The 45,174-nt window shown below is 71.2% G+C and carries 43 protein-coding genes, 1 tRNA gene and 1 pseudogene (1 of these 45 running past the window's edge); 25 read left to right on the top strand and 20 right to left on the bottom strand.

Annotated features, from left to right (window positions below):
* A partial coding sequence (locus ABZ848_RS08290; RefSeq protein WP_360827127.1) for a DUF3662 domain-containing protein occupies positions 1 to 502 on the bottom strand: 502 nt, incomplete at its 3' end.
* 476 nt (positions 503 to 978) lie between these two features.
* Here ABZ848_RS08290 and ABZ848_RS08285 point away from each other — a divergent pair.
* From ABZ848_RS08285 to ABZ848_RS08270, 4 genes are all read left to right on the top strand, one after another.
* A tRNA-Leu gene (locus ABZ848_RS08285) sits at positions 979 to 1,065 on the top strand.
* 216 nt (positions 1,066 to 1,281) lie between these two features.
* Positions 1,282 to 2,703, top strand: coding sequence for a DUF2252 domain-containing protein (locus ABZ848_RS08280; RefSeq protein WP_360827124.1), 1,422 nt, complete (start codon positions 1,282 to 1,284; stop codon positions 2,701 to 2,703).
* Positions 2,704 to 2,963: 260 nt separating this feature from the next.
* Positions 2,964 to 3,896 carry a J domain-containing protein gene (locus tag ABZ848_RS08275; protein WP_360827121.1) on the top strand — a complete coding sequence of 311 codons (933 nt, stop codon included), beginning with the start codon at positions 2,964 to 2,966 and terminating at the stop codon, positions 3,894 to 3,896.
* An 89-nt stretch (positions 3,897 to 3,985) separates the two neighbouring features.
* Positions 3,986 to 4,315 (top strand): rhodanese-like domain-containing protein, encoded by a 330-nt coding sequence (locus tag ABZ848_RS08270; RefSeq protein WP_360827256.1) that lies wholly within the window; start codon positions 3,986 to 3,988, stop codon positions 4,313 to 4,315.
* A 26-nt stretch (positions 4,316 to 4,341) separates the two neighbouring features.
* On the opposite strand, the gene ABZ848_RS08265 is transcribed toward ABZ848_RS08270, so the two are convergent.
* From ABZ848_RS08265 to paaA, 6 genes are all read right to left on the bottom strand, one after another.
* Positions 4,342 to 5,475: an acyl-CoA dehydrogenase family protein gene (locus tag ABZ848_RS08265; RefSeq protein WP_360827118.1), complete on the bottom strand. Its 1,134-nt coding sequence runs from the start codon at positions 5,473 to 5,475 to the stop codon at positions 4,342 to 4,344.
* A gap of 86 nt (positions 5,476 to 5,561) precedes the next feature.
* On the bottom strand, positions 5,562 to 6,617 hold the full coding sequence (locus ABZ848_RS08260; protein ID WP_360827115.1) for a 2Fe-2S iron-sulfur cluster-binding protein: 1,056 nt from the start codon (positions 6,615 to 6,617) through the stop codon (positions 5,562 to 5,564).
* Positions 6,617 to 7,150 carry a 1,2-phenylacetyl-CoA epoxidase subunit PaaD gene (gene paaD / locus ABZ848_RS08255; protein WP_360827253.1) on the bottom strand — a complete coding sequence of 178 codons (534 nt, stop codon included), beginning with the start codon at positions 7,148 to 7,150 and terminating at the stop codon, positions 6,617 to 6,619. Before paaD ends, ABZ848_RS08260 begins: the two co-directional genes overlap by 1 nt.
* A complete protein-coding gene (gene paaC, locus ABZ848_RS08250; protein WP_360827112.1) occupies positions 7,147 to 7,866 on the bottom strand; it encodes a 1,2-phenylacetyl-CoA epoxidase subunit PaaC in 720 nt (239 codons plus the stop codon). The genes paaD and paaC overlap by 4 nt, the downstream gene beginning before the upstream one ends.
* Positions 7,863 to 8,150, bottom strand: a complete 288-nt coding sequence (gene paaB, locus ABZ848_RS08245; RefSeq protein ID WP_360827109.1) for a 1,2-phenylacetyl-CoA epoxidase subunit PaaB — start codon at positions 8,148 to 8,150, stop codon at positions 7,863 to 7,865. Before paaB ends, paaC begins: the two co-directional genes overlap by 4 nt.
* Positions 8,147 to 9,145 (bottom strand): 1,2-phenylacetyl-CoA epoxidase subunit PaaA, encoded by a 999-nt coding sequence (gene paaA / locus ABZ848_RS08240; RefSeq protein WP_360827106.1) that lies wholly within the window; start codon positions 9,143 to 9,145, stop codon positions 8,147 to 8,149. Before paaA ends, paaB begins: the two co-directional genes overlap by 4 nt.
* Before the next feature lie 226 nt (positions 9,146 to 9,371).
* Here paaA and ABZ848_RS08235 point away from each other — a divergent pair, with 226 nt between their 5' ends.
* Genes ABZ848_RS08235 through ABZ848_RS08225 form a run of 3 tightly spaced genes read left to right on the top strand, consistent with a single transcriptional unit; the run spans position 9,372 to position 12,196 of the window.
* Entirely contained in the window at positions 9,372 to 10,187 is an 816-nt protein-coding gene (locus ABZ848_RS08235) for a DUF5819 family protein (RefSeq protein WP_360827103.1), read from the top strand.
* Positions 10,184 to 11,401, top strand: coding sequence for an HTTM domain-containing protein (locus ABZ848_RS08230; RefSeq protein WP_360827100.1), 1,218 nt, complete (start codon positions 10,184 to 10,186; stop codon positions 11,399 to 11,401). Before ABZ848_RS08235 ends, ABZ848_RS08230 begins: the two co-directional genes overlap by 4 nt.
* A 33-nt stretch (positions 11,402 to 11,434) precedes the next feature.
* Positions 11,435 to 12,196 carry a TrmH family RNA methyltransferase gene (locus tag ABZ848_RS08225; RefSeq protein ID WP_360827098.1) on the top strand — a complete coding sequence of 254 codons (762 nt, stop codon included), beginning with the start codon at positions 11,435 to 11,437 and terminating at the stop codon, positions 12,194 to 12,196.
* 6 nt (positions 12,197 to 12,202) lie between these two features.
* Here ABZ848_RS08225 and paaN read toward each other — a convergent pair whose 3' ends face one another.
* Positions 12,203 to 13,894, bottom strand: coding sequence for a phenylacetic acid degradation protein PaaN (paaN, locus tag ABZ848_RS08220; protein WP_360827095.1), 1,692 nt, complete (start codon positions 13,892 to 13,894; stop codon positions 12,203 to 12,205).
* 213 nt (positions 13,895 to 14,107) lie between these two features.
* On the opposite strand from paaN, the gene ABZ848_RS08215 reads away from it, so the two are divergent.
* Both ABZ848_RS08215 and ABZ848_RS08210 read left to right on the top strand, forming a co-directional pair.
* The gene (locus tag ABZ848_RS08215) at positions 14,108 to 15,625 is read left to right on the top strand and encodes a 3-hydroxyacyl-CoA dehydrogenase (RefSeq protein ID WP_360827092.1); all 1,518 of its coding nucleotides are present in this window, start codon (positions 14,108 to 14,110) and stop codon (positions 15,623 to 15,625) included.
* On the top strand, positions 15,622 to 16,212 hold the full coding sequence (locus ABZ848_RS08210) for a TetR/AcrR family transcriptional regulator (RefSeq protein ID WP_360827089.1): 591 nt from the start codon (positions 15,622 to 15,624) through the stop codon (positions 16,210 to 16,212). Before ABZ848_RS08215 ends, ABZ848_RS08210 begins: the two co-directional genes overlap by 4 nt.
* A gap of 3 nt (positions 16,213 to 16,215) precedes the next feature.
* Here the strand turns inward: ABZ848_RS08210 and ABZ848_RS08205 are convergent, their stop codons facing one another.
* Positions 16,216 to 16,701 carry an Lrp/AsnC family transcriptional regulator gene (locus tag ABZ848_RS08205; RefSeq protein WP_360827250.1) on the bottom strand — a complete coding sequence of 162 codons (486 nt, stop codon included), beginning with the start codon at positions 16,699 to 16,701 and terminating at the stop codon, positions 16,216 to 16,218.
* Between the two features lie 189 nt (positions 16,702 to 16,890).
* Between ABZ848_RS08205 and pdhA (ABZ848_RS08200) the strand changes: the two genes are divergently transcribed.
* From pdhA (ABZ848_RS08200) to ABZ848_RS08175, 6 genes are all read left to right on the top strand, one after another.
* A complete protein-coding gene (gene pdhA, locus ABZ848_RS08200; RefSeq protein WP_360827086.1) occupies positions 16,891 to 18,021 on the top strand; it encodes a pyruvate dehydrogenase (acetyl-transferring) E1 component subunit alpha in 1,131 nt (376 codons plus the stop codon).
* Positions 18,018 to 19,022, top strand: a complete 1,005-nt coding sequence (locus ABZ848_RS08195; RefSeq protein WP_360827083.1) for an alpha-ketoacid dehydrogenase subunit beta — start codon at positions 18,018 to 18,020, stop codon at positions 19,020 to 19,022. Before pdhA (ABZ848_RS08200) ends, ABZ848_RS08195 begins: the two co-directional genes overlap by 4 nt.
* Complete coding sequence (locus ABZ848_RS08190) at positions 19,022 to 20,473, top strand: dihydrolipoamide acetyltransferase family protein (protein WP_360827080.1); 1,452 nt, start codon at positions 19,022 to 19,024, stop codon at positions 20,471 to 20,473. The genes ABZ848_RS08195 and ABZ848_RS08190 overlap by 1 nt, the downstream gene beginning before the upstream one ends.
* A gap of 137 nt (positions 20,474 to 20,610) precedes the next feature.
* A complete protein-coding gene (locus tag ABZ848_RS08185; RefSeq protein WP_360827077.1) occupies positions 20,611 to 21,546 on the top strand; it encodes an NTP transferase domain-containing protein in 936 nt (311 codons plus the stop codon).
* Positions 21,543 to 22,919: a molybdopterin molybdotransferase MoeA gene (locus tag ABZ848_RS08180; RefSeq protein WP_360827074.1), complete on the top strand. Its 1,377-nt coding sequence runs from the start codon at positions 21,543 to 21,545 to the stop codon at positions 22,917 to 22,919. The genes ABZ848_RS08185 and ABZ848_RS08180 overlap by 4 nt, the downstream gene beginning before the upstream one ends.
* Complete coding sequence (locus ABZ848_RS08175) at positions 22,916 to 24,013, top strand: potassium channel family protein (protein WP_360827071.1); 1,098 nt, start codon at positions 22,916 to 22,918, stop codon at positions 24,011 to 24,013. Before ABZ848_RS08180 ends, ABZ848_RS08175 begins: the two co-directional genes overlap by 4 nt.
* Positions 24,014 to 24,016: 3 nt before the next feature.
* Here the strand turns inward: ABZ848_RS08175 and ABZ848_RS08170 are convergent, their stop codons facing one another.
* On the bottom strand, positions 24,017 to 24,865 hold the full coding sequence (locus tag ABZ848_RS08170; RefSeq protein WP_360827068.1) for an ABC transporter permease: 849 nt from the start codon (positions 24,863 to 24,865) through the stop codon (positions 24,017 to 24,019).
* Complete coding sequence (locus ABZ848_RS08165; RefSeq protein ID WP_360827066.1) at positions 24,862 to 25,860, bottom strand: ATP-binding cassette domain-containing protein; 999 nt, start codon at positions 25,858 to 25,860, stop codon at positions 24,862 to 24,864. Before ABZ848_RS08165 ends, ABZ848_RS08170 begins: the two co-directional genes overlap by 4 nt.
* Before the next feature lie 176 nt (positions 25,861 to 26,036).
* Here ABZ848_RS08165 and ABZ848_RS08160 point away from each other — a divergent pair, with 176 nt between their 5' ends.
* On the top strand, positions 26,037 to 27,017 hold the full coding sequence (locus tag ABZ848_RS08160) for an NAD(P)H-quinone oxidoreductase (RefSeq protein ID WP_360827063.1): 981 nt from the start codon (positions 26,037 to 26,039) through the stop codon (positions 27,015 to 27,017).
* Positions 27,018 to 27,044: 27 nt separating this feature from the next.
* On the opposite strand, the gene ABZ848_RS08155 is transcribed toward ABZ848_RS08160, so the two are convergent.
* Entirely contained in the window at positions 27,045 to 27,728 is a 684-nt protein-coding gene (locus tag ABZ848_RS08155) for a hypothetical protein (RefSeq protein ID WP_360827061.1), read from the bottom strand.
* A gap of 145 nt (positions 27,729 to 27,873) precedes the next feature.
* Between ABZ848_RS08155 and ABZ848_RS08150 the strand changes: the two genes are divergently transcribed.
* Both ABZ848_RS08150 and ABZ848_RS08145 read left to right on the top strand, forming a co-directional pair.
* On the top strand, positions 27,874 to 28,431 hold the full coding sequence (locus ABZ848_RS08150) for a PadR family transcriptional regulator (protein WP_360827058.1): 558 nt from the start codon (positions 27,874 to 27,876) through the stop codon (positions 28,429 to 28,431).
* A 108-nt stretch (positions 28,432 to 28,539) separates the two neighbouring features.
* Positions 28,540 to 29,085 carry a bacterial proteasome activator family protein gene (locus ABZ848_RS08145; RefSeq protein ID WP_360827055.1) on the top strand — a complete coding sequence of 182 codons (546 nt, stop codon included), beginning with the start codon at positions 28,540 to 28,542 and terminating at the stop codon, positions 29,083 to 29,085.
* A 91-nt stretch (positions 29,086 to 29,176) separates the two neighbouring features.
* On the opposite strand, the gene ABZ848_RS08140 is transcribed toward ABZ848_RS08145, so the two are convergent.
* On the bottom strand, positions 29,177 to 30,823 hold the full coding sequence (locus ABZ848_RS08140; RefSeq protein WP_360827052.1) for a protein kinase: 1,647 nt from the start codon (positions 30,821 to 30,823) through the stop codon (positions 29,177 to 29,179).
* A gap of 352 nt (positions 30,824 to 31,175) precedes the next feature.
* On the opposite strand from ABZ848_RS08140, the gene ABZ848_RS08135 reads away from it, so the two are divergent.
* Positions 31,176 to 32,762, top strand: a complete 1,587-nt coding sequence (locus tag ABZ848_RS08135; protein WP_360827049.1) for a protein kinase — start codon at positions 31,176 to 31,178, stop codon at positions 32,760 to 32,762.
* Positions 32,763 to 32,847: 85 nt separating this feature from the next.
* On the opposite strand, the gene ABZ848_RS08130 is transcribed toward ABZ848_RS08135, so the two are convergent.
* The 3 genes from ABZ848_RS08130 to ABZ848_RS08120 form a co-directional block, all read right to left on the bottom strand.
* Complete coding sequence (locus ABZ848_RS08130; protein ID WP_360827247.1) at positions 32,848 to 33,855, bottom strand: phosphotransferase; 1,008 nt, start codon at positions 33,853 to 33,855, stop codon at positions 32,848 to 32,850.
* A 102-nt stretch (positions 33,856 to 33,957) separates the two neighbouring features.
* Positions 33,958 to 34,380, bottom strand: a complete 423-nt coding sequence (locus ABZ848_RS08125; RefSeq protein WP_360827046.1) for a pyridoxamine 5'-phosphate oxidase family protein — start codon at positions 34,378 to 34,380, stop codon at positions 33,958 to 33,960.
* Positions 34,381 to 34,429: 49 nt separating this feature from the next.
* A complete protein-coding gene (locus ABZ848_RS08120; RefSeq protein WP_360827043.1) occupies positions 34,430 to 35,095 on the bottom strand; it encodes a response regulator transcription factor in 666 nt (221 codons plus the stop codon).
* Between the two features lie 345 nt (positions 35,096 to 35,440).
* Here ABZ848_RS08120 and pdhA (ABZ848_RS08115) point away from each other — a divergent pair, with 345 nt between their 5' ends.
* Genes pdhA (ABZ848_RS08115) through ABZ848_RS08105 form a run of 3 tightly spaced genes read left to right on the top strand, consistent with a single transcriptional unit; the run spans position 35,441 to position 39,022 of the window.
* On the top strand, positions 35,441 to 36,619 hold the full coding sequence (gene pdhA, locus ABZ848_RS08115) for a pyruvate dehydrogenase (acetyl-transferring) E1 component subunit alpha (RefSeq protein WP_360827041.1): 1,179 nt from the start codon (positions 35,441 to 35,443) through the stop codon (positions 36,617 to 36,619).
* A 1-nt stretch (position 36,620) separates the two neighbouring features.
* The gene (locus ABZ848_RS08110) at positions 36,621 to 37,598 is read left to right on the top strand and encodes an alpha-ketoacid dehydrogenase subunit beta (RefSeq protein ID WP_360827038.1); all 978 of its coding nucleotides are present in this window, start codon (positions 36,621 to 36,623) and stop codon (positions 37,596 to 37,598) included.
* Between the two features lie 11 nt (positions 37,599 to 37,609).
* The gene (locus tag ABZ848_RS08105; RefSeq protein WP_360827035.1) at positions 37,610 to 39,022 is read left to right on the top strand and encodes a dihydrolipoamide acetyltransferase family protein; all 1,413 of its coding nucleotides are present in this window, start codon (positions 37,610 to 37,612) and stop codon (positions 39,020 to 39,022) included.
* A 69-nt stretch (positions 39,023 to 39,091) separates the two neighbouring features.
* Here ABZ848_RS08105 and ABZ848_RS08100 read toward each other — a convergent pair.
* The 4 genes and pseudogenes from ABZ848_RS08100 to ABZ848_RS08085 form a co-directional block, all read right to left on the bottom strand.
* Positions 39,092 to 40,062 (bottom strand): annotated as a pseudogene (locus ABZ848_RS08100) (Bro-N domain-containing protein).
* A 99-nt stretch (positions 40,063 to 40,161) separates the two neighbouring features.
* On the bottom strand, positions 40,162 to 40,860 hold the full coding sequence (locus tag ABZ848_RS08095) for a class I SAM-dependent methyltransferase (protein WP_360827032.1): 699 nt from the start codon (positions 40,858 to 40,860) through the stop codon (positions 40,162 to 40,164).
* 10 nt (positions 40,861 to 40,870) lie between these two features.
* Positions 40,871 to 41,389 carry a GNAT family N-acetyltransferase gene (locus tag ABZ848_RS08090; protein WP_360827029.1) on the bottom strand — a complete coding sequence of 173 codons (519 nt, stop codon included), beginning with the start codon at positions 41,387 to 41,389 and terminating at the stop codon, positions 40,871 to 40,873.
* Between the two features lie 68 nt (positions 41,390 to 41,457).
* The gene (locus ABZ848_RS08085; protein WP_360827026.1) at positions 41,458 to 42,366 is read right to left on the bottom strand and encodes a D-alanyl-D-alanine carboxypeptidase; all 909 of its coding nucleotides are present in this window, start codon (positions 42,364 to 42,366) and stop codon (positions 41,458 to 41,460) included.
* A 208-nt stretch (positions 42,367 to 42,574) separates the two neighbouring features.
* On the opposite strand from ABZ848_RS08085, the gene ABZ848_RS08080 reads away from it, so the two are divergent.
* The 3 genes from ABZ848_RS08080 to ABZ848_RS08070 all read left to right on the top strand — a co-directional run.
* Entirely contained in the window at positions 42,575 to 43,249 is a 675-nt protein-coding gene (locus ABZ848_RS08080; protein WP_360827023.1) for a GntR family transcriptional regulator, read from the top strand.
* A complete protein-coding gene (locus ABZ848_RS08075) occupies positions 43,246 to 44,559 on the top strand; it encodes an MFS transporter (protein WP_360827021.1) in 1,314 nt (437 codons plus the stop codon). The genes ABZ848_RS08080 and ABZ848_RS08075 overlap by 4 nt, the downstream gene beginning before the upstream one ends.
* A 161-nt stretch (positions 44,560 to 44,720) precedes the next feature.
* Positions 44,721 to 45,174 carry the 5' portion of a hypothetical protein gene (locus tag ABZ848_RS08070; RefSeq protein ID WP_360827018.1) on the top strand. It continues 314 nt past the right edge of the window, so 454 of the gene's 768 nt are visible here — the first part of the coding sequence; its start codon is at positions 44,721 to 44,723; the stop codon falls past the right edge of the window.

The raw sequence follows: 45,174 nt of genomic DNA, 5'->3' as shown, positions 1-45,174 counted from the left end.
GTGCGGCGGGCATCGGCGGGGCGCCCGCGGGGGCGGCGGCCGGCGGGTAGCCGTAACCGCCGGGGCGGCCCGCCGCCGGAGCGGCCGGCGCTGCCGGAGCGGCGCCGCCGGGAGCCTGCTGGTTGCTGGAGGAGGCGAGCGTACGGCTGCGCACCCGGTACAGACCGGTGTCGAGGTCGTCCGCCTTCTCCAGGTGGACCTTGATGGGGCCCATGAAGGTGTAGCGCTGCTGCTTGGCGTAGTCGCGCACCATGCCGGCGAGCTCGTCCCCGAGCTGGCCGGAGTAGGGGCTGAGCCGCTCGAAGTCCGGCGTGCTCAGCTCCACGATGAAGTCGTTGGGTACGACCGTCCGGTCGCGGTTCCAGATCGTGGCGTTGTTGTCGCACTCGCGCTGCAGGGCGCCGGCGATCTCCACGGGCTGGACCTCGGACTTGAACACCTTGGCGAAGGTGCCGTTGACCAGACCTTCGAGACGCTGCTCGAACTTCTTCAGGACTCCCATGGGGCACCTCCTCCGTCGTTGCCTCTGTGTCGTGCCTGGTACTGCTTACTGATCGTATCCACGCGCCGTCGAATCGGCTGGTTCCCCCTGTCGGCCCCGTCGACGGGTGTCGACGCCTGTCGAAGTTCGCTTCGGAAGTTCCCTCCCAAGCTCCCCTTCGAACTCGTCCCTCGAACTCCTTCTGCCCAGGATCGTAGAGGCGGCCGCAGACAAGTGTCCCGCACCTGACTGTGGACCCTGCCCGGCTCCTGGGGAGACGGGCCGTACCGGTACGAGGTTGATACGTGAACAGGTACGTGTTGATACGGAGCGGACGGCTTCGTGGATCGGTCGGCGGCCGGGCCGATCGCGAGACCCCGCAGGTGGGCGGCTGCCCCGGCATAAGGGATGTGAACCCACCCCGGCCAGCGTGCTAATGTTCTGCATGTCGGAAGGCGCCAACCCCAAGGGGGAAGAGGCCGGAAGACGCACCCAATGCGCGGGTGGCGGAATAGGCAGACGCGCTGGATTCAGGTTCCAGTGCCCGCAAGGGCGTGGGGGTTCAACTCCCCCCTCGCGCACCAGCCGGAAGCCCCCAGGTCTCGGACCTGGGGGCTTCCGCGTTGCCAGGGCCCAGTGTGAGACGTATTACCTGGTGAGGACAATCACACGGCCCCGACGGGTGGCCTGTGAGCGGCGTTTTCCACAGGCGTGGAGTTGTCCACAGGGTCTGACGCGTTCCGGCCACCGGCTGTACGGTCTCCCCGAGTTGATGTTCATGCGCGGGGGAGGCGGTCGGTGTGACCGAGACCGGATCGGGAGCGGCTGAGTCCGGAGTGCGGCGGCTGCCGCGGGTGCCGGGATTCGCCCGGTGGCCCGTCGAGGGCTCGCCCAGGGAAGAGGGCAAGGCCCTGCGCAAGGTGGTCCCGCGCAGTGCGCACGCGGCGCTCGACCTGGACGCCTCCCGGCCCGAGGCGGTCACCGCGGTCGAGGAGTCCAACCTCGGCCGGATAGCCGAGCTGACCCCTATAAGGGCGGGCCGCATGGCGGCCACCCCCTTCGCCTTCCTGCGCGGCACGGCGGGCCTGATGGCGTACGACCTCGCGCGTACGCCGATGACCAGGATCCGTGCGCAGATCTGCGGAGACGCCCATGCCGCCAACTTCGGCCTGTACGGCGACGCCCGCGGCGACCTGGTCATCGATCTGAACGACTTCGACGAGACGGTGCACGGCCCCTGGGAGTGGGACCTCAAGCGCCTCGCCGCCTCCCTCGTCCTGGCGGGCCGGGAGGCCGGCGCCGACGAGGACCACTGCCGCAAGGCCGCCTACGACGCGACCGGCGCCTACCGCCGCACCATGCGGCTGCTGGCGAAGCTGCCGGTGCTGGACGCGTGGAACGCGATCGCGGACGAGGAGCTCGTCTCCCACACCGACGCCCATGACCTGCTCGGCACCCTGGAGCGGGTCTCGGAGAAGGCGCGGGCCAACACCAGCGGACGGTTCGCGGCGAAGTCGACCGAGCTCACCGGGGACGGCGGGCGCCGCTTCGTGGACGCGGCGCCGGTGCTGCGGCGGGTGGCGGACGAGGAGGCCGCGGCGGTGGCGGCGGCCCTGGAGAGTTACGTGGGGACGCTCTCCGAGGACCGTCTCCCGCTCCTTGCCCGGCACGCGGTGCACGACGTGGCGTTCCGGATCGTGGGTACCGGCAGTGTGGGGACGCGCTCGTACGTCGTCCTGCTGCTGGACCACCGCGGCGAACCGCTGGTCCTGCAGGTGAAGGAGGCCCGGTCCTCGGTGCTGGTGCCGCACCTGGTCACGGCCGGCTTCGAGGCGCCGGCCGTCGAGCACGAGGGGCGGCGGGTGGTCCTCGGGCAGAAGCGGATGCAGGTCGTCAGCGACATCCTGCTGGGCTGGACCACGGTGGACGGACGGCCCTTCCAGGTCCGCCAGTTCCGCAACCGCAAGGGCAGCGTCGACCCGGCCGCCCTGGCAACCGACCAGATCGACGACTACGGCCGCATGACCGGCGCCCTCCTGGCCCGAGCCCACTCCCACAGCGCCGACCCTCGCCTGATCGCCGGCTACTGCGGCAAGAACGAGGAACTGGACGAGGCCGTCGCGGACTTCGCGATCGCCTACGCCGACCGCACGGAGGCCGACCATGCGGAGTTCGTGGCGGCGGTGCGGGCGGGGAGGGTTGCGGCGGAGATGGGGGTTTGAGGGCAGCGGGCGATGAGAGGGCTTGGGTGTGGCGGGGTCTGCGGGCGGTGAGCTGGCGGTGGCCGTGGAGCGGTGGCCGGTGGCCGGTGGTCGGGGCTTCGGAGGCGGTGGCCGCGGGGTCGGTGGTCGGGGCTTTGGTGAGGTGACCCCGGCCGGTCGCCCGGGCTGCGGAGGCGGTGGCCGTGGCTCGGTGGACAGGGCTGCGGAGGCCGTGGGCCTGCGGCTGAGGGGCCGGGCCCGGTGTGGCCTACGCTGGTCGGGTGACGAGCCCGGAAGCTGAGCAGGGTGCCGGTGCGGCCGGTGAGACGCAGGTGACGCCCGAGGAGGGCGCGGCGCGGCCGGAGGGGGGTGCGGTGGCGCCGGACGACGGTGCGGCGCGCTCGGACGCGGGTGCGCCGGAGGCGGACGGTACCGCGCCGCGGCCCGAGGAGCGGCTGGAGCGCGCTGTGCGGGCCGCCGAGCAGGCGTTGATCGAGTACGAGATCGCCGTGGAGACCTTCCGCGTCGAGGTCGAGAACTTCTCCCGGCTCCACCACCAGAAGCTCGGCCCCATGTACGCCCGCCTCGACGAGCTCGACGCGCAGATAGCCGAGGCCAGGGCCGCCCGCACCGGCGACCCCGAGGACCTGCGCAAGGCCGACGAGGCCCGGGCCCGGGTCATGCCGATGCCCGGCGTCGAGGAGCTGTTCCACGGCTGGATGGACGGGGACGGACTGTTCCCCGAGGCCGCCGCGATGCTCACCGAACAGCCCGTCCGGCCCCCGCAGCGCGTACGCCCCAGCGACGAGGCCCGCAAGCTCTACCGCGAACTCGCCCGCAAGGCCCACCCCGACCTGGCCCCCGACGACACCGAGCGGGCCCGCCGCGAGGAGTTCATCACCCGGGTCAACGCGGCCTACGCGCGCGGCGACGAGCCCCTCCTGCGCGAGCTCGCCGAGGAATGGGCCAAGGGCCCGGTGCCGGCCGAGCGCGGCCCGAGCCGCAGCGAGGAGCTGTACGCCCGCCTCGAATGGCTCGCCCAGCGCAAGGAACTGCTCTCGCTGGTGGCCAAGGAGCTGGAGGAGGGCGCGATCGGGTCGATGCTGCGACTGGCACCCGACGACCCGGACCGGCTGCTGGACGAGATCGCCGAGCAGCTGCTGGGGGATGTGAAGCGGCGGGAGCGGGAGTTGGCGGAGCTGCTGGGGCAGTAGGGGCGGTCGGTCTAGTGGATGTAACAGGCAGTAATATGTGACATTCCACGGCGTCCGATAGCGTTCGGGGCATGAGTTTCGGAGCTGGTGTGCCCACGGTCGAGGTCTCGGACCTCAAGGACGGCGACTTCCTGGTGGACGTCCGCGAGGACGACGAGTGGCAGGCGGGCCACGCCGAAGGGGCGCTGCACATCCCCATCAGCGAGTTCGTCGCCCGCTACGGCGAACTGACCGAGGCCGCCCCGCAGGACGGCCGCGTCAACGTGATCTGCCGCTCGGGCGGCCGTTCCGCCCAGGTCACGATGTACCTGGTCCAGCAGGGCATCGACGCCGTGAACGTCGACGGCGGCATGCAGGTGTGGGCGGCGGCGGGCCGGCCGGTCGTGACGGACGCGGGCGAGCCGGGGTTCGTTCTGTAGGACGGCTGTAGACCCGGTGCGGGCGGTCACCCCAGCGGGTGGGCCGCCAGCAGGTCCCCCAGTGCCTCCTCGTGCGCCGCCGCCGGGCCGAGCGACAGCTCCAGGTGTTTGGCCCAGGCGTGGTACCGGTGCAGCGGATACTCGACGTCCGCCCCGAACCCGCCGTGCAGATGCTGTGCCGTCTGCACGACCCGCCGTACGCCCTCAGACGCCCAGACCTTGGCGACGGCCACGTCGCCGGAGGCCGGCAGTGCGCCGGGTGCTCCCGAGGCGATCCGCCAGGCGGCCTGCCACAGTGTGGCTTCCATCGCCCGCAGGTCGATGAAACGGTCGGCGGCCTGCACGGCCACTGCCTGGAACGTGGCGATCGGATGCCCGAACTGCTCCCGCTTGCCCGCGTATTCGCTGGTCATCGCGAGCACCTGCTCACCGAGCCCGAGCGCGAGCGCACACGTCCCGGTGGCCAGCAGCTCCCGCAGCCACTCCCACGCGCCCTCGGCCTCGACGACATCCCGGCCCGCGATGCGCGCGGATTCCAGGCGCAGTTCGCCGAGCCGTTCACCGGTCGTGGCGATCTGCTCGCCGAGCACGACCCCGTCGTGGACGCGGGGGATCACGGCGATGACCGTCCGGTCCGCGGCCGTCCTGGCGGGTACGAGGACGAAGTCGGCGTTGTGCGCCCAGGGCACCGCCGTCTGTACGCCGTCCAGGATCCAGTCGGCCCCGTCCTGCCGTGCGGACACGGCGAGTTCGGCCGGGTCATGGCCCGTGCGGCCGTTCGCGGCGACGGTCAGCACGACCTCGCCCCGGCCGGCCCGGGCGAGCAGCGCCGACCTCAACTCCGCGCCGCCGTAGGCCTGTACGGCCGCGGCGGCCGCGCAGGTCTCGAGCAGCGGCACCCGAGCCAGCCCCTTCGCGGACTCCCGCAGCACCAGACACAGGGCTACGGCGTCCAGGCCCGCCCCGCCGTACTCCGCGTCCAGCAGCAGGCTCAGCAGGTCCGCCTCGGCGAGCTTCGCCCACAGCGCGCGGTCGAAGTCCTCGGCGACCGCGCCCGGGACTAGCGAGGGCGAGGGCACGGCGTCCGGCGCGACCCCGGCGAACACGCCCCGCGCCGCTTCGGCCGCCGCCTGCTGCTCCTCGGTGAAGGTGAAGTCCACGGTCCTGTCCCTCCGGAGGGTCCGCTGATCTGACGGACCGTCAAGATAGAACAGGTTCTAGAAGAAGGGAACGGGTCGCCCGACGCTCACCTGTCGAAGTCCAGCTCCACCTTCTCCGTCACCGGATGCGACTGGCACGCCAGCACATAGCCCGCTTCCGTCTCCTCCCGCTCCAAGGCGAAGTTTCGGTCCATGCGGACCTCGCCGGTGACCAGGAAGGCCCGGCAGGTGCCGCACACGCCGCCCTTGCAGGCGTACGGGGCGTCGGGGCGGTTGCGCAGGACCGTGTCCAGGAGGGACTCGCCGTCCTGCACGGGCCAGGTGCCGCCGCGGCCGTCGAGCCGGGCGGTGACCGTGCTGTGCGCGGGCGCGGTCACGGTGGGCGCCGACGGTGCCGCGTCCACGTGGAAGATCTCCTCGTGGATACGGGCCCGGGGGACACCGAGCGCACGCAGCGTCCGCTCCGCCCCCTGCACCAGCCCGAACGGCCCGCACAGGAACCATCCCGCCACCCGTTCCACCGGCAGCAGCGCCGGAAGCAGTCCGGTCAGCCGTTCCTGGTCCAGCCGCCCGGACGGCAGCCCCGCCTGCTGCTCCTCCCGGGACAACACCGTGACCAGCTGCAGCCGGCCCGGATACCGGTCCTTGAGGTCGGCGACCTCCTCCAGGAACATCGTCGAGGCGGCCGTACGGTCGCTGCGTATCAGACAGAACCGGGCCTCCGGCTCCCGCGCGAGCAGCGTCGAGACGATCGACAGCACCGGGGTGATGCCGCTGCCGCCCACGATCGCTGCGTACATGCCGGGCGCCGGGTCGAGGGTGAAGCGGCCGGCCGGGGTCATCACCTCCAGCTCGTCACCGACGTTGATCTCCTTGAGCGCGTACGTCGAGAAGGCCCCGCCCTCGACCAGCCGCACCCCGACCCGCAGGGTGCGCGGGCCGTCCTCGTCGGGCGCCGGGGAGCAGATCGAGTACGTGCGCCGGATCTCGGCTCCGTCGACCAGGCGCCGCAGGGCCAGGTGCTGGCCCGGGGCGTGCCGGTACTCCGCGCGCAGTTCGGGCGGCACGGTGAGGGTGATGGCCACGGAGTCGTCGGTGAGCCGGTCGACCGCGGCCACCGGGAGCGCGTGGAAGCGGGCCATCACAACTCCTTGAAGTGGTCGAACGGTTCACGGCAGGCGAGACAGCGGCGCAGTGCCTTGCACGCGGTGGAGGAGAAGCGGCTGAGCAACTCGGTGTTCGCGCTCCCGCAGTGCGGGCACAGGACGGGTTCGGGGTCGTCGGCCGTCTCCAGGGTGCGGGTGCGGCCCAAGGAGAGGGCGACCGGGCCGGACTGCTCCCGCACGCGCGGCGGTGCGATGCCGAACTCCCGTAGTTTGCGGCGGCCTTCGGGGGTGATGTCGTCCGTGGACCAGGCCGGCCGGAGCACCGTGCGGACCGTGACCTCGCGCATGCCGTGTGCGTGCAGCGCGTGCTCTATGTCCAGGGACATCGCCTCGATGGCCGGGCAGCCGGTGTAGGTCGGGGTCAGCTCGACCTCGACGGTGTCCGCACCGCGCACGTGCACCGCGCGGACGACGCCCAGCTCCTGGAGGGTGAGCACCGGCAGCTCGGGGTCGGGCACCGAACCGGCGATGTCGAGGAGTTCGGCCTCCAGCGGGGTGGTCGTCGTCACCATGACGCCCCCGGGTGGCTGCGGTGCAGATGCTGCATCTCGGCGAGCATCCGCCCGAAGGACTCGGTGTGCAGGCCCTCCCGGCCCGCGCCGGCCGTCCAGCCACCGGCCCGCGGTCCCTCGGGGACGGTCAGTGTCGCCCGAAGAAGAACGTCCCCCACCGACTCCAGCCAGACGGCTTCCATCGCCGCCCCGTCGACATCCAGCCCGTCCACCGGCCGGAACATCTCGCCGGTGAACCGCCACAGGGCGTCCACCGCCCGCCGCATCCGTCCGTGGCTCTCGTCCGTGCCGTCGCCGAGGCGCAGGGTCCACTGCTCGGCGTGGTCGCGGTGGTAGGCGACCTCCTTGACGGCCTTGGCTGCGAGCGGGGCGAACGGGCCGTCGCCGGCGGCGAGTTCGGCGTACAGGAGGTGCTGGTAGGTGGAGAAGTACAGCTGGCGGGCGATGGTGTGGGCGAAGTCGCCGTTCGGCTGCTCCACCAGCTGGAGGTTGCGGAAGGTTCGCTCCTCGCGCAGATAGGCCAGCTCGTCCTCGTCGCCGGCCATGGACAGCAGCACCCGGGCCTGGCCGAGCAGGTCCAGCGCGATGTTGGCGAGGGCGACCTCCTCCTCCAGCACGGGCGCGTGGCCCGCCCACTCCCCGAGGCGGTGGGAGAGCACCAGTGCGTCGTCGCCGAGGGCGAGGGCGGCGGGCGTCACCACGGTCGCGGTCACAGGTGCTTCACCCCCTCCGGGATGTCGTAGAACGTCGGGTGCCGGTACGGCTTGTCGGCGGCCGGCTCGAAGAAGGGGTCCTTCTCGTCCGGGGAGGACGCGGTGATCGCCGTCGAGGGGACGACCCAGATCGAGACGCCCTCGCCGCGCCGGGTGTACAGATCGCGGGCGTTGCGCAGGGCGAACTCCGCGTCCGGCGCGTGCAGGCTGCCGGCGTGAGTGTGGGAGAGGCCGCGGCGCGAGCGCACGAAGACCTCCCACAAGGGCCAGTCGGTGTCCGTCATGCCTGCCGCGCTCCCGTCCGCTCGCTGTGCTTGGCCGCGTGGGCCGCGGCCGCCTCCCGCACCCAGGCGCCCTCCTCGTGGGCGCGCCTGCGCTGGGTGATCCGCTGTTCGTTGCACGGGCCGTTGCCCTTGAGGACTTCCTTGAACTCGGTCCAGTCGATCGGGCCGAAGTCGTAGTGCTTCCGCTCCTCGTTCCACTTCAGGTCCGGGTCGGGCAGGGTCAGGCCCAGCGACTCGGCCTGCGGGACGCAGATGTCGACGAAGCGCTGGCGCAGCTCGTCGTTCGAATGCCGCTTGATCTTCCACGTCATCGACTGCGCGGAGTGCGCCGACTCGTCGTCGGGCGGGCCGAACATCATCAGCGACGGCCACCACCAGCGGTTCACCGCGTCCTGCGCCATCTCGTGCTGCTCGGGCGTGCCGTTGCTGAGCGCCAGCAGCAGCTCGTACCCCTGGCGCTGGTGGAAGGACTCCTCCTTGCAGATGCGGACCATGGCGCGCGCGTACGGGCCGTAGGAGCAGCGGCACAGGGGGACCTGGTTGGTGATCGCGGCGCCGTCCACCAGCCAGCCGATCGCGCCGACGTCCGCCCAGGTCAGGGTCGGGTAGTTGAAGATCGAGGAGTACTTCTGGCGGCCGGAGTGGAGCTTGTCGAGCAGCTCCTCGCGGCTGGTGCCGAGGGTCTCGGCCGCGCTGTAGAGGTACAGCCCGTGGCCGGCCTCGTCCTGGACCTTGGCCATCAGGATCGCCTTGCGGCGCAGCGAGGGCGCGCGGGTGATCCAGTTGGCCTCCGGCTGCATGCCGATGATCTCGGAGTGGGCGTGCTGCGCCATCTGGCGGACCAGCGTCGCGCGGTAGGCGTCGGGCATCCAGTCCCGCGGCTCGATGCGCTCGTCGGCGGCCACGGCGGTGTCGAAGGCCTGCTCGTACGCGGCGGCGGTGGCGGCGCGCTGTTCCTCGGTGCCGTGCGTCTGGTGCGCGGCTGCTGTCGCCATGCGGTCCCCCTCGACCTGGGCTCTGTCCGGAGCCGACTCCCGACCGATCGTTCGGTTCGTGCGATTTCCATGGTGGGGCGGGCGCCGTAAGGTGTCAACCGCTGTGGATAACCTGCGGGCATTGCCTGTGGACAACGGGGATGGCGGGGCGGGGGCTGTGCGGTGCGGGCGGGCCTGAGTACCGTTCGCGTTCGAGTGTCGGATCGGTATCGGGGAACGGGGCGGAATGGACGCGTACGGCACAGGCACGGATGCCCGAGGTGGGCCTGACGGACCGGGCGGCGCGCCCGAGCCGGCCGATGCGCCTGAGTCGCCCGCGCCGGAACCGGAGGCTTCGGGACCGGAAGCATCGGGACCGGAGGCTTCGGGACCGGAAGCGCCGGGACGGGACGCCCGTACAGGCGTCGCCGCTCTTTCGCCGCGCTACCAGATCGGTGCCGCACTGGCCCTCGCCGTCGTCGCGGTCACCGTCTGTGTGCACATCGGGATGGTGTTCCTGAGCATCGCGCCCGCGAACACGATCACCAAGAAGCACGGCAAGGCGGTCGACGACTGGGTCTACCCGGAGTTCGAGCAGAACTGGAAGCTGTTCGCGCCGAACCCGCTGCAGCAGAACATCGCCGTCCAGGTCCGCGCCGAGGTGAAGGAGGCGGACGGCGGCGTGCGCACCACCGGCTGGTACGAGCTGTCCGCCGAGGACGGCCGGGCCATCGACGGCAATCCGGTGCCCAGCCACACCCAGCAGAACGAACTGCGCCGGGCCTGGGACTTCTTCCTCGCCACGCACGACGCCAACAACCGCTCGACCGGCATGCGCGGCACCCTCTCGGAGTCGTATCTGCGGCGCATCGTGGTCATGCGGCTGGGCCGCGACGACGCGGCCGGCAAGGGCGGCGCGGTCACGCAGGTCCAGGTCCGCTCCCGTACCACCAATGTCGCTCCGCCCAAGTGGAGCGCGGAGAAGATCTCGGACAAGCCGATGTACCGCGTACTGCCCTGGTGGCCGGTCTCGGCCGCCGACCTCACCGGGGGTGCGAAGTGAACCGATTCGCCCTGTCGGTCTCGGCCGGCATCGCCCGCGTCACCGAGGCGGCGCTCGGCCCGTACCAGAGCGCCGTGATCCGTATCGGCTTCAGCCTGACCTGGCTGCTGTTCCTGCTGCGCGAGTTCCCGCACCGCCAGGAGCTGTACGGTCCCGACGGGCCGTGGAGCTGGGACCTGGCGCAGCAGCTGATCTCCTCCAACAGCGCGTTCACCGCCCTGATGTGGTCGGACACCCAGCTGTGGTTCGAGCTCGTGTACGTGCTCGCCGTGCTGGCGAGCGTCCTGCTGCTGCTCGGCTGGCGCACGCGCACCATGTCGGTGCTGTTCATGGTGGGTGTGCTGTCGCTGCAGAACCGCAGCGTCTTCATGGGGGACGGCGGCGACAACGTCCTGCACCTGATGTCGATCTACCTGGTGTTCACGCGCTGCGGCCAGGTGTGGTCGCTGGACGCGCGGCGGACAAGGCTGGCCGTCGAGGCACGCGCGCGTGGCGAGCGGGTCGTGGACCGGGTCGGGCCCGCGCTGTGGGCGGTGCTCGGGTTCGCGCTGGTCGCGGTGACGGCCGGGGGCCGGTTCGACGGCGTCGACCCGACCGTGCCGGTCGTGCTCTGGCTGGTGTGGGTGGGTCAGGCCGCTTGGTGGATCGTCGGGCGCCGGGCGAGGACCGAGCAGCCGCGCATCCTCCTCGACGTCGTCGCCAACATCGCGCACAACGGGGCGCTGCTGGTGGTCATGGCCGAGGCCTGCATGATCTACGCGACGGCCGGCTGGTACAAGATCCAGGGCACCCGCTGGCAGGACGGCACCGCCGTCTACTACCCGCTCCACCTGGACTACTTCTCGCCCTGGCCCGCCCTCGCCGACCTGCTCTCCGCCAGCGGCACGATGGTGATGCTCGTGACCTACGGGACCGTCATCGTGCAGGTCGCCTTCCCGTTCACGCTGTTCAACCGGCGGGTCAAGAACGTGCTCCTCGCGGTCATGATGACCGAGCACGCGGTGATCGCCGTGGTCCTCGGGCTGCCGTTCTTCTCGCTGGCGATGATCGCGGCGGACGCGGTCTTCCTGCCGACGCCGTTCCTGCGCCGCCTCGGCGACTGGGCGCTACGCGCGCGTGGCCGCGTCCTCACCCGCACGACCCGCACCGAGCTGCCTGAACAGCGGGCGCCGGAGAACCCCGCCGAGCCGACGCCCGCGAACTCCACGGCCTGAGGGGCGCGGGCACGCGCACGTAGGCTGCACGCCATGAACGACCCCGTGGGCGCCTGGCGCCGGCTCGCCGACTCCTCCGTCCTGCTCGACGGCTTCCACGCCCTCAAGCACGCCGTGCGCTTCGGCGCCGAGGTCCCGGTCGCCGTCGCCGTCGACCGGGAGGCAGCGCTCGCCCTCGCCGACGAGCTGGCGCCGGACGTACGGGACCGGCTCGCCGCGCTCCTCACGGAGGTGCCGGAGCCGGCGTACCGCAGCCTGGTGGCGCGCCCGCACCCCACGGCGGTGGCCGCCCTGGCCGTACGGCCGTCCCGTGCGGCCAATCTGCGGAAGCTGGCGCACCTCCCGCGCACCGCCCCCGTGGTGGTGCTCGACAATCCGCGCAACCTCGGCAACGCGGGCGCGGTGATCCGCCTGGCCGCCGGCTTCGGCGCGACCGGGGTGGTCACCACCGGCACGGTCGACCCCTGGCATCCCACGGTCGTGCGCGGCGGAGCGGGCCTGCACTTCGCGACCGCCGTCGAGCGGCTGGACGTCGCGGAGCTGCCCCCGGGGCCGGTGTTCGCCCTCGACCCGGAGGGCGACGACATCCGGGGCACGAAGCTCCCGGACGACGCCGTCCTCGCGTTCGGCTCGGAGCGCAGCGGCCTGTCGGGCGAACTACGCGCGCGTGCCGACCACTTGCTGCGGCTGCCGATGCGCCCCCAGGTCTCCAGCTACAACCTCGCCACCAGCGTGGCGATGACGCTGTACCACTGGAGCGCGACCCGCGACGGGGGCGCGGCGGTCGGCTTCTAGAGGCCTCTAGGCCTCCCGGCGGACCTCCACCACCCGGAAGCGGTTCGCGACGAACGCTCCGTCGGTGAGCGCGGCGTTCGCCGCCGGGTTGCCGCCCGACCCGTGGAAGTCGGAGAACGCGGCCGTCTGGTTGACGTACACCCCGCCCGTGAGGTTCAGCGACAGCTGGGCGGCCTCCTCCAGGCAGACCTCCTGGACGGCCTGCTCGACCTCCTCGTCGCTCGTGTACGCGCCGACCGTCATGGCGCCCTTCTCGCGGATCGTGCGCCGCAGCAGCTCCACCGCGTCGGCGGAGGAGTCAACCGCGACGGCGAAGGAGACCGGGCCGAAGCACTCGCTCATGTAGGCGGCTTCGTCGTCCGGCTTGGCGCCGTCCAGCTTCACGATGACCGGCGTACGCACGACCGCGCCCGGGAACTCCGGGCTGGCGATCTCCCGTGAGGCGAGGGCGACTTCGCCGAGGCCGGCCGCCGCCTCCAGGCGTGCCTTGACGTCAGGGTTGACGATCGCGCCGAGCAGCGCGTTCGCGCGCGCGTCGTCGCCGAGCAGGCCGTCGACGGAGCGGGCGAGGTCGGCGACCACCTCGTCGAAGGTCTTGGGGCCCTCGTCGGTGCGGATGCCGTCCCGGGGGATCAGCAGGTTCTGCGGGGTCGTGCACATCTGGCCGCTGTACAGGGAGAGCGAGAAGGCCAGGTTGGAGAGCATGCCCTTGTAGTTCGACGTCGAGTCCACGAGGACCGTGTTGACGCCGGCCTTCTCCGTGTAGACCTGCGCCTGGCGGGCGTTGGCCTCCAGCCAGTCGCCGAACGCCGTCGACCCGGTGTAGTCGATGATCCGGATCTCCGGGCGCGTGGCCAGCGTCTTCGCGATGCCCTCGCCGGGGCGCTCGGCGGCCAGCGCCACCAGGTTCGGGTCGAAGCCCGCCTCGGTGAGCACCTGGCGCGCGACCTGCACGGTGAGTGCGAGCGGCAGCACGGCGCGCGGGTGGGGCTTGACCAGAACCGCGTTACCCGTGGCCAGGGAGGCGAACAGGCCCGGATAGCCGTTCCACGTCGGGAAGGTGTTGCAGCCGATGACCAGCGCGGTCCCGCGCGGGACCGGCGTGAACTGCTTGGTCAGGGCGAGCGGGTCGCGCTTGCCCTGCGGCTTGGTCCACTCCGCGGTGTCGGGGGTGCGGACCTGCTCCACGTACGCGTACGCCACCGCCTCCAGGCCGCGGTCCTGCGCGTGCGGGCCGCCCGCCTGGAACGCCATCATGAACGCCTGGCCGGAGGTGTGCATGACCGCGTGCGCGAACTCGTGCGTCCGGTCGCTGATCCGCTTGAGGATCTCCAGACAGACCACCGAGCGCGCCTCCGCGCCCGCGTCCCGCCACGCCTTCTGGCCCGCCTTCATGGCGGGCAGCAGCACGTCCACGTCCACGTGCGGGTACTCGACGCCCAGCTCGATGCCGTACGGCGACGTCTCGCCGCCCACCCAGTCGTCCGTGCCGGGCTGGCCGAGGTCGAGGCGGGTGCCCAGGAGGGCGTCGAAGGCGGCCTTGCCCGCCGCCATGTCCAGGCTGCCGTTCTCGCCGTACGCCTTGGGGTGTTCGGGGTGCGGGGACCAGTACGCGCGCGTGCGGATCGCTTCCAGCGCCTGGTCGAGGGTGGGCCGGTGCTTGGCGATCAGCTCGTGCGCGGTCAGTTCGGCGGCCATGCGGGACCAACTCCTCGTCTTTCGAACTCTCCGTCGAGTTCTTGACCTGGGCAGAAACATGGGCAGGAAATCAAGGGGTGCGGCGCGAAGCGCCTCGAGCAGGGTGGTGGCGGGTGACGGGTGGGCCAGTCAGAGTTAGAGTAACCGAACGATCGGTCGGGACAAGGGGGTCCGCCGCATCTGTGGAAAACCCCGTGCGGGAGGATCGCGCACATGACAGCACTCGACCTCAGCAGCCCCGTGGCCGTCGTCGGCACCGGCACCATGGGCCAGGGCATCGCCCAGGTCGCGCTGGTCGCCGGCCATCGCGTACGGCTGTACGACGCCGTCCCGGGGCGCGCCCTGGAAGCGGCCGAAGCGATCGGCGCCCGGCTCGACCGGCTCGTCGAGAAGGACCGGCTCACGGCCGCCGAGCGGGACACGGCCTGCGAGCGTCTGCTGCCCGCCGCGGACCTCGCCGACCTCGCGGACTGCTCCCTGGTCGTGGAGGCCGTCCTGGAGCGCCTGGATGCCAAGCAGGAGCTGCTGCGCGCCCTCGAGGACATCGTCGACGAGGACTGTCTGCTGGCCACCAACACCTCGTCCCTGTCGGTCACCGCGATCGGCGGCGCCCTGCGCAACCCGGGACGCTTCGTCGGCCTGCACTTCTTCAACCCGGCCCCGCTGCTGCCGCTGGTCGAGGTCGTCTCCGGGTTCGCCACCGATGTCACGTCGGCCACGCGCGCGTACGAGCTGGCGCGCGCCTGGGGCAAGACACCGGTCGCCTGCGCCGACACCCCCGGTTTCATCGTCAACCGCATCGCCCGGCCCTTCTACGCCGAGGCCTTCGCGGTCTACGAGGCCCAGGGCGCCGACCCGGCCACCATCGACGCGATCCTGCGCGAGTCCGGCGGCTTCCGGATGGGCGCCTTCGAACTCACCGACCTCATCGGCCAGGACGTCAACGAGTCGGTCACGCACTCGGTGTGGCGGAGCTTCTTCCAGGACGTGCGCTTCACGCCCTCGCTCGCCCAGCGGCGCCTGGTCGAGTCGGGACGGCTCGGCCGCAAGAGCGGGCACGGCTGGTACGACTACGCGCACGACGCCGAGCGCTCCGAGCCGCACACCGCGGAGGAGCAGCAGCGGCCCGCGTACGTCGTCGTCGAGGGCGACCTGGGCCCGGCGGGCGAACTGCTCACGCTGATCCGCGAGGCGGGCATCCAGGTGCGCGAGGAGGACGAGGACCACGGCACCCGGCTGGTGCTGCCGGGCGGAGGCCAGCTGGCGCTCGCCGACGGGCAGACCTCGGTGGAGTTCCGGGACGTCGTCTACTTCGACCTCGCCCTCGACTACCGCCGCGCGACCCGCATCGCCCTGTCCGCCTCCCAGGACACCTCGCCGCAGACCCTCGCCGAGGCCACGGGGCTCTTCCAGGCGCTCGGCAAGGACGTCAGCGTCATCGGTGACGTACCCGGCATGATCGTCGCGCGCACGGTCGCCCGGATCGTCGACCTGGCTCACGACGCCGTCGCCAAGGGAGTGGCCACCGAGGAGGACATCGACACGGCGATGCGCCTGGGCGTCAACTACCCGCTCGGCCCCTTCGAGTGGAGCCGCCGGCTCGGCCGCAACTGGGCGTACGCCCTCCTGGACGACCTGCATCTGCGCGACCCCTCCGGCCGCTACGCGCCGTCCCTGGCGCTGTACCGGCACGCGTATGCCACCGACAAGCGGGAGGGCAGCACATCGTGACCACCGCCAAGCGCGACACGTACACCCCGGAGACGCTGCTGTCCGTCGCCGTCCAGGTCTTCAACGAGCGCGGCTACGACGGCACCTCCATGGAGCACCTCTCCAAGGCGGCCGGCATCTCCAAGTCGTCGATCTACCACCACGTGGCCGGCAAGGAGGAACTGCTGCGCAGGGCCGTCAGCCGGGCGCTGGACGGCCTCTTCGGGATCCTCGACGAGGAGCACGCGCGCGTGGGGCGCGCCTCCGGCCGCCTGGAGTACGTCGTACGGCGCATGGTCGAGGCGCTGATCGCCGAACTGCCGTACGTGACGCTGCTGCTGCGGGTGCGCGGCAACACGGACACCGAGCGGTGGGCCCTGGAGCGGCGCCGCGACTTCGACCACCGGGTCGCCGAGCTGCTGAAGGCGGCGGCCGCCGACGGGGACGTGCGCGGCGACGTGGAGGTCCGGCTCGCGACCCGCCTGGTCTTCGGCATGATCAACTCCATCGTGGAGTGGTACCGCCCGGACGGGCGGGGCATGAACGAACGCGAAGTCGCCGACGCGGTCGCGCAGTTGGTGTTCTCCGGGCTGCGCGGCCAGGCCTGAGCCTCAGCTCTGCGGCTCCAGGTCCTCCTCCTCGAAGACCAGGAGTGTGCGGGTGCTGAGCACCTCCGGCATGGCCTGCAGGCGGGTCAGGACCAGTTCGCGCAGGGCCTTGTTGTCGGGGGTGTGCACCAGGAGCAGCACGTCGAAGTCGCCGCCCACCAGGGCGATGTGGGACGCGCCGGGCAGCTGTCTGAGCTGCTCGCGCACCGTCCGCCAGGAGTTCTGGACGATCTTCAGCGTGATGTACGCCGAGGTGCCCTGGCCTGCGCGTTCGTGGTTGACGCGGGCGCCGAAGCCGCGGATGACGCCGTCCTCGATGAGGCGGTTGATACGCGCGTAGGCGTTGGCGCGCGAGACATGGACCCGTTCGGCGACCGACCTTATCGAGGCGCGGCCGTCCGCCTGGAGCATCTGCAGGATGTCCAGATCGATCGCGTCGAGGGGACGGGCGGGCGGCAGCGGGCCGATGCTCTCCGGCCCTTCGGCCATTTGTTCAGGTGCCATGTCCCCCCGCCTCCCTACCATGGACGTACTGCGTTCATTTGAGGCTGTGGAGAACCGTTTGTCCACAGCCTGAAGGTGCCTGTAGCCAAAATGTGCCGACGACCGAACAATCGGTAGGTGAGGCGCATCACACCCGTGGCGCGCCCGAAGCCGCTCCCACGAGGAGGTGCCGTCATGACGGTCATGGAGCAGCGGGGCGCGTACCGGCCATCGCCGCCGCCCGCCTGGCAGCCCCGCACCGACCCCGCGCCGCTGCTGCCCGACGCGGAGCCCTACCGCGTCCTCGGCACCGAGGCCGCCGGCAAGGCCGACCCGGCCCTGCTGCGCCGCCTGTACGCCGAGCTGGTGCGCGGCCGTCGGTACAACGCGCAGGCGACCGCGCTCACGAAGCAGGGCCGCCTCGCCGTGTACCCGTCCAGCACCGGCCAGGAGGCCTGCGAGGTGGCCGCCGCGCTCGCCCTGGAGGAGCGCGACTGGCTCTTCCCGAGCTACCGCGACACCCTCGCCGCCGTCGCCCGCGGCCTCGACCCCGTCCAGGCGCTCACCCTCCTGCGCGGCGACTGGCACACCGGCTACGACCCGCACGAGCACCGCGTCGCCCCCCTGTGCACGCCGCTCGCCACCCAGCTCCCGCACGCCGTTGGCCTCGCGCACGCCGCCCGCCTCCAAGGCGACGACGTGGTCGCGCTCGCCATGGTCGGCGACGGCGGCTCCAGCGAGGGCGACTTCCACGAGGCGCTGAACTTCGCCGCCGTATGGCAGGCCCCGGTCGTCTTCCTGGTCCAGAACAACGGCTTCGCCATCTCCGTCCCGCTCGCCAAGCAGACCGCCGCGCCCTCCCTGGCCCACAAGGCCGTCGGGTACGGCATGCCGGGGCGGCTGGTCGACGGCAACGACGCGGCCGCCGTGCACGAGGTCCTCAGCGCCGCGATACGGCACGCGCGCGAGGGCGGCGGCCCCACCCTGATCGAGGCGATCACCTACCGCGTCGACGCGCACACCAACGCCGACGACGCGACCCGCTACCGCGGCGACGCCGAGGTCGAGGCCTGGCGCGCGCACGACCCGATCGCGCTCCTGGAGCACGAACTGACCGAGCGCCACCTCATCGACGAGGACGGCATCCGGCACGCGCGCGAGGCCGCCGAGGCCATGGCCGCCGACCTGCGCGAGCGCATGAACCAGGACCCGGTGCTCGACCCCATGGACCTGTTCGCCCATGTCTACGCCGAGCCCACCCCGCAACTGCGCGAGCAGCAGGCCCTGTTGCAGGCCGAGCTGCACGCAGAGGGAGAAGAACGATGACCACCGTCGCGGTGAAGCCCGCCACCATGGCGCAGGCCCTCACGCGCGCGATGCGCGACGCCATGGCCGCCGACCCGACCGTGCACGTCATGGGCGAGGACGTCGGCACCCTCGGCGGCGTCTTCCGCGTCACCGACGGGCTGGCCAAGGAGTTCGGCGAGGACCGCTGCACGGACACCCCGCTCGCCGAGGCCGGCATCCTCGGCACGGCGGTCGGCATGGCGATGTACGGGCTGCGTCCGGTCGTGGAGATGCAGTTCGACGCGTTCGCATACCCGGCCTTCGAGCAGCTGATCAGCCATGTGTCCCGCATGCGCAACCGCACGCGCGGGGCGATGCCCCTCCCGATCACCGTCCGCGTCCCCTACGGCGGCGGCATCGGCGGTGTCGAGCACCACAGCGACTCCTCCGAGGCGTACTACATGGCGACTCCGGGGCTCCATGTCGTCACGCCCGCCACGGTCGCCGACGCCTACGGCCTGCTGCGCGCCGCCATCGCCTCCGACGACCCGGTGGTCTTCCTGGAGCCCAAGCGCCTGTACTGGTCCAAGGACTCCTGGAACCCGGACGAGCCCTCGCCCGTTGAACCGATAGGCCGCGCGGTGGTGCGGCGCTCGGGCCGGAGCGCCACGCTCATCACGTACGGACCGTCGGTGCCCGTCTGCCTCGAAGCCGCCGAGGCCGCGCGGGCCGAGGGCTGGGACCTCGAAGTCGTCGACCTGCGCTCCCTGGTGCCGTTCGACGACGAGACGGTCGCGGCTTCGGTACGGCGGACCGGGCGCGCGGTCGTCGTGCACGAGTCGGGCGGGTACGGCGGACCGGGCGGGGAGATCGCGGCCCGCGTCACCGAGCGCTGCTTCCACCATCTGGAGGCGCCGGTGCTGCGTGTGGCCGGGTTCGACATCCCGTATCCGCCGCCGATGCTGGAGCGTCACCACCTGCCCGGCGTGGACCGGATCCTGGACGCCGTGGGGCGTCTGCAGTGGGAGGCCGAAAGCTGATGGCACAGGTGCTGGAGTTCAAGCTCCCCGACCTCGGGGAGGGGCTCACCGAGGCGGAGATCGTGCGCTGGCTGGTCCAGGTCGGCGACGTCGTCGCGATCGACCAGCCGGTCGTCGAGGTCGAGACGGCCAAGGCGATGGTCGAGGTGCCCTGCCCCTACGGCGGCGTGGTCACGGCCCGCTTCGGCGAGGAGGGCATGGAACTGCCCGTGGGGGCACCGCTGCTGACGGTCGCGGTGGGCCCCCAGGCCTCGGGCGGGGACGCCGAGGGTTCGGGAAACGTCCTGGTGGGCTACGGCACGGGGGCGCCTCCGGCGCGCAGGCGCAGGGTGCGGCCGACGGGGCCGGGGGCGGGCGCGGCCGGTCCGGGTGCCGGTGCGGCGACCCCCGGACGGCGGCCGGGGCCCGCGGACGACGGGGCCGACGGGCGGATCGCGCCCGCTGTCGGGCGAGGGCCCCTGCGGCAGAACGGCACGGTCCCGGTGGCCCAAGGGACGGCGGCCGGCGAGAGCACCACGGCGGTCGACGTGGCGACCGAAGTGCGTGGGCCCGACCGCGGTGACGGTCCGGTGCCGGTGATCTCACCCCTCGTACGCCGACTCGCCCGTGAGAACGGCCTGGATCTGCGGGAGTTGAACGGCTCAGGGCCCGACGGGCTGATTCTGCGGGCGGACGTGGAGTACGCCCTTCGGGCCTCCGCGGCTCAGCAGGGTGCGACACCCCTGGCGACACCCCTGGCGGCGCCGGCTCCCGCGGTCGCCGAAGGGACCCGCATCCCCCTCAAGGGCATCCGCGGAGCCGTCGCCGACAAGCTCTCCCGGAGCCGGCACGAGATACCGGACGCGACCTGCTGGGTGGACGCGGACGCGACCGAGCTCATGCGGGCCCGGGCCGCGATGAACGCGAGCGGCGGACCCAAGATCTCGCTCCTCGCGCTGCTGGCCCGCATCTGCACGGCCGCCCTCGCACGTTTCCCAGAGCTCAACTCCACGGTCGACATGGCGGCCAGGGAGGTCGTGCGGCTCGACCACGTGCACCTGGGGTTCGCCGCGCAGACCGAGCGGGGCCTGGTCGTCCCGGTCGTACGGGACGCGCACGCGCGGGACGCCGAGGCGCTGACCGCGGAGTTCGCCCGGCTGACCGAGGCTGCCCGCGCGGGCAGCCTCACGCCCAGGGAACTGACCGGCGGGACCTTCACGTTGAACAACTACGGGGTGTTCGGCGTCGACGGCTCCACGCCGATCATCAACCACCCCGAGGCGGCCATGCTCGGCGTCGGCCGCATCGTCCCCAAGCCGTGGGTGCACGAGGGCGAGCTGGCCGTGCGCCAGGTCGTCCAGCTCTCGCTCACCTTCGACCACCGCGTCTGCGACGGCGGCACGGCGGGCGGCTTCCTGAGGTACGTGGCGGACTGCGTGGAACAGCCGGCGGTACTGCTGCGGACGCTGTGAGGGCGCGGCTCTGCGCAATGCGGTTTTGCGAAGAGGCGCGCGGCCACGCGGAATCGCCGGCGTGACAGCCGTGCACCCTGTGATTGCGCGGCCGCCCGCACGTTCCCTGTGATCGTGGCGGCACGCATACTCATGGGGTGACCTCGTACGAGCCCTCGGACGAAGCCGGCTCCGGCCCGGTGTACGACGCCGTCGTGCTCGCCGGGGGCGGGGCCCGGCGGCTCGGTGGTGCCGACAAACCCGGTGTGCGGGTCGGCGGGCGGGCCCTGCTCGACCGGGTGCTCGCCGCCTGCGCCGACGCCCGTACGACCGTGGTCGTCGCCGACGCCCGGCCGACCGCCCGGCCCGTGCTGTGGGCGCGCGAGGAACCGCCCGGCGGGGGGCCCGTCGCCGCGCTCGGCGCCGGGCTGCGGCACACCACGGCCGAGCAGGTCGTCGTACTCTCCGCGGACCTTCCGTTCCTCGAGGCGGCGACCGTACGACGGCTGCTGACCGCCCTGCGCACGAGCAGCGCCGACGGCGCCCTGCTCACCGACGCCGACGACCGCGACCAGCCGCTGGTCGCCGCGTACCGCACGGCCGCACTGCACCGCGAACTCGCCGCGCTGGCCGCCACGGAGACGACCGACCGTCCCACTACAGCCGACGCCCCCGTCACCCCGACCGGACTCGTCGGTCTCCCCCTCCGTCGGCTCACCGCCGGGCTTCACCTCACCCGCGTCCCGGATCCCGTCGCCGCCTTCGACTGCGACACCTGGGACGACATCGCCTCCGCCAGGGCACGTATCAGGGAGCATGGGCACGTGTTGGATGAATGGATTTCCGCTGCCAAGGACGAGCTGGGCATCGACCTCGACGTCGACACCGGTGTGCTGCTCGACCTCGCCCGGGACGCCGCGCACGGTGTGGCCAGGCCCGCGGCGCCGCTGACCACCTTCCTCGTCGGGTACGCCGCCGCGCAGGCCGGTGGAGGCCCCGAGGCCGTCGCCGAGGCCGCCCGCAAGGCCGCCGCCCTCGCCCTGCGCTGGGAACAGGAAGCCGCCGACGCCAAGCCCGATACGGACGCCGGATGACCGCCCACCCCACCCGCACCGGCGAGGACGCCGAGGACCTCGACGTCGAGGAGGTGCTCGCGCTGGTGAACGAACCGGAGCGTCATGGCTCCGCCGACCAGACACCCGCCCCGCGATCCGCCTCCCCGGACAGAGCCACGCCCCACAAGCCCGACGCGCACCACCGCGCCACCCCCTGGCCCGAGGCCCGCGCCACGGCCGCCCGCGCCGCGCGTACCGCCGTCCGGTCCGCCCAGCGCGCCCTCGTCTCCGTGCCCCTCGACGCGGCCCTCGGCCTCACCCTCGGCGCACCCCTGAACGCCCTCACCGACCTGCCCTCCTTCGACACCTCCGCGATGGACGGCTGGGCGGTCGCCGGGCCCGGCCCCTGGGACGTGCGGGACGAGGGGGTGCTTGCGGGGCACGGGGAGCCGGAGCCGCTGACCGACGGCGAGGCCGTGCGGATCGCGACCGGCGCCCGCATCCCCCTGGACACGACCGCTGTCCTGCGCACCGAGCACGGCCGCACCGACGCCCAGGGCCGTCTGCACGCCACCCGTGAGATGCAGCACGGCCAGGACATCCGCCCCCGGGGCCAGGAGTGCCGCTCCGGTGACCAACTCCTCGCCGTCGGCACCCTCGTGACCCCGGCCGTGCTCGGACTCGCGGCGGCCGCCGGCTACGACACCCTCACCGCCGTTCCCCGCCCCCGCGCCGAAGTGCTCGTCCTGGGCGACGAGTTGCTCACCAGGGGCCGGCCGCACGACGGCCTGATCAGAGACGCGCTCGGCCCGATGCTGCCGCCCTGGCTGCGCGCGCTCGGCGCCGAGGTCACCGCCGTACGACGGCTCGGCGACGACGCCAAGGCGCTGCACAAGGCCATCACCACCTCCGACGCAGACCTGATCGTCACCACCGGCGGCACCGCCTCCGGCCCCGTCGACCACGTCCACCCCACCCTGCACCGCATCGGCGCCGAACTCCTCGTCGACGGCGTCAAGGTGCGCCCCGGCCACCCCATGCTGCTGGCCCGCACCAAGGAGAACCAGCACCTCGTCGGCCTCCCCGGCAACCCCCTCGCCGCCGTCTCCGGCCTGCTCACCCTGGCCGAGCCGCTGCTGCGCACCCTCGCCGCGCACCCCGCGCCCGAGCCGTACGCGCTGCCCGTACAGGACACGGCCCATGGGCACCCGTACGACACCCGGCTCATCCCCGTCGTGCTGCGCGGTGATGTCGCCGTGCCGCTGCACTACAACGGTCCGGCCATGCTGCGCGGCATCGCGGCGGCCGACGCGCTGGCCGTCGTACCACCGGGCGGTGCCCGGGCCGGTCAGGAGCTCGAACTCCTTGATCTGCCCTGGGCGTCCGCCGGAATCGGGGTGTGTTTCACGTGAAACAAGCGGGCCATGACGCGATCGCCCGGCAGGCGGACGAACACCTCGTGACCCATCGGGTGAAACTCCCGAAGAAGGTGGTGGAGCGGCCGATCCGCCAGGTCGGCAAGCGGCTGCTGATGGCGCTGCTGGTGCTGGTCGCCACCGCCCTGATCGTCTACGCCGATCACGACGGCTACAACGACAACTCCGACGGCTCCGTGGACCTGCTCGACGCCTTCTACTACGCGACCGTCACCCTCTCCACCACCGGTTACGGCGACATCACCCCGGTCAGCGACGCCGCCCGGCTCACCAACATCTTCGTCATCACGCCCCTGCGCGTGCTGTTCCTGATCATCCTGGTCGGCACCACGCTCGAGGTCCTCACCGAGCGCACCCGGGAGGAATGGCGCCTCAACCGCTGGAGGTCCACTTTGCGGGATCACACCGTCGTCGTCGGCTTCGGGACGAAGGGGCGGTCGGCGATCCAGACCGTGTGCGCGACCGGGCTGAACAAGGAGCAGGTCGTCGTGGTCGACCCCAGCTCCAAGGTGATCGACGCGGCGACGGCCGAGGGCTACGCCGGGGTCATAGGAGACGCCACGCGCAGCGAGGTGCTCAAGCGGGCCGAGGTGCACCGGGCACGGCAGATCATCATCGCGACCCAGCGCGACGACACGGCGGTCCTGGTGACGCTGACGGCCCGGCAGCTCAACCGCGGCGCCAAGATCGTGGCCGCGGTGCGCGAGGAGGAGAACGCGCCGTTGCTCCAGCAGTCCGGCGCCGACGCCGTCATCACCAGCGCCAGCGCGGCCGGGCGGCTGCTCGGCCTGTCCGTGCTCAGCCCCGCGGCCGGCATGGTGATGGAGGACCTGATCCAGCAGGGCAGCGGGCTCGACATCGTCGAACGGCCGGTGACCAGGGCCGAGGTGGGCAAGGGGCCGCGCGAGACGGAGGACCTGGTGGTGAGCGTCGTACGCGGTCATCGGGTGCTCGGATACGACGATCCGGCCGTCGGAGAGCTCCAGTTGACGGACCGGCTGATCACGATCGTGCGGGCGTCGCCGGGCGTTCGGGTCGCACCCGACGCCCGGCCCCTCCCGCGCGACTGAGCCCTACTTGCGGTTGTACAGCCGCATCGTGACCGGTCCGAAGACCAGCACGAACAGGCCCGCCCAGCCCAGTGACCAGCCGACCTCGGCGGCCGGCCAGTCGCCGGCCATCAACCCCCGTACCGCGGACGACAGATGGGTGATCGGGCTGTTGTTGACGAAGGCCTGCAGCCAGCCCGGCATGGTCCTCGGGTCGACGAAGACGTTGGACAGGAAGGTCAGCGGGAAGATCACCATCATGCTGACGCCCATCACCGACTTCTCGGTGCGCAGCAGCAGCCCGAACATCGTCCAGATCCACGAGAACGCGAACGAGAAGGCGACCAGCAGCGCGATTCCGGCGAGCACACCACCGACGCCGCCGTCCGGGCGGTAGCCGATGATCATGCCGACGGCGAGCATCACCACCGAGGCGATGGTGTAGCGCAGGGCGTCGCCCAGCAGATAGCCGACCATCGTCGACGGCCGCCAGATCGGCAGCGTGCGGAAGCGGTCGAACACGCCTTTCTCGATGTCGGTGTTGACCGAGACGCCCGTGTACATGGTGATCATCACGACCGACATCACGAGAATGCCCGGCAGCAGGAACTGGATGTACTGCTTCGGGGAGCCGGCCAGAGCGCCCCCGAACAGGTATGTGTACATCAGCACCATCATGATCGGGAACGCGGTGACGTCGAAGAGCTGCTCCGGCACGTGCTTGATCTTGAGCATCGCCCGCCAGCCGAAGGTCAGCGAGGCGGACAGCGGGCTCGGGCGGGGCGGGCGCCGGCCGCCGACCAGCAGCGCGGCGAGCGACTCGACGCTGACGGGGGCCAGGTCGTGGGTTTCCGTGCTGGTCGCGGTACTCATGCCGGCACCTCGTCCTTCTTCGGCGTGTGCGTGTCGTGTCCGGTGAGGGCGAGGAACACCTCGTCCAGGCTGGGCTGACCCAGCGAGAAGTTGTCCACGGTGATCCCCGTGCGGGCCAGTTCGCCGAGCGCCCGGGCGGCCTGCTCGGCGGCGTCGCCACTGGTCGCCGTATCGACCCGGGCCGTCAGCGCCACCGCGTCGGGCTCCAGCTGCACCTGCGCGTCCAGGGTCCGACGCAGCACGTCCGCCGCCTCGGGCCGCTGCTCCGCGTTCCGCAGCCGCAGGTGTACGGAGCCGGCGCCGACGGACGCCTTCAGCTCGCCCTTCGTGCCCTCGGCGATCACCCGGCCGTGGTCGATGACGGCGATCCGGGACGCCAGCTGGTCGGCCTCGTCCAGGTACTGTGTGGTCAGCAGCACGGTCGTGCCCTGGGCGACCACGGCGCGCACGATGTCCCAGACCTGGTTGCGGCTGCGCGGGTCGAGGCCGGTGGTCGGCTCGTCGAGGAAGAGCAGGTCGGGAGTGCTCAGGATGGAGGCCGCGATGTCGATACGGCGCCGCATGCCGCCGGAGTAGTGCTTGACCTGTTTCCCCGCCGCGTCCGTGAGCCCGAAGGCCTCCAGGAGTTGCTCGGAACGCACCCGGGCGGCCTTCTTGCCGTGTCCGAGGAGGCGGCCGAGCAGGACCAGGTTCTCGGTGCCGGTGAGGTCCTCGTCGACCGACGCGTACTGGCCGGTGAGGCTGACGCGGGCGCGGACCTCGTCGGCCTCGCGTACGACGTCATGGCCGAAGACATGGGCCTCGCCGCCGTCCGGCCTGAGCAGCGTGGCGAGCATCTTCACGGTGGTGGTCTTGCCGGCGCCGTTCGGGCCGAGGACTCCGTACACTGTGCCCGCCGGAACGGCGAGGTCGACGCCGTCGACGGCCCGGGTCTCACCGAACGTCTTCACCAGTCCCGCGGTCTCGATGGCCAGGCCGTTCGTGTGCCGGCTCATGGTGGGTCTCCTTCCGCGCACTTGGGTCACGCATGGGAAGACCTTTACCGTCGCCCGAACTCATCGGTGATCGCACACTCTTTTCCGCGCGCCCCGCCGACCTCCGCACTCCTCACCGACGTCCGCGCGCCCCGCCGCCGGTGGGGGCGCCCGCCATCAGGAGTAGCGTCCCCCTCATGCATGCGATCACGATTCCCGAACCTGGTGGGCCCGAGGCGCTGGTGTGGGACGAGGTCCCCGATCCCGTGCCCGGCGAGGGCGAGGTCCTGGTCGAGGTGGCGGCCAGTGCCGTCAACCGCGCCGACATCCTGCAGCGGCAGGGCTTCTACGACCCGCCGCCCGGCGCGTCCCGCTACCCCGGCCTGGAATGCTCGGGCCGGATCGCCGCGCTCGGCCCCGGAGTCTCCGGCTGGGCCGTCGGCGACGAGGTGTGCGCGCTGCTCTCGGGCGGCGGTTACGCCGAGAAGGTCGCCGTGCCGGCGGGGCAGCTGCTGCCCGTGCCCGAGGGCGTCGGCCTCAGGGCGGCCGCGGCACTGCCCGAGGTGGTCTGCACGGTCTGGTCGAACGTCTTCATGATCGCCCACCTGCGCCCCGGCGAGACCCTGCTCGTGCACGGCGGCTCCAGCGGCATCGGCACGATGGCGATCCAGCTTGCCAAGGCCGTCGGGGCGAAGGTGGCCGTGACCGCGGGCACCAAGGAGAAGCTGGAGTACTGCGGCGAACTCGGCGCCGAGATCCTCGTCAACTACCGGGAGCAGGACTTCGTCGAGGAGGTGAAGGCGGCCACCGACGGGGCGGGGGCCGACGTCATCCTCGACAACATGGGCGCCAAGTACCTGGACCGGAACATCCGGACCCTCGCCGTCAACGGCCGCCTCGCCGTCATCGGCATGCAGGGCGGCATCAAGGGCGAGCTGAACCTCGCCGCGCTGCTGAACAAGCGGGCCGCCATCACGGCCGCGTCGCTGCGGGCGCGTCCGCTGGAGGAGAAGGCGGCCATCGTGGCGGCCGTACGCGAACACGTGTGGCCGCTGCTGTCCGGCGGCCATGTCCGCCCGGTCGTCGACCGCGAACTCCCGATGAGCGACGCGGCGGCCGCACACCGGGTGGTGGAGGAGAGCGGCCACATCGGCAAGGTCCTGCTGATCGCACCCTGACCGGCGGGGCCGACGAAGCCCAGTCGCCTAGCCTCGGCGCAACCGAAGCCCGATGAACGCGAGTCCGAGACCGAGCCCGATCAGGACCAGCCCGCTGCCCAGGGGCAGGATCCGCAGCACGGGCTCGGCCGGCGACTCGGCCCGCGCGACGGTCTGCCGTACGGGCCGGGCCGGCGGCGCGGAGCCGACCTGCGCGTCCTGCGGCGACTCGTCGGCGTCCGGGCTCTCGACACCCTCGGCGGCCTCCTCCGGGACGCCACCGCCGTCGTCCCCCGCCTCCTCGCCCGTCTGCTCGGCAGTGGTGTCGTCCGAGGGCGTCGACGGCTCCGCCCGCCCAGGCCGCTCCCGCCCCTCCCCGGCCACACTCCCGGCCCGCGACGGCTCCCCGGCAGACGCGGACCCGGAAGGCCCGGGGGCGGGGGCCCGCCCGACGTGGTACGTCGATACGGGCCCGTTCGTCGATACGCCCCCGTACGACGGGACGGTGCCGTGCGTCGATACGGGAGCGTCCGTCGATACGCCGCCGTCCGTCGATACGCCGCCGTCCGTCGAAACGGCCCGGTGCGTCGAAACGCCCCCGTACGTCGATACGGCCGCGTACAACGAAACGCTCCCGTCCCTCGATACGCCCCCGTACGACGAACCACCCCCGTACGCCACCGCCTCCCCACCCCCCAGCACCCCGACCACCCCGAACGCACCGGCGCTCATCGCAACACCAGCCCCCATCCCCACCACCACACCCGTCCCCCTCAAAGCCCGCAGCCATGAAGTCACGTCACCAGCGTCACCCCCTTCCGCACGTCCGGCATTCCGGGTTCCGCCAAATAAGGCGGTACGGCTGCACAATCCCGGTATGTCGATACGTCACGGCCTGCTGGCGCTCCTGGAACACGGCCCCCGCTACGGCTCACGGCTGCGCACCGAGTTCGAGGCGCGGACGGGTGGGACCTGGCCGTTGAACATCGGGCAGGTCTACACGACCCTCGGCCGGCTGGAGCGGGACGGGATGGTCGCGCAGGACGGTCAGGACGAGGCGGGGCGGGCGCTGTACGCGCTGACACAGGCCGGCCGCGACGAACTGCGCGCGTGGTTCGCGGCGCCCGTCGAGCGCGCGAGCCCGCCCCGCGACGAGCTGGCGATCAAGCTGGCGCTGGCCGTCGGCGCACCCGGCGTCGACGTACGCGCGGTCGTGGAGGCGCAGCGCCGGCACGTGGCGGACGCGCTGCACGAGTACGTACGGCAGCGGGCGCAGGCGTTGTCCAGGACGCCCGAGCATCCCGACGAGGTGGCGCGGCTGCTGGTCCTGGAGCAGTTGATCTGCCACGCGGAGGCGGAGATCCGCTGGCTGGACCACTGCGAGGCCCGTCTGCTGCGGCTGATCACCGTCACCAGGCCGCGCCCCGAGGACTGACGCGATCTCCCGCGCAGCAAGGTGCAATCTCCCGCACCGTAAACGGTGGATCACCTTCCACAGGGGGCACCACGGTGATGAGATGCACGGGTGCGAGAGAATGGCGGCATGGAGATGCCGAGGAACGAACGCTCACCGGAGACCCCCCAGATCCTGGTCGTCGGCCAGGACGGTATGGCGATTGGCGGCGGTACGGACGAGGACTCCCGCGAGATCCCGGTGACGGAGCAGGTCGAGCAGCCGGCCAAGGTGATGCGGATCGGCAGCATGATCAAGCAGCTCCTGGAGGAGGTGCGCGCGGCTCCTCTGGACGAGGCGAGCCGGGCCCGGCTCAAGGAGATCCACCGCAGCTCGGTGAAGGAGCTGGAGGACGGTCTGGCACCGGAGCTGGTCGAGGAGCTGGAGCGGCTGTCCCTGCCGTTCCAGGACGAGGGCACCCCGAGCGACGCGGAACTGCGTATCGCGCAGGCCCAGTTGGTGGGCTGGCTGGAGGGCCTCTTCCACGGGATCCAGACCACGCTGTTCGCCCAGCAGATGGCCGCGCGGGCCCAGTTGGAGCAGATGCGGCGCGCGCTCCCGCCCGGCGTGGGCGGCCACGAGATGGGCGAGGACGGCGGCCAGGCGGCCGGCCGCACCGGCGGGCCGTACCTGTAAACGACGTAACAGACATGAAAGGGCCCGGCGGCCGAGACCGCCGGGCCCTTCGTCTTGCTCGTCAGCTCGTTGCTCGTCGGCTCGTTGCTTGTCAGCTCGCCGGGTTGCCCGTCGAGACCTCCAGGGTGATCTGCACGTTGTCCGGGTCCGCGTCCGAACCGGCCTCCGGCGACTGCTTGATCACCGCACCCTCGCCGTACGTGTTCTCGTCGATGTCCTCGACCTCGACCGTCCACCCGGCGTCCGCCGCGCAGTCCTTGACCGAGTCGATGTACTTGAACCGGAAGTCGGGCACCCGGATCTTGTTCTCGTCGGTGTACGACTCCTGCGGCTCCGTGCACTCCGTCGAGTCGATCGTCTTCGACGTGTCCGGCCCGCGATAGCCCTCCGCGTGCGTCGCCGAGCTGCTCGCGTCGGTGCCGCCGCTGCCACCGCTGTTGTCGTCGCTGCTCTTGTTGCCGCTGTTGAACAGGATGGCCGCCAGCAGCCCGGTCACGGCGATGATCGCCACGACCACCATGATGACGACCACCGGCTTGTTGCCCTTGTCGCCGGCCCGCGCGGGCGGCGGCGTTGAGGGCTGCGGGGAGAGGTTGTACGGCGCCGGGGTCTGCGGCTGCTGCGGGAACGGGGGCGGCGTCTGGTAGCCGCCGCCCTGCTGCGGATAGCCGTACGACGGAGAAGGCGTCGGCGCGGGCGCCGGTGTGCCGTACGGGTTCGGCGTCGGGGCCGGCTGGTACGGCTGCTGGACCGGGACCGGCGGCGGGGTCGCGTGGTTGACCGGCGGGAACACCGCCGCGCCGACGCCCGCACCGCTCGCGGTGGGCGCGCCGGGGACGATGCTCGGCGGGGCGGCCTGAAGGGACGCGGCCACCCGCAGGCACTCGTCGCGCATGGCCTCGGCGCTCGGGAAGCGCTCGTTCGGGTTCTTCTTCAGCGCGCGGGCAACCAGCGCGTCCACCGCCGGCGGCAGCGCCCGGTTGATCGAGGAGGGCGCCACCGGCTCCTCCTGCACGTGCGCGTACGCGATCGCCAGCGGCGAGTCCGCGTCGAACGGCAGCCGCCCGGTGACCAGTTGGAACAGCATGATGCCGACCGAGTACAGGTCGGAACGGGCGTCCACGCCGCGCCCCAGGGCCTGCTCGGGCGAGAGGTACTGCGGGGTGCCGACGACCATGCCGGTCTGCGTCATGGAGGTGACGCCGGACTGCATGGCACGCGCGATGCCGAAGTCCATCACCTTGACGACGCCGCGCTTGGTCACCATGACGTTGCCCGGCTTGATGTCGCGGTGGACCAGCCCCATCTCGTGGCTGATCTCCAGCGCGGCGAGCACGTCCGCGGTGACCTTCAGCGCCTTGTCCGCGGGCATCGCGCCGAACTGCCGTACGTCCTCGTCGAGCACCGAGCCCAGCGGGCGGCCCTCGACGTACTCCATGACGATGTACGGCGTCGTCATCGAGTCGACGCTGTCCTCGCCGGTGTCGAAGACCGAGACGATGTTGGTGTGCGTGAGCTTGGCCACGGCCTGGGCCTCGCGGCGGAAGCGCTCGCGGAAGGCCTGCTCGCGGCCGAGCTCGGTGTGCAGGGTCTTGATCGCGACCTGCCGGTCGAGCACGGAGTCGTAGGCCAGGTGCACCGAGGCCATGCCGCCCTGGCCGAGCAAGTCGCGCAGCTGGTAGCGGCCACCGGCCAGCGCCCTTCCCGCGTACCGGCCCTGCGCGCCGTCCTGGCTCATCTTCCGTGTCCCCCATGGGCCTTCAGGCACCGTAGACCGTCATCGCCGGGCTGACAGGCGGTGATCGAATGTGTTATTCCCGGCCAAGTCTGCCCGAGGGCACTGACACGTCAAGCGCGATGCCCGTTCCGTGACCGTACGCGAAAGAAGCGTCGTGGGAGCGTTACAGAGGTTGTACTCGCGGTACACAGAATTTGCACGACGGCCGGGGGTGACGGTTTGATGGCCGGTCCGTCTCGTGCCGGTTCCGGCTTCCTTCTCGGACCGGCCGCTTGCGTTGAGGCTGTAGCGTGGCCGACGGAGACCGTAACAACACCGCGCGCACCGCGGGCAGAAACGACGGCGAGGACTGATGGAGCAGCAGCAGCGCGCTCAGGGCCCGTCCGACCCCGAGGCGACTGGCGGCGGAATGTCAGATGCGCCGGAGATGTGGGGTAACGGCGGGCTGGTCGGCGACGGCCGATATCGGCTGACCCGCAGACTCGGCCGGGGCGGCATGGCAGAGGTGTTCGCCGCCGAGGACGTGCGCCTCGGGCGCACCGTCGCGGTCAAGCTGCTGCGCGCGGACCTCGCCGAGGACCCGGTCTCCAAGGCCCGCTTCACGCGCGAGGCGCAGTCCGTGGCCGGCCTCAACCACCACGCGATCGTCGCCGTGTACGACTCCGGCGAGGACTTCGTCGGCGGCCAGTCGGTGCCGTACATCGTGATGGAGATCGTCGAGGGGCGCACCATCCGCGACCTCCTCATCAACGCCGAGGCGCCGGGCCCCGAGCAGGCCCTGATCATCGTCTCGGGTGTCCTGGAGGCGCTCGCCTACTCGCACCAGCACGGAATCGTGCACCGCGACATCAAGCCGGCGAACGTGATCATCACGCACAACGGCGCCGTCAAGGTGATGGACTTCGGCATCGCGCGTGCCCTGCACGGCGCGTCCACGACGATGACCCAGACCGGCATGGTCATGGGCACGCCGCAGTACCTCTCGCCGGAGCAGGCGCTCGGCAAGGCCGTCGACCACCGCTCCGACCTGTACGCGACCGGCTGCCTCCTGTACGAACTCCTCGCGCTGCGGCCCCCGTTCGTCGGCGAGACCCCGCTCTCGGTGGTGTACCAGCACGTCCAGGACATCCCGGTCCCGCCGTCCCAGATCTCCGAAGGCGCCGCTCCGCCGGAACTCGACGGCCTGGTCATGCGTTCACTGGCCAAGGAGCCCGACGACCGTTTCCAGACCGCCGAGGAGATGCGCGGGCTGGTCCAGTACGGCCTGCAGATGCTGTACGACCAGGGCGGGCACACCGGCACCTGGAACACCGGGCCGGTCGACATGCACGACGGCCGGCACACTCCGGCGGCCGGTTTCGCCGGCACGCAGGTGCTGCCGCACCCGGGCGACGGGTCCGGTACGTCGCAGATCCCGCAGCCGATCCTGCCCGGCGGTTACGGCGGCGGGGACGACGGCGGCTTCGAGGGGCACGGCAACCGGGGCAGCGGCCGCGGCAAGCTGTGGATCCTGGCCGTCCTCGCGGTGATCGCGATCGCGGCGGGTGTCGCGCTGGCGCTGAACAACACCGGTGGCGGCGGTGGCGGGGGCGGCACCACGCAGTCGCCGACCACCTCGCAGACCAGCAAGGACGACACGGCCTCCGAGACGCCGAGCGAGGAGCCGACGGACACGTCCACCGACACGTCGACGGACGACACCTCCGGCACGAGCTCCGGCTCGGGGGACTACACGCCGTCGTACACCCCGTCGTACACGCCGTCGGCGACCCCGAGCAGCGAGCCGACCGACGAGCCCACGGACGAGCCGACGACGAACGAGCCGACGAGCAGCAACCCGACGACCGACGACCCCACGGGCGGCTCCACCGACCCCGCGGACGGCGGCGCCGACAACGGCGGCACGACCGGCGTCACCAGCGGCGCGCTCGGCGGCTGACGCCGGCCGGCAGGGTGACCTCCACGCGCGCGTAGAGCCGTAAACCGCTCCACGCGCGCGTGCTGCTTCCCCGAGGGCGTCCGTCTCACGCCGTGAACGCCTCGCACACCGTGTCGTACTCGCGCGTCCACCACACCGCGAGCGCCGAGGTCGCCGGGAACTGGCAGTCCGCGCGGGTGTCGCCGCGCTCGTAGTGCCAGCGCAGCATCCAGAAGTCGTTGAGGCGCTCCCACCACACGCGGTGCACGGCCGCCGCGAGCTGGGAGGGCGTGGCGCCGGCCGCGCGCCGGTACGCGCGTGCGTACGCCCGTACCTTCGGCAGGTCGAGCGCCCCCACGGGACGTACGAAGAAGATCGCGGCGGCGCGTACGGCCTCCTCCGCGCGCGGGCGCAGACCCAGCCGGTCCCAGTCGACGATCGCGGCCGGGGCGTCGCCCTTGTAGAGCAGGTTGAACGGGTGGAAGTCCCCGTGCACCCAGCCCACCGAGCCCCCACGCGCGGGCCGTCGCCCGGAGTGCTGCTCCAGCAGCGCGCGCCGCTCCAGCAGCCGGTGCCGGGCCAGCTCGTCGAAGGAGTCGGCGGGCCGGTGCCGCCGTACGCGCCCCAGCAGGTCGTCGATCAGGGTGAAGGTGTCCGCCGGGTCGGCGCTCTCGCCCGTATCGGACCCGCGCGCCCGCGCGTGCGCCGGCATCACGCGCTCCAGGCTTGCGTGTACGACGCCCAGGAGCGCCCCCAGCCGTTCGCACTGACCGGTGGTGAGCTGGCCGCCGTGCCGGTGCCTGCCGTCGATCCAGGGGTGCAGGGCGTAGGCGTGCCCGCCGACCACGGCGACCGTGCGCCCGTCCCGGCCCGGCAGCGGGGGTGCCACCGGGACGCCCAGGTCGGCCAGGCGCTGGGTGGCCCGGTGCTGGCGGGCGATCGCGGCCGGGTCGGCGGTCTCGGGGTCGAAGTGGTGCTTGAGGAAGTAGCGGCCCCGGGTGGTGCACAGGCGGTAGCCGCGGTTCAGCAGGCCCTGTTCGACGGGCTCGCAGGCGACGGGGGAACCGGCGGTGTACTGGCGCAGCAGGGCGCCCAATGGGGGCGCGTGGGGCACGTGGGGTGGTACATGGGAGCGCGGCACGCGCCAGATGCTAGGGCACGAGCCGGGCCCGTGAGCTGGGCGTTGTCGCAGACAGTCGTCGTCAGTCGCTTTCGGTCACGGGATGTGCTCGAAGTGGCGTTCCAGGCCACCGTCGGTGGAATGGACCGTGCCGAACTGCGGCTCGACGCTCAGATAGACGGGCTCGTACGGTTCGCCGTCCACCAGCCGAGGCGCCGGACCGAACCGCTCGATCTCGGCGGCCGTCGGCTCGTGCGCGGCGCACTCCCCGACCACCTGCACCGACCACAGGCTTTCCCCGGGCCGCGCCGAGCTCAGGTTGTCCGAGCCGTACGCCACCACGCTCCCGGCGCACGCCCGGTGGTACCCGCAGCTCCGCGGCAGCCGCAGCAGCACCCGGCCGTCGGCCACGATGTGCCGGGCGAAGGCCAGGAACGGCAGTGCGCGCATGCTGGTGGCGACGCGGCCGTAGTCGGTGCGGGCGAGCAGCTCGACGGCGAGACGTTCGTCGGAGGGCATACAGACAATGTCGGACATGCCCGCCTCTCGGGGGAGAGGGCTTTGGTCCTCAATGGCGCTGCTGTTCGGCCTGTGCGCGCGCCACGTACGCGGCGGCCTGGGAGCGCCGCTGCATACCGAGTTTGGAAAGCAGACTCGATACGTAGTTCTTGATCGTCTTCTCGGCCAGGTGCAGCCGCTCGCCGATCTGCCGGTTGGTGAGCCCCTCGCCGATGAGGTCGAGGATCCTGCGCTCCTGCTCGGTGAGGTCCGCGAGTCTGTCGTCCCCTTTGGCGTCCTTGCCGTCGCGCAGCCGCTCCAGCACGCGCGCGGTGGCCACCGGGTCCAGCAAGGACCTGCCGGCCGCGACGTCCCGTACGGCCGTCAGCAGTTCGTGGCCTCGGATCGCCTTGAGGACGTATCCGGAGGCGCCCGCCATGATCGCGTCGAAGAGGGCCTCGTCGTCGGCGAAGGAGGTCAGCATCAGGCAGTTGACGGACTCGTCCGCGGCGCGGATCTCCCGGCACACCTCGACGCCGCTGCCGTCCGGGAGCCGTACGTCCAGCACCGCCACGTCGGGCCGGGTGGCCGGAATCCGTACCAGCGCGTCGGCCGCCGTACCGGCCTCGCCCACCACCTCGATGTCGTCCTCGACCGAGAGCAGCTCATGGACCCCGCGCCGGACCACCTCGTGGTCGTCGAGAAGAAATACCAGGATTTTTCCGTCTTCGCGCACATGGGCAGTCTCACACAGTGGTATGAGACCTGCCTGAGGAGGGCTCTTCCGGTGAGCTGGGTCACCGGGATAACGTGCCGTTGTTCCGGCCCCCTGCAAGGCTGTGACCAGGAGATGTTCCCGACTTTCGCGATTTACTTGGAAATCAAAGCAAAATCGCAGGTCAGGAGGGGTTTCACAGAAATGTGGAGCACTGGGTAACGTGCCTTGTGCAGGGCGCTCGCCGGGGCACCTGTCACGCCTGTTCCCGACCGGGCCGCACCCACCCTGTGCGTCCGTAGGGCTGCAGGTGAGCCGCACTGGCACCCGGCGAACCCGGGATGCCGGACCGACGGAGGAGCACACGTGACCGTGGAGAGCACTGCCGCGCGCAAACCGCGACGCAGCGCCGGAACCAAGAGCACGGCCGGCAAGCGCACGACCGCAAGGAACGCGCCGGGCACCGACCCGGAGCTCGTACAGCTGCTGACGCCCGAGGGCGAACGCGTCAAGAACGCCGAGTACGACAAGTACGTCGCCGGCATCACCCCCGACGATCTCCGCGGCCTGTACCGCGACATGGTCCTCACCCGGCGCTTCGACGCCGAGGCCACCTCCCTGCAGCGCCAGGGCGAGCTGGGCCTGTGGGCCTCGCTGCTCGGCCAGGAGGCCGCCCAGATCGGCTCGGGCCGCGCCACCCGCGAGGACGACTACGTCTTCCCGACCTACCGCGAGCACGGCGTCGCCTGGTGCCGCGGGGTCGACCCGACCAACCTGCTGGGCATGTTCCGCGGCGTGAACAACGGCGGCTGGGACCCCAACACCAACAACTTCCAGCTCTACACGATCGTCATCGGCTCCCAGACGCTGCACGCCACCGGCTACGCGATGGGCATCGCCAAGGACGGCGCGGACAGCGCGGTGATCGCCTACTTCGGCGACGGCGCGTCCAGCCAGGGCGACGTCGCCGAGTCGTTCACCTTCTCCGCGGTCTACAACGCCCCGGTCGTGTTCTTCTGCCAGAACAACCAGTGGGCCATCTCCGAGCCGACCGAGAAGCAGACCCGCGTCCCGCTCTACCAGCGCGCGCAGGGCTACGGCTTCCCGGGCGTCCGCGTCGACGGCAACGACGTGCTGGCCTGCCTCGCGGTCACCAAGTGGGCGCTGGAGCGGGCCCGCAGCGGCGAGGGACCGACGCTCGTCGAGGCGTACACCTACCGCATGGGCGCCCACACCACCTCCGACGACCCCACCCGCTACCGGGGCGACGACGAGCGGCTGGCCTGGGAGGCGAAGGACCCGATCCTGCGCCTTCGCCGGTACCTGGAGGCCTCAAACCACGCGGACGAGGGATTTTTCGCGGAACTCGAGGCCGAGTCCGAGGCGTTGGGCAAACGAGTGCGCGAGGCGGTCCGTGCCATGCCGGACCCGGACCACTTCGCCATCTTCGAGAACGCGTACGCGGACGGGCACTCGCTCGTCGACGAGGAGCGGGCCCAGTTCGCCGCCTACCAGGCGTCGTTCGCAGACGAGGGGGATCACTGACATGGCAGAGAAGATGGCTCTCGCCAAGGCGATCAACGAGTCGCTGCGCCGCGCCCTCGAATCCGACCCCAAGGTCCTGGTCATGGGCGAGGACGTCGGCAAGCTCGGCGGCGTCTTCCGTGTGACGGACGGTCTCCAGAAGGACTTCGGCGAGAGCCGGGTCATCGACACCCCCCTCGCCGAGTCCGGCATCGTCGGCACGGCGATCGGCCTCGCGCTGCGCGGCTACCGCCCGGTCGTGGAGATCCAGTTCGACGGCTTCGTCTTCCCGGCCTACGACCAGATCGTCACCCAACTCGCCAAGATGCACGCGCGCTCCCTGGGCAAGGTCAAGCTCCCGGTCGTCGTCCGCATCCCCTACGGCGGCGGCATCGGCGCGGTCGAGCACCACTCCGAGTCCCCGGAGTCGCTGTTCGCGCACGTGGCGGGCCTGAAGGTGGTTTCCCCGTCCAACGCCTCGGACGCGTACTGGATGATGCAGCAGGCCATCCAGTCCGACGACCCTGTGATCTTCTTCGAGCCCAAGCGGCGCTACTGGGACAAGGCCGAGGTCAACGCGGAGGCGATCCCCGGCCCGCTGCACAAGGCCGAGGTCGTCCGCGAGGGCACCGATCTGACGCTGGTCGCCTACGGCCCGATGGTCAAGCTCTGCCATGAGGTCGCCGACGCGGCGGCGGAGGAGGGCAAGAGCCTGGAGGTCCTGGACCTGCGCTCGGTCTCCCCGCTGGACTTCGACTCGATCCAGGCGTCGGTGCAGAAGACCCGCCGCCTGGTCGTGGTCCACGAGGCACCGGTGTTCTTCGGCTCGGGCGCGGAGATCGCCGCCCGGATCACCGAGCGCTGCTTCTACCACCTGGAGGCCCCGGTGCTCAGGGTCGGCGGCTACCACGCCCCGTACCCGCCGGCCCGCCTGGAGGAGGAGTACCTGCCGGGCCTGGACCGGGTGCTCGACACCGTCGACCGCGCCCTGGCGTACTGAGGAGAGGGTTCGTGACGACGATGACGGAAGCGTCCGTACGCGAGTTCAAGATGCCGGACGTGGGCGAAGGGCTCACCGAGGCCGAGATCCTCAAGTGGTACGTCAAGCCCGGCGACACGGTCACCGACGGCCAGGTGGTCTGCGAGGTCGAGACGGCGAAGGCGGCCGTCGAACTGCCCATCCCGTACGACGGAGTGGTCCGCGACCTGCACTTCCCCGAGGGCACCACGGTCGACGTGGGTACGTCGATCATCGCGGTGGACGTGTCGGGCGGGGCCGGGGCAGGTGCCGAGACTGCCGCGCCGGCGGAGGTTCCCGCGCCGGCGAAGGCCCCCGCCCCCGCCGAGGAGAAGAAGCCGGAGGGCTCGGGCCGCCAGCCCGTGCTCGTCGGCTACGGCGTGGCCACGTCCTCCACCAAGCGCCGCCCGCGCAAGGGCCCCGAGGTCGCGGTCTCCCAGGCCTCGACGGCGATCCAGACGGAGCTGAACGGACACGGTCCGGTGGCCGAGCCCGTCGAGGCGCCGAAGGAGCGCCCGCTGGCCAAGCCGCCCGTGCGCAAGCTCGCCAAGGACCTCGGCGTTGACCTCGCGACGGTGGTCCCGTCCGGGCCGGACGGCATCATCACGCGCGAGGACGTGCACGCGGCGGTGGCCCCGCCGGCGCCCGTGGAGACGCCGGCCGTGACGGCGCCGACGCCGGTGCCTGTGCCGACGTACGACTCCGCCCGTGAGACCCGCATCCCGATCAAGGGTGTCCGCAAGGCCACGGCCCAGGCGATGGTCAACTCGGCCTTCACGGCGCCGCATGTCACGGAGTTCGTGACGGTGGACGTGACGCGCACGATGAAGCTGGTCGAGGAGCTCAAGGAGGACAAGGAGTTCGCGGGCCTGCGCGTGAACCCGCTGCTCCTGATCGCCAAGGCACTCCTGGTCGCCATCCGCCGCAACCCGGACGTCAACGCGTCCTGGGACGAGGCGGCCCAGGAGATCGTCCTCAAGCACTACGTCAACCTCGGCATCGCGGCGGCGACCCCGCGCGGCCTGATCGTCCCGAACATCAAGGACGCGCACGCCAAGACGCTGCCGGAACTGGCCGGGGCGCTGGGCGAGCTGGTCTCCACGGCGCGGGAGGGCAAGACGTCCCCGGCGGCGATGCAGGGCGGGACGGTCACCATCACCAACGTCGGCGTCTTCGGCGTCGACACGGGTACGCCGATCCTCAACCCCGGTGAGTCCGCGATCCTCGCGGTCGGCGCGATCAAGCTCCAGCCGTGGGTACACAAGGGCAAGGTGAAGCCGCGCCAGGTCACGACGCTGGCGCTGAGCTTCGACCACCGTCTGGTGGACGGCGAGCTGGGCTCGAAGGTGCTGGCGGATGTGGCGGCGATCCTGGAACAGCCGAAGCGACTGATCAGCTGGGCGTGACGTTCAGGGACCGGCTAGGTTGAATCGTGAAGGGACGGCCGCAAGTTCGAGTTGCGGCCGCCCCTTCATTCAGTTGAGCACATAGACCGGAGCCCCGTCCTCGGTCGCCCCCTGCGAGCGGATACAGGCGTGCTTGCGCAACAGTCGCAGGCATTCGTTCACGCGGTGTACGGACAGGCCCGTACGGGCGGCGATCGCTTCGAGCGGTTGACGGAGTTCACCGTCTTCGACGAGCACCGGCGCGATGACCACGGCCACGGTCCAGACGTCCTCGGTGACGGACAGCCGTCGCCGCCAGTCGGCCAGTACGGACTCCGTGGTGGGCTGTGGGGAGTGCTGGGCGGTCGGCGCCGACCGGTCGAGCGCCAGGAGGTCGAGCCGGTCCGGATGCGTTCCATGGCCTGGGCGATGGCCTGCTGGGCGGTGAGGGTGGCGCGCTGCGTTTCCAGCAACTCCTGCTGGGTCTCCGCGATCTTTTCCTGGAGCGCGAGGGACTTGTACTGAGTGACGGCTAGGGCTTCGTCGGCCTGGAGGTTGCGTTCTTCGAGTCGGACGATGGCGTCGGCGATCTGTTGCGGCATCGCGTACGCGATCGGGGCCCCCGGGCCAGCGGGCTGCACCTCCGCCTCGTCGAGGATGTAGGAACCTTCCCGATAGACGGTCTGGATCACCTCGATGGCCCACTGCTTGAAGGTGAAAGCGGCTGGCTTGGAACACCCGGTGACAAGGAAGAGCAAGCCCGGGAGATCGATTAGAACCAAATCTCGGCGCCACTCTCTGCCTGCGGGAATGCTCAGACCGTAAGCTCTGCTGACGGTCTCGAGACACTCTCGGTGTTCCTCGGGGACATGGTCGAGAAGTGCTTTTCGAGGCGAGGTATATCCCAACTCCTTGCAGACATCCACCGCCGGAAACCAGTGCGTCCCGTCCGGCATCGTCAGCCTTCGGACGCGGGCTCCGGTCGCCGCGTAGACGAAGTCGCCGACGTCGATCGCGTCCTTCTCCGCCCGCTTGGGCTGGTGCTTGCTGGGTTCGATCATGTGAACCACCTCCGCTGCGGAACGTAGGGCGGAGGAAATCGAATGTGCCAGCCGGTGCGGGGATGTTCACGATTGCGAGGGAAGGGTTGATCAACTGGGTTACGCGCCCCCGCCGTTGTGTGTACGCGCGGGCGCGGGATACCCCACCGGTTTCTCCGCGAGGAGTGTCGCGATCCTTCGCTTCGAAACGTTGCCGGGCTCCTGTATCACCCGCGTTGTCACGACCAGCCTGGCTGTCTGCATCAGCTCCACGAGTTGTTCCACCGGCCGCAGATGGGACTCGTACGACACCGGATGTCCGCCGTATCCCTGTGTCGGCCGGAGCCGTTCGCCGTCGCCCACATAACCCGCGAGCATCAGCGTGCCGCCCGGTGCGAGGGTGCGGTGGAATTCGGCGTAGATGAGTGGGAGCAGGTCGGGTGGGGTGTGGTGGGTGGAGTAGTAGGCGAGGATCCCGCCCAGGGAGCCGTCCGCGATGTCCAGTGCTGTCATCGAGCCGATGGAGAAGGAGAGTTCGGGGTGGTTCTGTCGGGCCAGTTCCACCATTCGTGGGGACAGGTCGACGCCGGACACCGGCACGCCATGGCCGGCCAGATACGCCGTCACGAAGCCCGGTCCGCATCCCAGGTCCGCGACCGGTCCGAGGGCCGCGTCCCGCACGGTCTCCGCGAACACGCCCAACATGGCCCGCGACAGCGGATCCAGTGCGGCAGGCCTCGGCACCTGCTTGACGTAGTCGGCGGCGACGGTGTCGTACGACTCCCGGACGGCGGAAAGATACGTCGGCTCCAAAGTCACCCGCCCGACTCTAGGTCCCCAACTCCAGTCGCAGCCGCAGATATTCGGCGTCGCCGGGGCCCGGACGGCTGTGGCCGTCCGGCCGCCATCCGTGCCGGGTGTAGAAGGCCCGGGCCCGGCTGTTGCGCTCCCACGCCTCCAGCACGCCCGTACTCAGCGAACGCTCGCGCAGGAACCGTACGAAACCCTCGTGCAGCCGGCTGCCGATGCCCGCTCCCCAACTGCCCGGCCGGACATGGATCTGGTACAGCTGGCCGACCGTGGTCCCATTCAGGTCGGGGTAGGCAGGCGGGCCCATCGAGACGACTCCCTCGACCTCTCCCTCACGGACGGCGCACAGCACCGTCCCGTCGGCGGACGCCAGGACTCTTGCCCACGCCTCCCGCCTGCGCGCACGGGACTCGGCGGACGTGAGGTCCGGATCCGACAGGCCGCCCGCCCGGTAGTACGCGGTACGGGCGAGGGTGTGGATGTCCGTGATGGCGTCCAGGTCGGCAGGGGTGGCGGCGCGCAGGGTCGTCGTCGGCATGCCTCCATGGTGAAGGGCCCGTCGCCGGTGGCGAGGGCCCTTTACCTGTTGGCGGGGTGCGGCGGGTGCTACAGCACCGCGAAGCCGTAGTTCATCAGCTTCTTCGCGTCCGCCTCGCGCTGGGCGATCGACGTGGAGGCAAGGACCGTGCCGATGACGGTCTTGCCGTTGCGGGTCGCGGCGAAGACCAGGCAGTACTTGGCCTCGGGGCCGGAGCCGGTCTTGATGCCGATGGTGCCGCTGTAGCTGCTGAGCAGGCCGTTCGTGTTGGTCCACGGCGACATCGTGCGGGTCGAGCCCGTCTTGGTGATGGTCTTCGCCGTGTACTTCTTCGTCTTCACGACCGTACGGAACGTCGCGTTCTTCATCGCGCTGCTGGCGATCTTCGTCAGGTCGCGCGGCGTCGAGTAGTTGCTCCCATTGCCGATGCCGTCGAACGAGTCGAAGTGCGTGTTCTTGAGGCCGAGAGCGGTCGCGGCCTTGTTCATCTTGCCGATGAACGACTTCACGCGCGCGGCCCGCGTCGAGCCGGTGCCGTACGTGTCGGCGAGCGCGTACGCAGCGTCGCAGCCCGATGGCAGCATCAGCCCGTACAGCAGCTGACGGACGGTGACCTTGTCGCCGACGATCAGATGGGCCTGCGAGGCGTTGTTCGCGACGACGTAGTCGCTGTACGCCTTCTGGATCGTGACCTTCTTGTCCAGGTTCAGGTTCGACTGCGCGAGCACGACCTTCGCGGTCATGATCTTCGTGGTGGAGCCCGTGGAACGCTTGGTGTCCGCTGCCTTCGTGTACAGCGTCTTCGCGGTCGCGTTGTTCATCACGTAGCCGCCCTTGGCCACGATCGAGGGCGTGGTGACAGCCTGCGCGGGTGCCGCGGCGAAGGCGCCGCCCGCGAGCACGGCGCCTGCGGTGACACTGACCGCGGCGGCTCTGCGGAGACGGCTGCCCTTGATGCCGGAGATGGCGGTAATCAACTGAAATACCCCGATTACGTTGAATGCCCCTGAAGTGCGGCCGAGTTGAAGGGGAAAGAAGGTGGGCCGCAGGTGTAAGACACGTATCTAGCACGAATGGTTGTGTGGCCGCTGAGGTGGGGCTGTCATCTGTGACGCCGTTGGTACGGAGAGGTCCGGATAGTGGACGGCAGTCCTCATGCGTACGTGTTGTATCTATGCTGTGGGCATGAACAGCCCGGGGACCCTGACCGCCAAGCAGCCAACCAAGCAACCACCAGCCGCCGACCGCGTCTACTCCCACGTCAAGCAAGGTGTCCTGGAGCGTCGCTACGAAGGCGGGGTCCTGCTCACCGAGGGCGAGCTTGCGGAGGCCGTCGGGGTCTCGCGGACGCCGGTGCGGGAAGCCCTGCTCCGGCTTGAAGTGGAAGGGCTGATCAGGCTCTATCCGAAGAAGGGCGCCCTGGTCCTGCCCGTCTCCGCCCAGGAGATCGCCGACGTCGTCGAGACCCGGCTGCTGGTCGAGGAGCACGCGGCGCGCAAGGCCGTACCCGCCCCCGCCGGGCTCGTCGAACGCCTTGAGGAACTGCTGGCCAAGCAGAAGCAGCAGGCCGGCGCCGGCGACCTCGCCGGGGCCGCCGTCACCGACCGCTGCTTCCACGCCGAGATCGTCCGCAGCGGCGGCAACGAGATCCTCTCCCGCCTCTACGACCAGCTCCGCGACCGCCAGCTGCGCATGGGCGTCGCGATCATGCACTCGCACCCCGACCGGATCACCAAGAGCCTCGTCGAGCACGAGGAGATCCTGGAGGCGCTCAGGTCGGGGGACGCGGAGGCGGCCGTCGGGGTCGTACACCGGCACGTCAGCTGGTTCTCGCACCTCGCCCGGGGTGAGGTGCGATGAGCTCCGCCGCCTCGTCCTCCGCCGCCACCCTGCCGGGCGATCCGCCCGGCGGCCGGCGCGCGATGGCCGTCTGGGGCATCGGCGTCTCCGTCTACTTCGTCGCCGTGATCTTCCGTACGTCCCTCGGTGTCGCCGGCCTCGACGCCGCCGACCGCTTCCATGTGAACGCCTCGGCGCTGTCGACCTTCTCGATCCTGCAACTGCTGGTCTACGCCGGCATGCAGATCCCCGTCGGCCTGCTGGTGGACCGGCTCGGCACCAAGAAGGTGCTGGCCATCGGCACCGTGCTGTTCACGGCGGGCCAGCTCGGCTTCGCGTTCTCACCCTCGTACGGCACCGCCCTCGCCTCGCGCGCGCTGCTCGGCTGCGGCGACGCGATGACGTTCATCAGCGTGCTGCGGCTGGGGACTCGGTGGTTTCCGGCCCGCCGAGGTCCACTGGTCGCCCAGCTCGCGGGGCTCGTCGGCATGACGGGCAACCTCGTCTCCACGCTGGTCATCGCCCGGCTGCTGCACGGCGTCGGCTGGACCGCGGCCTTCGCGGGCAGCGCGCTCGCCGGCGTACTCGTACTCGTCCTGATGCTGCTCTTCCTCAAGGACCACCCCGAGGGCCACGAGCCGGAGCCCTTCCCGCACCAGGGCGCGACCTACGTGCGCCGCCAGATCGCGGCCTCCTGGCGCGAGCCGGGGACGCGCCTGGGCCTGTGGGTGCACTTCACCACCCAGTTCCCGGCGATGGTCTTCCTGCTCCTGTGGGGGCTGCCGTTCCTGGTCCAGGCGCAGGGCCTGTCCCGCGCCACGGCCGGCGAACTCCTCACCCTGGTCGTCCTGTCCAACATGGTCGTCGGACTCGTCTACGGCCAGATCGTCGCCCGGCACCACTCGGCGCGGCTGCCGCTGGCGCTCGGCACCGTGGGCGCGACGGCGCTGATGTGGGCGGCCACACTGGCCTACCCCGGCGAGCACGCGCCGATGTGGCTGCTGGTCGTGCTGTGCGCGGTGCTCGGCGCCTGCGGCCCGGCCTCGATGCTCGGCTTCGACTTCGCCCGCCCGGCCAACCCGCCGGAGCGGCAGGGCACGGCGTCCGGCATCACCAACATGGGTGGTTTCGTCGCCTCGATGACGACCCTGTTCCTGATCGGCGTACTCCTGGACGCGACCGGCGACAACTACAGCGTCGCCTTCTCCGCGGTCTTCTTCCTCCAGGCGCTGGGCGTGAGTCAGATACTGCGGCTGCGCGGGCGGGTAGCCCGGCGGGAGCGGGAACGGCTGGTCGCGAGCCGGGTGGAGACGGTGCACGTGCCGGCCTGACCACGCGGCGGTTCACCGGCAACCGGCTTTCACAGCCGAGGTGTTGCTCTGTCATAGGCGTGTGACAGCGGTGTCGTGAAGCGAGGACGGGCGTGACCTGTGGGGCCTGCGGGCGCTCATAGTGATCGAACGAAGTACTCGCTTCCGAAGGGAAATCCGTGATGAACCGCCACCTGCGCAAGGCCGTCGTCGTCACCGCCGCGATCTCGGCCGGCCTGCTGATGACGGCCTGTCAGAGCAACTCCACCGGCAGCGGCACTTCGAGCACCGGCCAGCACCAGTCGACGTCCAAGACGTCATCCAAGACCTCCTCCAAGACTTCGGGGACGGCCAAGAAGTCGACGACCTCCCAGAAGACTTCGTCCGGTACGACCGCCCAGAACGCCTCGAAGTCCGGGCAGGGCGTCACGGGCACCTTCACCGGCGGCACCGTCAGCTACCTCGCGCCCGGCAAGTACATCGTCTCCGTGCCGGGCAAGACGGACCAGGCCTTCTTCGTCGCCGACGACACACGAGTCAACGGCGCCGGCACGATCTGCGGCAGCGGGCAGTGCACGCTCGACCAGCTGGAGACGGCCACCAAGAAGGCGGCCGTCACGGCCGACGTGACCCTGA

Origin of the sequence: Streptomyces sp. NPDC047081 (assembly GCF_040643775.1) — a bacterium.
GTDB lineage: Bacteria > Actinomycetota > Actinomycetes > Streptomycetales > Streptomycetaceae > Streptomyces.
Note: the sequence above shows the minus strand (reverse complement) of the source record. Positions and strands in the feature narration are given on the sequence as shown.

Excerpts from the sequence above, each read along its gene's own strand:
- ABZ848_RS08205 (WP_360827250.1), bottom strand. The coding sequence starts at position 16,701 with ATGGCCGAAGGGCCGGAGAGCATCGGCCCGCTGCCGCCCGCCCGTCCC.
- ABZ848_RS08125 (WP_360827046.1), bottom strand. The coding sequence starts at position 34,380 with ATGCCCTCCGACGAACGTCTCGCCGTCGAGCTGCTCGCCCGCACCGAC.
- ABZ848_RS08075 (WP_360827021.1), top strand. The coding sequence starts at position 43,246 with ATGAGCTCCGCCGCCTCGTCCTCCGCCGCCACCCTGCCGGGCGATCCG.
- paaN (WP_360827095.1), bottom strand. The coding sequence starts at position 13,894 with ATGGCCGCCGAACTGACCGCGCACGAGCTGATCGCCAAGCACCGGCCC.
- ABZ848_RS08140 (WP_360827052.1), bottom strand. The coding sequence starts at position 30,823 with ATGAGCCAGGACGGCGCGCAGGGCCGGTACGCGGGAAGGGCGCTGGCC.
- ABZ848_RS08150 (WP_360827058.1), top strand. The coding sequence starts at position 27,874 with ATGTCGATACGTCACGGCCTGCTGGCGCTCCTGGAACACGGCCCCCGC.
- ABZ848_RS08165 (WP_360827066.1), bottom strand. The coding sequence starts at position 25,860 with ATGAGCCGGCACACGAACGGCCTGGCCATCGAGACCGCGGGACTGGTG.
- ABZ848_RS08260 (WP_360827115.1), bottom strand. The coding sequence starts at position 6,617 with ATGGCCCGCTTCCACGCGCTCCCGGTGGCCGCGGTCGACCGGCTCACC.
- ABZ848_RS08145 (WP_360827055.1), top strand. The coding sequence starts at position 28,540 with ATGGAGATGCCGAGGAACGAACGCTCACCGGAGACCCCCCAGATCCTG.
- pdhA (WP_360827086.1), top strand. The coding sequence starts at position 16,891 with ATGACGGTCATGGAGCAGCGGGGCGCGTACCGGCCATCGCCGCCGCCC.
- ABZ848_RS08195 (WP_360827083.1), top strand. The coding sequence starts at position 18,018 with ATGACCACCGTCGCGGTGAAGCCCGCCACCATGGCGCAGGCCCTCACG.
- ABZ848_RS08215 (WP_360827092.1), top strand. The coding sequence starts at position 14,108 with ATGACAGCACTCGACCTCAGCAGCCCCGTGGCCGTCGTCGGCACCGGC.
- ABZ848_RS08180 (WP_360827074.1), top strand. The coding sequence starts at position 21,543 with ATGACCGCCCACCCCACCCGCACCGGCGAGGACGCCGAGGACCTCGAC.
- ABZ848_RS08235 (WP_360827103.1), top strand. The coding sequence starts at position 9,372 with ATGGACGCGTACGGCACAGGCACGGATGCCCGAGGTGGGCCTGACGGA.
- ABZ848_RS08155 (WP_360827061.1), bottom strand. The coding sequence starts at position 27,728 with ATGAGCGCCGGTGCGTTCGGGGTGGTCGGGGTGCTGGGGGGTGGGGAG.
- paaA (WP_360827106.1), bottom strand. The coding sequence starts at position 9,145 with ATGGCGACAGCAGCCGCGCACCAGACGCACGGCACCGAGGAACAGCGC.
- ABZ848_RS08135 (WP_360827049.1), top strand. The coding sequence starts at position 31,176 with ATGGAGCAGCAGCAGCGCGCTCAGGGCCCGTCCGACCCCGAGGCGACT.
- paaB (WP_360827109.1), bottom strand. The coding sequence starts at position 8,150 with ATGACGGACACCGACTGGCCCTTGTGGGAGGTCTTCGTGCGCTCGCGC.
- ABZ848_RS08160 (WP_360827063.1), top strand. The coding sequence starts at position 26,037 with ATGCATGCGATCACGATTCCCGAACCTGGTGGGCCCGAGGCGCTGGTG.
- ABZ848_RS08110 (WP_360827038.1), top strand. The coding sequence starts at position 36,621 with ATGGCAGAGAAGATGGCTCTCGCCAAGGCGATCAACGAGTCGCTGCGC.
- ABZ848_RS08190 (WP_360827080.1), top strand. The coding sequence starts at position 19,022 with ATGGCACAGGTGCTGGAGTTCAAGCTCCCCGACCTCGGGGAGGGGCTC.
- ABZ848_RS08080 (WP_360827023.1), top strand. The coding sequence starts at position 42,575 with ATGAACAGCCCGGGGACCCTGACCGCCAAGCAGCCAACCAAGCAACCA.
- ABZ848_RS08090 (WP_360827029.1), bottom strand. The coding sequence starts at position 41,389 with ATGCCGACGACGACCCTGCGCGCCGCCACCCCTGCCGACCTGGACGCC.
- ABZ848_RS08170 (WP_360827068.1), bottom strand. The coding sequence starts at position 24,865 with ATGAGTACCGCGACCAGCACGGAAACCCACGACCTGGCCCCCGTCAGC.
- ABZ848_RS08225 (WP_360827098.1), top strand. The coding sequence starts at position 11,435 with ATGAACGACCCCGTGGGCGCCTGGCGCCGGCTCGCCGACTCCTCCGTC.